This window comes from Oscillibacter valericigenes (genome assembly GCF_016902445.1).
Classification (GTDB): domain Bacteria; phylum Bacillota; class Clostridia; order Oscillospirales; family Oscillospiraceae; genus Oscillibacter; species Oscillibacter avistercoris.
In genome coordinates this window covers 1-57671 of the sequence record NZ_JACSNX010000011.1, presented here as the reverse complement: position 1 = coordinate 57671, position 57671 = coordinate 1, and the positions used below count along the sequence as shown (strand labels likewise).

The following is a 57671-nucleotide window of genomic DNA, read 5'->3' as shown; positions in this document are numbered from 1 at the left end:
GCGGTGATGTCAATGGAGCAGATCGGATCCTCCAGGCCGTACTGGGCATAGTCCGTCACATCCTCAATGACGAATGCCGCACGCAGCTGGGCGAACTGGTCCAGCAGCTCCTGCAGCTTTTCCGCGTCCACGGGGAATGCCTCGTCACCGTCGTAGAGCCAGTCCCCATCTTTGTGGAAGGACAGGGACACCGTTCCGCCGTCCTCATCCGTATAGGTCCAGGAGACGGCCGTAGCCGTATTCGCCGGCAGCTCGAACACCACCTCGCCGCTCTCCCGGATGTCCTCCCGGGCTTTTTCGGAAAGGCTGACGCCCACGGCGGCACCCACCGTGACCACCAGGATGCCGGACAGCAGGATCAGCCTCGTCTTTCTCGTCATTTCTGCAGCCTCCTTCTCCGTACCACCACAGCGATGCCCGCCCCCAGGAACGCCAGGGGGATCAGGCCGATCATCAGCACCTGAAGCAGTCCGCTGACGCTGTCGCTGATGGTGAGATAGTTGTAATTGAGGGATTTTGCCCGGATGGACAGTGTCTCGCTCTCGCCGATGAGCTGACTGACCGCGTTCATGGTGAAGTTCACATTGGCGCCGGAGCTGTAGGCGTTGTACATATCGTCCAGGTAAGCCGAGGAGCTGATCCAGATCAGCCCGCCGCCGTTTTCATAGGATGCCTCTACCGCCAGGGAGAAGGGGCCGTCGATATCCCCGTCCTCCTTTTCATAGGTGGCCATGTCATAGCCGGCCAGCTTGCTGTAGGCCGCATCAGAGGTGGACAGCAGGCTGGTCACCGTGGCGCTGGTGGTATTCTCCCCCACCGTCAGGCCCACGGCCAGCGGCAGGATGACATAGTATCCCTCCTCCGCGAGAGGCGTTGTGATATCGCTCTCCGCCAGATCCGGCATCAGCGCCGCAGGGGAGGAAAAGGCATAGTGCTCCCGGTCCCCCTCGACGACGATCCCGTCCGCCGCCGTGACGCCATAGGGCTCCAGGAGGCCATAGAGATTGGGCAGCTCCTCATCCTCCACCGGCCCGGCCATCACCAGAAGGCGGCCGCCGTCCTCCACATAGCCTGCCAGCATCTCCCGCTCCGCTTCGGAGATGTCGCTTTGGGGCGCGTATACGATCAGACACGCGGCGTCCTCAGGGATCTTGTCGCTGTTCAGAAGGGACAGCTCTTCTACCAGGATGTTCTCCTTTTCCAGGTCATCGGCAAAGGTGGCAGGCAGCTCTCCCTCCCCGTGGCCGGTGAGGGTGTAGACCACCGGCTGGTCGGGGTTCGTCACATAGTCGATGGCGGAGGTGATGGCCCCCTCGCCGTCGAAGCTGGTGCTGTAGCTGTAGGAGTAAAGGGACGCATCTGTCAGGTAGATATCCGTATTGCTGATATACCGGCTGCGGTCGCCGCACTCCACCACCAGGGAGTTGTTGTAGACCGTGCCGTCCGTATACTGCTCCGCGAAGGTGGGGTACACGTCCGGATTGCGCTTTTCCACGGTGATGTGGTCTGAGAGGCTCTCGTACCGGTCCAGCAGCTTTTCGATCACCGCATCCTCCTCGCCGGCCTGGACGATCCAGTAGATGGTCACATCCTCCGTCAGCGCGTTCACCACGCTCTTGGTGTTGCTGGTGACGGAGTAGAGCTTGCTGGCACTGATGTCGTACTCCGTGGAGCTGGACGGCAGGGCGGAGAACAGCACGTTCACCGCCACCAGGATGGCCAGCACCACAGCGGTCATGACGGCGGAATAGGCCCCGCCCCGCATGGCGTTCTTCTTCATCAGTTATACCTCCTCTTCTCCAGGGACTGCACGGAGAGGAACAGAAAGAACCCGATGACGCTGAGATCGAACACCACGGCCTTTACATCGAACACCCCGTTGACAAACACATAGAATCGCTCAAAGAGGGACAGCGCGCTCATGATCTCCGGCAGCAGGCCCTCCAGCGCCTCCCGGTCGAGATTGTACAGGGCGATGGAGGCCGCGCTGAGGCCGAAGCCGGTCCAGTAGCCCAGGGTGCCGTTCCCTGTCAGCAGCTTGAGGAGGAGGCCCGCGGCACAGCTGATGGCCACCAGGGCGATGACACTGCCCAGGGCGGAGGAGGACATATACTCCGAGAGGCTGACGCTGTAGTAGTTGAACAGGATCACCGCGATGCCGATGCCGGCGGCCAGGCCCTGGTTGTCCGTCAGGGACGAGATGAACACTCCCACGGCCAGCAGCGCCGCCCCCAGCAGGAAGAAGGCGAAGAGGCTGCCGTAGCTGGTGGGCAGGTACACCTCGCCGAACCGGGCGAAGATCAGCGGGTACACAGCGATGATGGCCAGGGGCACCAGGTACAGCACCAGCAGTGCCGCGTACTTGCCCAGGATCACCTCCGTGGTGGAGACCGGCAGGGCATAGAGCAGCTGGTCCGTCTTCTGACGCCGCTCCTCCGCCAGCACCCGCATGGCCAGAATGGGTGCGATGACCACAAACGCCAGGGAGCTCAGGGACAGCACATATTCAAAGTTGCTGACCGCCGCCTGGATGTTGTACATCATCGCGCCGATCCCCACGAAGCAGAGCAGGAACGCCGCAAAGACCCAGGCCGTGAGCGAGTGGAAATAGCTTCTGAGCTCATGTGTGAAGATCGCGCTCAAGCCGTCTCGCCTCCTTCCGTCAGCTCCAGGAAGATGTCCTCCAGGCTGGGCTTTTTGACGCCCAGCTCACACAGGGCACATCCACTGGAGGCAAATGTCTGAAAGATGGCCTGGGAGAGCGCGTAGATGTCCTCTGTCCCGGAAGCCACCGCCAGCTGCGAGCGGTCCGGGCCGTCCGCCCTGACCGTGATGCCCGCCACGCCGGGAAGCGCCTCCACCAGAGCCCGGGCCCGCTGGGCATCCGTCTCCGCCGTGATGGTGATCTCCCCGGGCGCGGCCAGCCGCTCCTCCAGCTTTTCCGGCGCATCGAAGGCCACCAGCTTTCCGTGGGCGATGATGAGGATCTTGCTGCACATGGTCTGCACCTCAGAGAGGATGTGGGAACTGATCAGCACGGTCCGGCTCCTGCCAAGGGCGCTGATCAGCGACCGGATCTCCAGGATCTGCAGGGGGTCCAGCCCCACTGTCGGCTCGTCCAGGATCACGATCTCCGGCTCGCCCAGCAGCGCCTGGGCGATGCCCACCCGCTGCCGGTAGCCCTTGCTGAGGGCATCGATGCGCCGGCTGCGCATCTCGCCGATGCCGGTCTCCTCGATGGCATCCTCGATCTCTCTCCGCAGAGCATCTCCCCGCAGGCCCTTTGCCTCGCCCACGAATCGCAGATACTCTGCCGGCGTCTCCCCCAGGTAGAGAGGCGGCTGTTCCGGCAGATAGCCGATCCGCCGCTTGGCCTCCTTCGGCTGCTCGTAGATGTCATAGCCGGAGATCCTGACTGTGCCGCTGGTGGCGGACAGGCAGCCGGTCATGATGTTCATTGTCGTGGACTTGCCGGCGCCGTTGGGGCCCAGAAAGCCGTAGACACCGTCATCCGAGATCTCAAAACTCAGGTCGTCCACGGCGGTGACCTTCCCATACCGCCGGGTCAAATGTTCAACTTGAAGCATGATGCGCCTCCTTTTGCGGTTAATGTGAATATTTTAGGGACCGGACCTTAAATGGAAGTTAAAAGCGGCAAAAATCTGGTCCGCAGGTCTGCTCCGGCTTTCAGCCGTCTGTCCGCTGCGCGGTCCCTTCCCCTTTCCGAAAATTTTTTGAATTTTTACCGTATGGATAAAACCCGGCCCATCGCAGCGGTGTCTCATTCACAGAAAGGCTCCGATGGGCCAGCGGAGGGAAGCCGTTCCGAACGGCTTTGTCCCTGATCAGAGTTCCCGCCGGCTGTCCCCGGACGCCCTGCAGCTCACCGGATCTGAAGTGATCGATAAAAGGAGGATCTTTCCATGAGACAACACGTATTTTTCAAGACGATCAGCCTGCTGCTGGCGCTGGCCCTGTCCGCCGGACTGCTGGCGGTCCCCGCCGCGGCCAGCGGCTGTGAGCACCTCGTCACCGGCACCCGCTCGGAACAGCTCTCCTGCACGGAGATGGGCGCCACCGTCACCACCTGCCTGGACTGCGGCGAGGAGCTCCGCCGGGTCTACGACCAGCCCCCGCTGGGCCACCTCTACACTTCCTCCGTCACCCGGGAGGCCACTGTGGACCAGACGGGCGTGCGGACCTACACCTGCATCCGCTGCGGCGACTCCTACACGGAGCCCATCCCCAAGCTGGATGCCCCCACGGGCGGGACTGGCGGTGAGTCCTCTTCCCTGCCGGACGCGGACCTTCCCGATGGGCAGCAGCCGGAGGACGATCCTCCGGCCGGCCAGGGCGGCGATGCTCCCGGCAGCAGCCAAGGCCAGGACCCCAGCGGCGGCCCGGATGCGCCGTCCGGCTCTGAGGGCGGCAGGCAGGACACCTGCCGCCATGTCTGGGAGCCCGTCAGCCGGGCCACGCCCGCCACCTGCACGGAACCCGCCCGGTACTACCACACCTGCAGGCTCTGCGGACTGGAAGAGGTGGACTTCACCTCCCCCGCGCTGGGGCACACGTACACCTCCGAGATCACCCGCTACGCCACGGCGGACCGGGAGGGCGTGCGGACCTACACCTGCATCCGCTGCGGCGACTCCTACACGGAGCCCATCCCCAAGCTGGACCAGTCGGACGTGGCCGGGAAGACCGGGAACCGGAACAGCGGGAGCCTGGACATGGAGAAGCTCTCCCAGCAGGAGATCGAGTCCCTCCTGGCGGAGAGTCCCCTGACCCTTCCGGAAGAGGTCTTTGACGCGGCCCCCTCCACCGCCGCCCCCTACACCACCGGCAAGGTGAAGGCCAGCGCCCTCCAGGCGGCCGCGGACCGGCTCAACGCCCTGCGCCGCATTGCGGGCCTTCCCGCCGTGACACTGGACCTGTCCCTGTGCGAGAATGCCCAGTATGGCGCGGTGATCCAGGCGGCCAACGGCAGTCTGGACCACTACCCCGATCAGCCCGCCGGCATGGGGGACAGCTTCTACCAGCAGGCCAAGAGCGCCTCTGCCAGCAGCAACCTCGCCGCCGGCCATACCCTCACAGGCGCCGTGGACGCCTTCATGGACGACAGTGACGCCAGCAACATCGCCACGCTGGGCCACCGCCGCTGGCAGCTGAATCCCACACTGGGAAAGGTGGGCTTCGGCTACGCCGTGAGCGGCCGGGGCTACAGCCGCTATGTGGCGGAGAAGGTCTTTGACCGCAGCGGTGCCGGCTGTGACTACGACTTCATCGGCTGGCCCGCCTCCGGCAGCTTCCCCGCCCAGCTCTTCGACGGCGACACCGCCTGGAGCGTCACCCTGAACCCCACAGCGTACCAGACTGCCGTCAAGTCCGCTCTGACGGTGACCCTGACCCGGGAGTCGGACGGCAGGACCTGGGCCTTCTCCAGCCGCGGCAGCGACGGCTTCTTCAATGTGACCTCCTCCGGCTACGGCGAGGGCTACTGCGTCACCTTCCGGCCGGAGGGCGTGGAGACCTACGAGGGCACCTACACCGTCCGCATCGAGGGCCTGAAGGCATTGAACGGCCAGGGCGTGGAGGACTTCACCTACCAGGTGGACTTCTTCGGCAGCGAGACCACCAATCAGGACAGCACCGCGGCGGAGCAGCCGGAGCAGGCCGGGACCCAGGGCGGCAGCAGCCAGACCGCCGGCGCCGCCTTCCGGGATGTGCCCGCCGCCCACTGGGCCAGCGCCGCCATCAAAGCCGCTGTGGAGCAGGGCTTCGTCAACGGCTACACCGACGGAACCTTCCGCCCGGCCGATCCGGTGACCAACGCCCACTTCAACGCCATGCTCTCCCGGGCCTTCTACCCGGCGGACCTGAAGTCGGCCAAGTCCGGCGCCAGCTGGTGGACGCCGAACGTGACCGTCAATGACGCCCACGGGATCCTCGACGGTACGGACCTGAAGCAAGCGGAGCTGGCGGAGGGCGTCTGGAGCGCAGAGATCAACGCCCCCATCAGCCGCTGCGACATGGCCCAGATGATGTACAACATCCTGCTGGACAAAGGCGCTCCCCTTCCCTCCGCGGCGGAGTGCCAGGCCGCCCAGAGCCGCATGGGAGACTGGAGCCGGATCCCGGCCCGGTATCAGGAAGCGGTGCGCACCTGCTACGCGCTGGGCCTGCTGAACGGCCAGAAGGACGGCACGTTCGGCGGGAGCAGCAGCATGAACCGCGCCCAGGGCTGCACCGTCATCTCCCGGCTGCTGGACTACATCGCCTGAGCGCGCTTCACCGCCGGTCCGGCGCATCCTGCCCGGATCCCCCCGCCCCCCAAGGGCTCAGCGGACAGCCGCCTCCACGGTGCCGGCCACACAGGGGTCTGCGTTTTTTCGGGCCTCCGGCTGCCTCGTCCATTGACAGGTCCGCTCCGCCGGCATAGAATAAGGACGAAATCATTTGAAAACCGGGTATCCGGAGCGTTTTTGAGGGAGAAAGGAGCAGGCGCATGGCGATGCCGAGCATGTCGCCGGTGATCCGGCGGTGTCTGTCCGGGGACCAACAGGCCCAGGAGGAACTGGTCCTGGCGGCCCAGAACCGGGTGTACTACCACTGCAGGAAGATGCTGAAACACGAGGAGGACGCCCTGGACGCCACCCAGGAGATCCTGATCTCCATGCTGACCAGGCTGGACAGGCTCCAGGACCCGGAGGCCTTCTGGGGCTGGCTCTCCGCCATGACCGCCAACCACTGCCGCAATGTCCTCACCCGGGGCCGACGGGAGGCCCAGATCCCGGAGGACGACGAGGGCAACAGCCTGCTGGATGCCTTTGAAAGCCTGGATGAGCAGACCGTGCCGGACAAAGCGCTGGACAATGATGAGACCCGGCGGATGATCGTGGAGCTGGTGGATCAGCTGCCGCCGCCCCAGCGCCAGTGCGTGCTGATGTTCTACTACGAGGAGATGAGCGTAAAGGACATTGCCGCCGCCCTGGAGACCTCGGAGGGCACCGTCAAAAGCCGCCTGAACTACGCCCGGAAGGCCATCAAGTCCGGCGTGGACGCATACGCGGCCCAGGGCGTCAAGCTCTACAGCGCGCTGCCGTTCCTGGTGTACTTCCTGCAGAGGGACGCGGGCATCGGCGGTCTGAGCGCCTCTGCGGCAGAGGCGCTGGCCCGCTCCGTGCTGGCCGGAGCAGCGGGTACTGCCGCAGCCGGAACGGCAGCCGCCGGTGCCGCCGGCACAGTCGCTCCCTCCGGCGGCGCAGCTGCCGGGACCGCTGCGGCCTCCGGCGGAACGGCCTCCCATGCGCTGAGCGGCCTGCTGGCCCATAAGGCTGCGCTGGGGCTGGCCGGACTTGCAGCAGCGGGCGCCGTGGCCGGCGGCGCAGCGCTTTACCAGCCGGAGCCGGAACCGGCGGAGGATCCGGCACCCATCGTGGAGGTGGCGGAGCCGCAGCCCATTCCGGAGCCTGAACCGCCCCCGGAGCCCGAGCCGACTCCCGCGCCGGAGCCTGAGCCGGCTCCTGCCCCGGAGCCGGTGCAGCCGCAGCCGGGACCCGCGCCCGAACCGGATCCGGTGCCGGTGGAAGAGCCGGAGCCGTCGGCAGAGCCGCAGCCTGCCTCCACCCCGGAGGTCCGGATGAACTTTTCAAGCTATTCCGCCGGGTACGGGGACAACGTGGCCTTCCCCATCAGCATGATCAGCAATGCCGATACCCCCTATGACGGCATCGTCTATTCCTCCACCAATCCGGCGGTGGCCGATGTCAGCCCCATCGGCGGGATCGCTCTTCTGAGCCCGGGCACGGCAGAGATCATCGCCACCTTTCCAGATGACAACAACTATCAGGTCCGCCTGCCTGTAACGGTGGAGGGGCACTATGCGTGGAGCTATCAGTGGGCTGATGACCCGCTGTATCTGACCGTCGGGCAATCCGGCAGCAACTATCTGCAGCAGTACAGTACGGGCCGCGACAGCACCATGACAGGCACCACATGGAGCTGCAGTGACCCCTCGGTCGTGTCGATCTCCTCCAGCGGCTCCAACTTCTGCAATGTGACCGCCCTCTCCCCGGGCACCGCCACCATCACCGGCGTCTATCAATTTGACGCCTGGACCAACGTGGGGACATTTCCCATGACGGACGCCGTCTCCTTCCAGGTCATCGTGTCGTGACGGCCGCCGGCGGGGCGGTATCATCAGAGGGCCAGCGGATTTCGCCGCTGGCCCTCTGTTCCTTCCAGACCGGCTCACCCTCCTTCAGAGCTGAGGGCCGGACACCCCTGCGGATCCCGCAGATTTTTTCTCTCCTGACAAAACCCGGCACCGTTCTCCCGTGTCTCATTCCTTGAAAGGGCCGGCAGGCCGTTTTCAACAACATGAGAAAAGGAGAATCCGTTATGAAATGCTTTTACCACGAGGACCGGGAAGCCGTCGCCACCTGTCAGCACTGCGGAAAGGCCCTGTGCAGGGCTTGTGCCAGCCTTTATACCCCCTGCCTGTGCGTGGACTGCGCTCAGCTCCTTCGGGACCAGCAGGCAGAGCAGGCCCGGGCCGCAGAGGAGGACCGCCGCCGAAAATATCTGGACGCGCTTGTGGATACCCGCTCGGAATTCCTCCGCACGTGCGTGTACGGCGCGGTCACAGCTCTGGTCCTGGGACAGACGCTCTTCCAGAGCAGTGCCGCCGGCCCGGAGCGGATGCTGTACGCCGTTTGGTTTTTCTTCATTCCCTTCGGCTGGAAGCTGATCACCTACCTGCAGTCCTTTCTGCCTCTCACCATCTTCGGGACCCTCTGGTTTTGGATCTTCTGGGCTCTGGCAAAGGGGATCATCAGTATTTTTATCGGCATCCCCGCCTTCTTCTACCAGCTGGTCAAGACATTCTTCGTCCAGCGGAAGATCCAGGCCGCCAGCCGGAGCTGCCGACAGGACGCGGAGGGGATATGAGATGCGCCGTCCCTGTCTTCCCGGGCTGGAGGCGGCCGCCGAAGCGCAGACTGCCCGGCAGCGCACGGCCAGCCTGCCCGCCGTCTGTGGAGGGAGCTGATGCCCTATGCCGGGATGCCGCCGGACCTCATCCTGCGGGCACCCTGTCCCCCTGACGTTTGCCCAGCTCCTGCGCCGCAGCCTGGAGACGGATGCCGCCGGAGCTGCTCCCTCCCGGGACCTGCTGCAGGTTGTTCTGGAGCAGGTCCGGCGCGGGACCGGCGGCAGGGGCCCGCCCCATCCCAGTCTCCCGGATCCATCGCAAAGCCGGCCGTGAGCCCCGCTTCCCTCGCTGCAAAGAAGATCCGCTTCGTGCAACCATCAAATCAGTCTGCAGGGCGCTCCATATCCGGTGCCTCTGCAGGACACAACCTGAGGCATGCGCAGCGTGCAGGCACGGCTCCCAAGGCAGACACATTCCAATGAAAGCCGGACATTTGTTCAGAAATTCAGCTGCCGTACGGAGCGCTTTGACTGGCGCATTCGGCCAATTACGTCCAAGAAAAATGTGTCACATGCATATGCTGCAGCGTCAAATTTTATGGATCCCACAAAAACAGTCCTGCTTTTTTAAAGATTTTATACAAAGATGTGATTGACAAATGCGCGCATGGCCTTTATGCTAATAACAACACAAAGGAGTGTGAACGGTTTCCGTTCGCACTCCTTTTCTGTTTTTCCAGAACTTTTTAAGGAGGAATTGTGATGAAGAAGAGAAGAATCCTGAGCCTCGTGACAGCCGCCTGCCTGGCCTTCAGTCTCACTTCCTGCGGCAGCACCAGTGATGACGCTGCCGCCGACAGCGGTGATGCCTCTGAGGACGGCGGCACGGCCGTCATCACCCTGGGCATGATCGGCCCCCTGACCGGCAGCCTGGCAGTCTACGGCACCCACAACCAGCGGGGCGTAGAGCTGGCCATTGAGGAGATCAACGCCGCCGGCGGCGTCACCCTCAGCGACGGCACCTATCAGCTGGCAGCGGACATCCGGGATGACCAGGGCGACACCACCGAGTGCGTCAACGCCATGAATGCCCTGATCTCCGACGGCATCCAGCTGGTGATCGGCTCCGCCACCTCCGGCTGCACGTCCGCCATCACCTCCATCGCCAACTCCGAGGGCGTGGTGCTCATCACCCCTTCCGGCACGGCGGACTCCCTGACCACCTCCATGGGCTATGTGTTCCGCACCTGCTTCCGGGACTCCTTCCAGGGGGAGCTGGCGGCCCAGTACGCCGCTGACCAGGGCTACACCCGGGTGGGCATCGTCTACTGCTCCGCCGACACCTACTCCTCCGGCCTGCGGGACGCCTTCTCCGCCGCCTGCGCCGAAAAGGGCATCGAGGTGGTGGCGGAAGAGTCCGTGGCCACCATGACCGAGGTGGATTACACCAACCAGTTCAACCAGATGGTATCCGCCGGCGCGGAGCTGGTGTTCACCCCCTTCTATTACGACGTGATGGGTCCCTATCTGATCCCCCAGGCCCGCAGCGTGGGTTTCGACGGCGTCCTGCTGGGCGCTGACGGCGTGGACAACACCGAGACCACCATTCCCGACGGCGCTGACCTGTCCGCTTACAACAACGTGATGTTTGTCAACCACTACTCCACAGACCTGGCCACCAGCGACGTGTCCCTCAGCTTCATCGAGAGCTATGAGGCCAAATACGGCGAGTCTCCCAACAACTTCGACGCCCTGGCCTATGACGCCGTGTATGTCCTGGTGTCCGCCATGGAGGACGCCGGAGCCGCCGACGCCGCCAGCGTCCAGGCCTCTCTGGCAGACACCAGCAAGGTCTACGAGGTGTCCACCGGCACCTTCTCCTTCGACGACACCGGCACCCCCATCAAGTCCGGCGTCCTCATGGGCTACCAGTACGACGAGGCCACGGACTCCGTCCAGAAGATCTCCATTGAGACCCTGAGCGTGGACTGATCCCCGCACGCCGAAGCTTCATAAGGGAAAGGGAGGCGTCCCGCCTCCCTTTCGTCCTTTCCGAGCCGGACCGGGCACAAACCAAGAAGAGAAGAGGGAACTGCTATGATCACATTCATCCAGTTTTTGATCACGGGCCTGCGCCTGGGCAGCGTCTACGCGCTGATCGCCCTGGGCTACACCATGGTCTACGGGATCATCAAGCTGATCAACTTCGCCCACGGCGACTTTATCATGGTGGGGGGCTACACGCTGTTTTTCACCATCCCGCTGCTGATGGGCATGGGCCTGCCGGGCTGGCTGGCGGTGATCCCGGCCATCGTCATCTGTGCCTGCGTGGGCGTGCTGGTGGAGCTGCTGGCCTACCGGCCGGTCCGCAGGACCGGCAACAGCCTGACCTGTCTCATCACCGCCATCGCCATGAGCTTTGTGCTGGAGAATCTGGCCCAGGCCATCCCGGCCATCGGCCCGGACCCCAGGGTGCCCTACACCCTGTTTGCCGACACCATCTCCGTGGGCGGCGTCTCCATCAGCCACGCCACCATCATCACCATCGCGGTCTCCGCCGTCATTATGGTGGCGCTGTACCTGTTCACCCAGAAGGCCCGCATCGGCTGCGCCATGCGCTGCGTGTCGGAGGACAAGAGCGCCTCCACCCTTATGGGCATCAATGTCAACCACACCATCCTCATCACCTTTGCCATCGGCGCCGGGCTGGCGGCGGTGGCGGCGCTGATGTACGTCTCCCAGTATCCCCGGGTCTATACCACCATGGGCGCCACCCTGGGCATCTACGCCTTCGTGGCGGCGGTGCTGGGGGGCATCGGCTCCCTGCCGGGGGCCATGCTGGGAGGACTGCTGATCGGCATCGTCCAGTCCGGCGCCAACACCTACATCAGCTCGTCCATGTCGGACACCTTTGTCTATCTGATCCTGATCGTGGTCCTGATGCTGCGGCCCGCCGGGATCCTGGGAAAGAATGTGGGGGAGAAAGTATGAACGCAAAAGAGACCAAGCTCCGATACCTTGTCAACTTCATCGCGGTGGCGGCGCTGTTTGCCGCTGCCGTGGCGCTGGGCCTGACCGGCGGCGACACCATGAAGCTGCGGATCACCCCCTCCATCTGGCAGTGCGGATATCTCATCGTCATGGCCGCTTCCCTGAACCTGGTGCTGGGCTTTCTGGGGCAGCTGTCCCTGGGCCACTGCGGCTTCATGGCCGTGGGGGCATATGCGGCGGCCCTGATCTCCCTGGCCTTCCAGCGGGCGGGCGTCTATGACCAGAAGTCCGGCCCGGCGTTTATCCTGGTGCTGCTGGTCAGCTTCCTGGCAGCGGGGGTGCTGGCGGCGGTGCTGGGACTGCTGGTGGGCATCCCGGCCCTGCGGCTGAAGGGGGACTATCTGGCCATCATCACCCTGGGCTTCGGCATGATCATCGTCAACATCATCAACAACCTGCCCTTCTGCGGCCAGCAGGGCCTGGGACAGGGCTCCGCCTCCTCGGCGCTGTACGCCACAGGGCTGGGCTTCTCCAATGACGAAAAGATGCGCTACCTGTGGCTGGTGGCCCTGGTGGTGATCCTGTGCGTGGCGGCCATGTTCCTGTTCGTCCGCTCCAAGTACGGCCGGGCCATCCGGGCCATCCGGGACAATGAGATCGCCGCCTCCGCCTCCGGCATCAACGTCAACTACTACAAGGTGCTGACCTTCACCATCTCCGCCTTCTTCGCGGGGATCACCGGTGCCCTGTATGCCTGCTGCAACGGGGCTCTGACCACCACCTCCTTCGCCTTCACCAACGGCTCCATCCTGAACTCCGTGTTCATTGTGGTGATGGTGGTGGTGGGCGGCATGGGCTCCCTCACCGGCTCGGTGATCGCCGCTGTGGTGATGTTCCTGCTGAACTACACCATCAAGAACGGCGCCTGGGTGGCAGCGCTGCCGGTCATTGTCCAGAACGTGTTCGCCTATCCCATGCTGGTGTACTCCATCGCCCTGATCATCGTCATCCTGTTCCGGCCCAAGGGCATCATGGGCAGCCGGGAGTTCGCCCTGTGCGACATCCCCAGGTGGCCTGCCCGGATCCGGGCCCATTTCGCGGGCGCCGGTGCCGCCAGGGCTGCCAAAAAGGAGGTGTCCTACCATGGCTGAGACGAAGACGCCGATTCTGGAGACGAAAAAGCTGGGCATCACCTTCGGCGGGCTGAAGGCGGTGCAGGACTTCAACATCCAGATCTGCCAGGGGGAGCTGGTGGGGCTCATCGGCCCCAACGGCGCCGGCAAGACCACGGTGTTCAACCTGCTCACCGGCGTGTACGTGCCCACCGAGGGCACGGTGCTGCTGAACGGCGTGCCCCTGAACGGGAAAAAGACCCACCAGTTCGTGGCCGCCGGCATCGCCCGGACCTTCCAGAACATCCGCCTGTTCGGGGAGATGACGGTGCTGGAAAACGTCAAGGCCGCCTTCACCAAGGACATCTCCTATCACCTGCTGGACGCCCTGTTCCGCACGCCCCGCTTCTGGCGGGCGGAACGGGAGCTGACGGAGAAGGCCATGGACCTGCTGGCGATCTTCAACCTGGCCGACAAGGCGGACTGGAAGGCCTCCAGCCTGCCCTACGGCCAGCAGCGGAAGCTGGAGATCGCCCGGGCCCTGGCAACAAACATGAAGGTGCTGCTGCTGGATGAGCCCGCCGCCGGCATGAACCCCACGGAGACGGCGGAGCTGCTGGCGTGCATCAACACCATCCGGGACCGGTTCGGCGTCGCGATCCTGCTGATCGAGCACGACATGTCCCTGGTGATGAACGTGTGCCAGCGGATCCAGGTCATCGACTACGGCCAGACCATCGCGGCCGGTCTGCCGGAGGAGATCGCCTCGAATCCCCGGGTCATTGCCGCCTATCTGGGCGAGTGAGGAGGGAGCACTATGCTGGAAATCAAGGATCTGCATGTATTCTACGGAGCCATCCACGCCCTGAAGGGCATCTCCCTCACCGTGGCGGACGGGGAGCTGGTGTCCCTGATCGGGGCCAACGGCGCCGGCAAGACCACCACCCTCCACGCCATCTCCGGCCTGCTGCCGGCGGCCTCCGGCTCCATTTTGCTGGACGGCACGGACCTGCAGAAGGTCCCGGCCAACACCATCATCGGCCTGGGCATGGCCCATGTGCCGGAGGGGCGTCACGTTTTCGCCCGCATGACTGTGGAGGAGAACCTGCGGATGGGGGCCTACATTCTCCGGGACCAGAAGCGGATCTCAGAAAATCTGGAGCGGGTCTACGGCCATTTTCCCCGGCTGAAGGAGCGCCGCCGGCAGCTGGCGGGGACTCTCTCCGGCGGCGAGCAGCAGATGCTCTCCACCGGCCGGGCCCTGATGACAGACCCCAAGATCGTCCTGATGGATGAGCCCTCCATGGGCCTGTCCCCGCTGCTGGTGAAGGAGATCTTCTCCATCATTCAGGAGCTCCACAAAAGCGGCATCACCATCCTGCTGGTGGAGCAGAACGCCAAAATGGCCCTGGCGGTCAGCGACCGGGCCTATGTGCTGGAGACGGGCACCATCTCCATGGAGGGCCCGGCGGCAGAGCTGGCCGCCGACGACCGGGTCCGCAAAGCCTATCTGGGCGCGTAAGGAGGCAGAGCATATGGAGCGTTTCATCATCACCGTGGCCCGGGAGACCGGCAGCGGCGGCCACAATGTCACCCGCAGGCTGTCGGAGGCCCTGGGCATCCCCTATTACGACCGGGACCTGCTGCGCAAGGCCTCGGAGGTCAGCGGCATCCACGAGAGGCTGTTCGGCGCCGCCGACGAGCGGATCGGCCTGCGGGAGATGCTCTCCGCCGCCGAGAAGGTGTACACCGGGGAGATCCTGCCGCCGGACAGCGACGACTACATCTCCACCCGGAACCTCTTCAGCTTCCAGGCGAAGATCATCAAGGAGCTGGCTGACAGCGAGAGCTGCGTCATCCTGGGCCGCTGCGCCAACTATCTTCTGATGGACCAGCCCAACGTACTGCGGGTGTTCATCCACGCCCCGCTGGAGGCCCGGCTGGCCCGGGTCGCCTCCTACTCCCTGGCCTGGAGCCAGCATGAGGTGGCCCGGCATATCCGGGTGGAGGACCACCGCCGTGCCGCCTATTACCACTACTACACCGGAGAGGAATGGCGGGACGCCGCCGGCTATGACCTCTCCCTGGACTCGGAAAAGCTGGGGGAGGACGGCTGTGTGGAATTCATCCGGAACGCCCTGCCCCTGTTCATCAAATAAGGAGGGACGACTCTTGCGATTTTCAAACCGAATCTCTCACATGGATACATCCGCGCTGCGGAACGTGCTGGCACTGACCGCACGGCCGGATATCATCTCCTTCGCCGGCGGGCTGCCTGCGCCGGAGGCATTCCCGGTGGAAGACCTCCGGCGGGCTGCTGACAAGGTGCTCTCCGCCCGGGGCCCCGCTGCCCTGCAGTACAGTGCTTCTCTGGGGCTGTCCTCCCTGCGGGAGAAGCTGGCCCGGCGACACCGGGCGCAGGGGATCTCCTGCACGGCAGATGACATTCTGATGGTCAGCGGCTCTCAGCAGGGGCTGGATCTGGCGGGAAAGGTCTTTCTGGAGCCGGGGGACGCGGTGCTGTGTGAAAATCCCACCTACCTGGCCGCGCTGACGGCCTTCCGCTCCTATGAGTGCCAGCCCCTCCCCGTGGAGACCGATGACGAGGGCATGGTGCTGGAGGATCTGGAGCGCAAGCTCGCCGCCCATCCGGAGGCCAAGCTCATGTACATCATCCCCACCTTCCAGAACCCCACCGGCAAGACCTGGTCCCTGGAGCGCCGCAAAGGGGTGCTGGCCCTGGCGGAACGGTACGGCCTGCCCATTCTGGAGGACAATCCCTACGGCGACCTGCGGTACGAGGGGGAGCCCGTGCCCACATTGAAATCCATGGACACCGCCGGCATCGTCACCTACATGGGGTCCTTCTCCAAGGTCCTGAGCCCGGGCCTCCGCCTGGGCTGGCTGATCGCCGCCCCGGCGCTGCTGGAGAAGTACGCCAGCGCCAAGGAGTGCGCGGATCTTCAGACCAGCACCCTGTCTCAGATGGTGGCGGATACCTATCTGGAGGACAATGACCTGGACGCCAATATCCGCCGGATCAGTGCCCTGTATAAAAAGCGGCGGGACCTGATGCTGTCCTGCCTGGAGCGGGACCTGCCTGCAGGGGCGTCCTGCACGCATCCCCAGGGCGGCCTCTTTCTGTGGGTGACGCTGCCGGAGGGGATCGACACCACCGCCCTGATGCCGGTGATGGCGGCCCGGAAGGTGGCCTATATCCCCGGTGTCTCCTTCTTCGCTGGACAGGACGAAAAACGCTGCCTGCGGCTGAACTACTCCAACGCCTCGGAGGACCAGATCGTCCTGGGCGCAAGCATCATGTGCCGGGTGTTCCGGGACGCCCTGGAAAAGGGATAGGAGCAGTGCAGATCCAGACCGTCCGCATCCTGGGTCCAGGAGGGCGGAGTTTCCCATCTCGTGTGGTCAACTGTGGATTCCAGGCACATCCCAAGCTGGCATCGTCATTCGAATGGATCTGCAACGAGATTCATCGCAGGCGTTTTTGACAGCAGGCTTCCTCCTATGCTATATTAAAGCCATGGCGTTCTTTTATGTGAGAAACATTCGGCACGGTGTTCTGCACGCACACCATGGGCTCTGTGCTGAATTCGGAATTTCTGCAAAACAGCATGAGGTAGAAATGTCATGGCCAAAACCGTCGTTCTGATCACGCAGGCCGCATCCACCTGCCCGACCTATGCTCAGCGGCTCCACCAGTTTTTCGGCTCCAGCATCGCGCTGAAGACCTTCAGCGTAGAAGCCGGCGATTTTCCCCGGATGCCCACTGACGCCGATCTGTATATCATTGCCGCCACCTCTTCCGACGCTTTTGCTCAGATCTCCGCCCTGATCCCGGACAAGGAACACGTCGTGACGCCGTCTCTGACATTTTTCAAAAAGGAGATCGACGCTCTGCGGCAGTTCCCCCGGGGCACGCAGGCCATGCTGGTGAATCTGAGCGTCCAGATGGCATACGAGAGCATTGCGGAGCTGAACTATCTGGGCATCACGCAGATCGAATTCATCCCGGTCTACCCCGGCTCCAGCTATCCGCCGGATGTAACGCTGGCCATCACGCCCGGTGAGTCCCGGTATGTGCCGCCCACGGTGCTGCAGGTGATCGATCTGGGGCCCCGGGTATTTACTACGGATACCCTGCTGAAGATCGCGCTGAAACTGGGCTTCACCTGGTTCCCAAAAAGTGCGGAATTCTGCAGCTATGCCGAATCCCTGGCGCATCAGGGGCAAAGCCTGGCAGCCCTGTGGCGGGCCAACCTGAAGGCGGAGTCCTATCTGGACATCCTGATGGGCACGCTGGAGACCGGTATTCTGGGCATTGATGTGAACAGCTGCTGCTTTGCTGTCAACGACCTGGCAGAGAGCATGCTGGGGCTGAAGAAAAAGGAGTCCATCGGCCAATCCTTCCACGTGCTCTGCCCCGCCCTCTCCCGGCAGCTGACAGAGCGTGACTGCCGCCACAAGACCTCCCGCCTGATCCAGCTGAAGGGCACCTATTTCAATCTCACCATCGCGCCGGTGGACTGGCAGGGGGAATATATCGGATGCTTCCTGCTGCTCCAGCGGTTCACCGCCGAGGAGGAGCGGCAGCAGCAGTTCCGGCTGCAAATGTACCACCGGGGCTATCAGTCCAAATACACCTTTGACGATATCATCGGTCAGAGCGACGCCATTCTGCGGACCAAGCAGATCGCCGCCAGAATGGCAGCCACGGATTCGGCCATCCTCCTGACCGGCGAGAGCGGCACCGGCAAAGAGCTGTTCGCCCACTCCATTCACAATGCCTCCCGCCGCCGGGATCTTCCCTTTGTGGCCATCAACTGCGCCGCGCTTTCCGACTCCCTGCTGGAGAGCGAGCTGTTCGGTTATGACGAAGGCGCCTTCACCGGCGCCAGGAAAGGCGGAAAGCTGGGCCTCTTCGAATACGCCCACCGGGGCACGCTCTTTTTGGACGAGATCGAGGCCATGAGCCAGACGCTGCAGATCAAGCTGCTGCGCGTGCTGCAGGAGAAGGAATTCATGCGGATGGGCGGCAACTGCATCATCCCCACGGATGTGCGGATCATCGCCGCCTCCAATGAAGACCTGCTGGAGCGTGTCCGGCAGGGCACCTTCCGCAAAGACCTGTACTACCGTCTCAACACGCTGCCGATCTCCATTCCCCCGCTCCGGGACCGGGGAGACGATCTGTTTTTGATCGCTGCGCACCTGATGGACCGGGCCGGCACACACTTTACCTTCTCTCCCGCCGCCCAGGCGATCCTCCGGTCCTACCGCTGGGATGGAAACGTCCGGGAGCTGTCAAATCTGGTGGAATACCTCTTTATTCTGGGAAAGGAGCGCGTGGACAGCGGCGACCTTCCCGACTATCTCTGTCCCTCTGCGCTCCCGGCCCGCGAGCAGTTCACGCCCAAGCCATCCGGCGACCCGGCGTTCTGGCAGGCGGCCCAGGGCCGCGAACCGCTGTTCTGCTTCCTGCTTCGGACGCTGGGCGGGGCGGACCAGGGCATGGGGCGGGGCACCCTGCTCTCGGGGGCATTGAAAGAGGGATTCCGCACCACCGAGCAGGAGATCCGCGATATCCTGCTGACCCTGAACCGCCTGGGCCTGGTGACCGTCTCCCGCGGCCGCGGCGGCAGCCGTCTGTCCCAGCGGGGACATGCCCTGTATCAAGAGTTGGCACAAAATGCCTTTCCTAAAATAGGGTGAAGTTTTTGAACTTCACCCTATTATTTTTTCATTTCCCCAATTTTCAAAACAAGCCCCTCTCTCTTTTTTGTCGCTTTTTCGGAACATGATCCACAAAAAATTGGACATTCTCACAAAATTCACCTCCCCGCAAACTTGGCACAATTTTTGCTTTTTATATTTGGCGTCCTACAAAACAATCGGGAGGCAGGATACATGAAATTCAATTTTGACGAGATCGTAGACCGTTCCCAAAATTATGCGGCCAAATTTCAGGAGGCAGAGCTGCACTACGGGACCAATGATGTGATCCCCCTGTGGATCGCGGACATGGATTTCCGCACAGCGCCCTGCATCGTGGACGCCATCAAGGCCCGGGCGGACCAGGGCATTTTCGGCTACACCTGGCGGACGCCCAAATACTTTGAGGCCGTTGCCGGCTGGCAGGAAAAGCGCAACGGCTGGCGGCCCGATGTGGAAAAGATGGCGTTCGCCCCCGGCGTGGTGCCCAGCATGCGGATGGTCCTGACCATGTTTACACAGCCCGGCGACAAGATCCTCATTCAGCAGCCGGTGTACCATCCCTTCTCCGACGTGGTGCTGAACACCGGCCGTGAGCTGGTGGTCAGCCCGCTGAAGCGGGATGACGCTGGCTATTACACCGTGGACTTCGCGGACTTTGAGGAAAAAGCCAGGGGCTGCAGATTCTTCATCCTCTGCAACCCCCACAACCCCGTGGGCCGGGTGTGGACTCCCGAAGAGCTGCGGACGATGGGCGAGATCTGCCTCCGCCACGGCGTGGAGATCATCTCCGATGAGATCCATTCGGATCTGATGCTGGACGGCCACAAGCACACCTGTATGGCCTCCGTCTCCCCGGGGATCGCCGCCGTCACCACCACCTGCATCGCCCCCAGCAAGACCTTCAACCTGGCAGGCCTCCAGTCTTCCACCATCGTGTTCAACAGCGGTGAGCGGAAGGACGCCTATGTGGCGGAGCTGAAGCGGATGGACATCGCCCGGAACAACTGCTTCTCCCTGGTCGCCACCATGGAGGCCTACACCCACGGCGAGGAGTGGCTGGAGGAGCTTCTGGTCTATCTGTCCGAGAACATGCGCTTCATCCGCAGCTTCTGCGCCGAACGCCTGCCGGAGCTGAAGCCCAACACCCCGGAGGCCACGTATCTCTGCTGGATCGACGCCAGAGCCCTTGGCATGGACGACGAGACCCTGAAAACGTTCTGCGTGGAAAAAGCCGGTGTGGCCTTGGGCTACGGCCCCGACTTCGGCGTCGGCGGCTCCGGCTTCCTGCGGCTCAACGCCGCCTGTCCCCGGGCCACTCTGGAAAAAGCCCTGACGCAGTTGGAACGCGCGGTCCACAGCCGCTGATCCATAGATCGTAGAGGAAACTGAGAGGAGAAAGATTATGGAAAACCAGAAAAGACTCGGCGCATCCGCATTCCTCCCCCTGATCGTATTCCTGGCACTGTACGTCGGCTGCGGCATCACCTTCACCCTGATGGGCGTTGAAAATCCCTTCGGCATGTTCCCCCGCCATGTGGCCCTTCTGGCCGGCATTGCCGCAGCACTGATGCTGGCTCCCAAGGTGTCCGTCACCGAAAAGCTGGACGTCTTCTGTCAGAGCATGGGCAACTCCGGCGTCATGATGATCGTCCTGATCTATCTGATGGCCGGCGGCTTCCAGGGCGCTGCCGCCTCCATGGGCGGTAAGGACTCTGTGATCAATCTGGCTCTGCACTTCATCCCTGTGACCCTGCTGATCCCCGGCGTGTTCCTGATGTGCTGCTTCATCTCCACCGCCATCGGCACCTCCATGGGCACCATCGCCGCCATGGCTCCCGTGGCCATAGGCGTGGCGACCGGCGCCGGCCTGAACCCCGCCATTGTGGGTGCGGCCGTCATCGGCGGCTCCTATTTCGGCGACAACCTGTCTATGATCTCCGATACCACCATTTCCGCCGCACAGGGCTGCGGTTCTGAGATGAAAGACAAGTTCCGCATGAACTTCTTCATCGCTCTGCCCGCCGCCATCGTCGCGCTGGTCCTCTACACCGTTTTGGGCGGTCAGGGTTCCGGTACCATTGAAGCCGGCGCCTACAGTGTTATCCAGGTCCTGCCCTACATCGTGGTCCTGGTTTCCGCCCTGATGGGCATCAACGTCGCCCTGGTCCTGTTCATTGGCATCCTGATGACCGGCGTCATCGGCATTGCCCAGGGTACCGTCGGCTTCTTTGAATGGATCCAGGCCATCGGCACCGGGATGAGTGACATGTTCAGCATCAGCATCGTGGCCATCCTGATCTCCGGCATCATCGGCCTGGTCCGCTACTACGGCGGTGTGGAGTGGATGGTGAATGCCATCACCGCCAAGATCCACAGCCGCCGCAGCGCCGAATATGGCATCGGCCTGCTCTCCGGCATCCTGTCCGGTGCCCTGGTGAACAACACCATCGCCATCATCGTCACCTGCCCCATCGCCAAGGAGATCGGAGGCAAGTTCGGCATCGCGCCCAAGCGCCTGGCCAGCCTGGTGGACATCTTCGCCTGCGCGTTCCTGGCCCTGATGCCTCACGACGGCGGCATCCTGATCATCACGGAATTGGCCGGCTGCACCCCGCTGGATGTTCTACCCTATTCCTTCTACATGTTTGCTCTCATCATCGCCACCTGTGTCACCATCCAGTTCGGCCTGCTCCGCACTCCCGAGGAGAAGGCCGCCGAGAAGGAAATGTCTGTAAAATAAGTTTTTTCGAACGGCAGGGCCGGCAATCTTGAGAGATGCCGGCCCTGCGCCTATTGTGAAAGGTTTCCAGGCATCGTTCTGTCCGCTTCTGTCTCCGGATGCCGACGTGGTGGTCAGCAGTGCCAAAAGGCTCTCCGCATCCGCAGCAGTGTGACTGCCGCCTTCAAGGCCGGCGCTGGTGGGATCTGGCCAGCGAAAGTAAAACGATCCAGGGCCAAGACCGCCGAAAGCGCATAGCTTTCGGCGGTCTTTGGAAGGGGCGGTTAAAATCGATCTCTTCCCGTTTCCGAGAAACGCCGCCCGCAGGGCGGCCCACCAACTGTGAGCCCAGCGGGGCGGGGCGCAGTTGGAAGCGGGGGGCAGCTTCAATGGGCGCGCGATGCGTTTTGCAAGGAAATGAAAAAACTCGTCGCAAGCGATATGCCGCTTGCGACGAGCTGGTACGCCCGACTGGATTCGAACCAGCGACCTTTAGAGTCGGAGTTATCAGGCCGTCAAAGGGGAGCCCGTTGGAGCGCAAGGGTTTCGGTGGAGTTGCACAGTTTTCAGCACATTTATAGAAAAAGCCCGGAGCCATTGCAGTGCAACAGCTCCGGGCCTTTTGCAAATAGTCGTCAAATAGCAGTCAGCATCTTTCGTATCTACAGACTCAGATCAATCTTTCAAACATCCAATCGGCACGACATAGACACCATCCGCCCGGCGATACGCAAAGTCTCCGGTTCCAGTTAAAACCATCAGAAAGGCTGGGGACTTCATCTTTGCTGTGTCAATCTTTCCGCCCAGGGCTTGCAGGCTTGCCGCTCCGGCCTCGATCGCCCGCTCTCCTCCCAGCTTGATTTCCACCAGTCCGTAGCTTCCATTTCTCAAGTGGATTACTGCATCGCACTCCAGGCCATCTTTATCCCGGAAATGGTAAACCTGACCATTCAGGGCATCTGCAAAAACACGAAGGTCTCTGATACAAAGCGTTTCAAATAGGAATCCAAATGTGTTCAAATCTCCGATCAGATCCTGCGGACCAATACCCAAGGCCGCTGCTGCAATCGACGGATCAACATAGTAGCGGGTATCTGATGTCCGAATCGCCGTCTTGGAGCGAAGATTTGGATTCCATGCAGGCATATCCTCAATCACAAATATTTTTTTGAGCGCATTGATATAGGACGCTACTGTCTCCTCATTGATTTTTCCATCTTCGTTAACGGAGATGTCCTCGGCAATGACCGTATTGGGAACCTGCCCTCCCTGGCTCCTGGCATAGGAACGCATCAGTCGTTTCACCCGTTCTGGATTTTTTTGAACATTGTCCGCACGGTTGATGTCGGAATGGACAACTGCATCATAGTAATCCATTGCCTGGTCCAGTGCAATCTCGTCCCGCAGATCTACAGCCTGAGGCCAGCCTCCCCGACACACCAGAAACGCCAGTCGGTCCAAGTCAATATGAGACTCCCCATCGATTTCCTGAGGCGCAGTGAAGAGATTTCCCAGACTGACCTCCCCCGTAGAGTCTCCGGATTCGTAAAGGCTCATGGGACGCATCGTCAGCCATGTGAAACGTCCGGTGCCGGAATGGGTCATGTCCTTTGTATCAGGTGGAACGGCCGACCCCGTCAGCACAAACTGCCCCAGCTCTCCCCGGTGATCTACCTCAAAGCGGACAGCATCCCACAGTTTGGGAGCAAGCTGCCATTCGTCAATCAGGCGCGGCGTATCCCCTCTCAGCAGCCGCTTGGGGTTCAATTCCGCCATCTGAATATTCTGTTCCCGCTTTTCCGGGTCATCCATATAGAGGACGCTGGATGCGATCTGCTCCGCGGTGGTGGTCTTTCCGCACCATTTGGGGCCTTCAATCAGAACCGCACCTTTCCCTTCCAATTTCCGTTGGAGGATCTCGTCTGCAATCCGTTTACGGTACTGCTTCAATTCACTGCACCTCCCAGGTTATTCTCTGTTTCTATTATACCCTTTACAATGGAAAGCGCAAGAAAATTCCGACGATTGGCAAAATATTTTTCCGATACTTGGCTAATATTTTATCCGACGATTGGCAGCTTAATCAATGGACAATTTGCACCAGTTGTACCAGTTGTACCAGTCAAGAAAAGAAGACACGAAAAATATTATTTTTGAGATTTCATTTTCAAAAGTGGACATGAGCCACATTTTTGCTGAGTATGGTTTTTCAAAAGTAGACACCAGAGATATTTTTTCGAGGTTTCTATTCCTAAAAGTAGACATATACCCGACAAACACCGAAAAACCTTGTGTTGGCCGGCGGTTGAGCGTCTATCCTCTGGACATCTATAGCCATGCGTTTGACTAGGACAAGAACGCCGCCAGTGCGTCTTTTCCGGAAAGACAAGCATTTGATTTGTGAAAACGCAGCACACAGCAGGAGCCGCCTCTTACCTGCTTGCCGCATTGTCATCCGTCTGCTGGCAGCGGACAGTCACCCGGGCGGCACCGCCCACCGTGCAGGTAAACAAGGTCAGATCCCAGTCGCCGCTCTCCATCTCTTCAATGGCGGTCCGCTCCAGCTGTTCCACCAGAGAGACCTCATACATGAACCGGGTTCCATCCGCGTCGGTAAAGCATACGGTGTCCCCCGGTTCCAGCGTGTGGATTTGTCCGAAGTGCCGGCTGTAGTTGTGGGCCAGCAGGATCAGGTCGTTCTGATAGGCAGACCCCTGATATCGGCAAGGCGCTATTTTCAAATTTGGGTAGCTCCACTGGCTCATTATCGGCAGCTCCAGCTCCAGCGCCGGGATCTCCAGCACGCCGATGTAGCGATGTCCATCCACTTCCGTCTCCGGCATCTCCATGTCTGGATTCAGCACATAGGCAGGGACTACCTCTTCCGGTTCCTCCGGCGGATCTGCCTCGGCCGGCGCAGGAGGCTCCATCTGCTGAAGTACCTGTTCCGAGGCCAGGGCAGCCCGATCCGCCTCCAGAAAATTTCCCCCGGCGAGAAGAAGGGCTGCTGCCAGAAGCAGCAGCCCTCCGCCGATCAAAATTTTACGCCTCATGCTTGCCGTGGTATCCCTTTTTCCCCAGAATTCCGACCAGCACCAGAACGGCTCCAGTTATGGCCAGAATCCAGACCAGCCGCCAGTTCTGCCCGGTCTGGGGCAGTGTCGGTTCGTTGGGTGTATTTGGCTCATCAGGGGTGTCCGGCGTGTCGGGCACGTCCGGCTCATCGGGAGTAACCGGATCCTCCGGGGTATCCGGTTCGTCCGGCTCGTCCGGTTCCTCTGGGGGCGTCTCGGGATCCTCCGGGATATCGTCGTTGGTGATGGTCCAGATGGTCCCACGGTGGGAGACCTCGGCGGTGAACCCGTCCGGCACATCGGCCTCCTGCACCTTCCAGTTGAAGCGACCATCCAAGCGTGTCCATGTATGCGACCAATCATTGTCCTCGTCTAACGTGACTTCCTTATAGACTCTGTTGTTCCGCAGCAGTTCCACTGTCACGGACACCGGCGCCTCGCCGCCGTCGTCCAGGATCCACTCTTTGTTCACTGTCAGGCTGGTGTAGCTGGGACTGGGATCATCACCCGGACCATCGCCCGGGTCACCGCCCGGCTCACCGGGGTCGTCAGGATCATCCCAGGTATTGGTCCACGAAAGCGCAGAAGACTCCGATTCCACCACCTCTGCCGTCACGCTTCCGTCATCCTGGCGCTTCACTTCGATCAAAACCGTACGCTGGGCCGTATCATAGGTCATCCCGTCGATTTCGCCCTGCTTCTCGGTGATCATGTAGGTGAAGGTTTTTTCTTCGCCCCCACCCAGAACCTCGGGCGTAAAGTAGATCGTGCCAAAGTCGATTTCTGCAGACTTTTCTCCAGACGTCGGCTGGATCGTCACTTCTGTCAGAGACTTTCCTTTATCATCCACCGGGGCGGGGGCACCATCTTCTCTCGTGATGGTGAAAGTAAATGTATCGCCGCTCTGAAAGTCGCGGCCAGACAATGTTTTGGTGCCGGTCAGGCCGACGCTGGTGCCGTATATATTGGTAAAGGCGCAATATTGCTTGTCCTTAAGAGGTGGTCCATCATATACGACTGGCCATTCACCATCACTGCTCGAATACTTCTCGACTTTGACGTTCGTGACTTCAAGCTCTTTTTGGACGCTTTCTTTGCTTTGAGCGTCGTCCCCGCCGCTCTGGTTGTCCCCATCACCAGAAAGCCCGTTCTCTTCTCCGCCGTCTGCCAGGGTGATATTGTTCTCGACAGGGTCAGAAGGGTCAACGACGGGGTCTTCCTTCACACCCACAGTAACCGTCACTTTGTACTTCGTCTGATCATAGATGATGCCTGGCAGGGCGCCCTTGTCCGGCTCGACTTCGGAAATGCAATAGACATACTCCCCTGGCCATGTGAATTTAATAAATATTGCCCTATCGTCGGCTTCGGCCGTGTTTCCAGTTGGAATTAGGCCCTCTCCATTATTCATCGCCCTAATAGTTACAGTCTCACTACTTACCTTATTGTACTCCTCGTTCTCCTCGTTCTGCGGCTCAATCTTAAAGGTAAATTCATCTCCTTCTCGGAACTCCCGCCCGATCAGCGTCTTTGTGACGTTGATGCCAAGATCACATGCGTAGGTGGTATAGGTGGCATAGGGTGCAAGAGCGGCAGCCTCTGCGATCAGGCCGCCCCCGAACACCACAACGCATGTCAGGCAGGCCATCAGAAATATGACGCCTCGGCAGACATTTCTTTTCACTGCTTCCATAATCGTTTCCATCTCCTTCAACCGCGCGGCACCAGCCGCGCTCTTAGATAAGTCGGCTTTAATAGCCCTTCAGATTTTTGCTGACTGTTTCTGCGATCTCCTCCATTCTGCTCTCCAGATAGGGCCCGGGACACGCTGTGTCCGCGAACATCTTGTGGATGGTCAGGCTTCCATTGGCATCCCCCGTATAGACCAGTTCTTCCATGCCGTTGCGCCGGCAGATGTCCGTACACAGGGCGATGAGCGCCTCGTAGGCGCGGTCGCTGACCCGCCAGTTGCCGCCTGTTTCCTCGTTGGCCACCTCGATGGTGACTGCCGCATGATCGTTTTCAGGGCTGGAGCTTGCCCACGAACGATTTGCCTCTTCCACATAGAGGCCGACATTCCCGTCACTGTCGATCCCGTAGTTGGCGGAGGCCTCCCGGTCCCGTCTGCCGAAGGAGGCGCCCAGCGCGTCCAGCGCGAGATCCCCTCCCATGTGGTGGATCGTGATCTTGGTGATCTTCTCCTCTCTGGGAAAGTCGGCATTAGGGGACAGACGGACATACGAGGTGAGGGGGCTGTTTCTGGCGATGACCTCCGCCGCCTCCTCCTCTGTCAGGTCCTTCCCCACATAGGGGGGAAGCGCCTGCTGCGCCTGATAGGCCCCGGCCAGGGTAACGGCGGCCAGAACGCAGAAGGCCGCCAGTAGCGCCGCCATGCCATGCGGACGCGGGCGCGCTTTTTTCGATTGTGCTTTTGTGCTCAAATCGTGCCATCACCTCCTTACCAGAAGATCTGGACCATGTTCCAGGCAAACAGCACAGCGAAGACACTGAACATGCACTTCACGGCGGCTCCGCTCAGACGGCGTTTTTTCCCTTCGTCGTCTCCGGCGGTCATGATCAAAAACGGCACGGTCGCCATATAGAAAAAGCTGGTATCCATCAGGTTGTGGACGAGGGCGGCAGAAAACGCGCCCCGCTGGGCCGGATCCTCCCGCTTGCGGAAATGGCGGACCACGGCGATGGCCAGCATGGCCATGGCGATCAGCCCCAGTTCCACCCCCACATGGACAAACACATTGTGAATGTGCCAAGTGTTGAAGTACGTATCCGCATCCTGCAGGTTCAGTCTCCGCCACTGATAGGGCCCAACGCCCAGCAGGGGATCCACCCCCAGATATCCCAGCCCGTTCCGGATCATGGCCAGCCGTTCCGCAAATGTCGCCGCAGCGTTTGGCCTTAAAAAGGCCACCACGCCCGCACCCAAAGCTCCGGTCAGGCAGATCAGGAGCTTTGCCCATTTCCCGTCGGACAGTTCCCGCTCAAACTGGCCCCGATACCATGCTCCGATCAGGATATAGCCGCACAGGATCAGGCAAAGCCATGGCCAGTTCGTAGCGTTTCCAGCAATGTAGAGAAGGATCCCGCAGCCGCCGGCGAAGATCATTTCCGCCAATCGACACAGCAGGGAGGAAAAGCATTCTTTTCCATAGAAATGCATCACAAGGACGCCGATGCCCAGCGCCCCAAATGCCCCAAGGGAAAGCGTCAGCGCCAGGGCTGTCAGTGTAATGAATTCCAGGCCCCGCAGGAACCGCTCCAGCGCGGGCCCATTCTCTTCCCGCAGGCAGCTCTGCAGGGCAAACCACCCAAGCGCCAGCATCGCGCCCATGGCGTTGGGATTTCCCATCAGGCCGGACAATCTGGTCGCCGACCCGGAGAATGCCGCCATCACGAACTGCCCGATACCGATGGTGGCCATCACACCGACCCATACGGCGCATAGACTTTTGAGAAGTCTCCGCTCCTGACTGCCAAGATATGACATCAGAAGGTAGATCACCGGAAAAACCGACTGCGTGGAGGCATATCCATCCAGCGTGTTGCCGTAGGTGCGGTATCCGGAAAGCAGGCTGATCCCGTTATAGAGAATCAGCGGGACCAGGATCCACAGGTCCACCCGCACAGAAGACTGCACAAGCCCTATGGCACACAAAAACAGGCCGACAAGAGAGACAATGATAAAATTTCCCGCGCCGATAAATGTAAATATGAAGAATGCAAGAAATAGCGTCACAGCGATATACCGTGACTCACCGGACGCCTGCCTTTCCTTTTCCCGGCTGCGCAAATCGCCGTGCTTTCTTTTCAACTTCCCGCTCATGGCTTCTCCTGCAAAATGTGAGATATTCTGTGGTTCTGCTGATTCACGCTGGGGAGCTGATTATTTGCCGTCTCGGCAGGCTCCAGTTCCCGCATACAGGCGGGATCACGTGTTCTCCCAGCCCACGGCTAGCTGCTCGGTGTTCAGCATCTGCTCATAAGATCGTGCCGTCAGCAGGCGGATGTCATTCTCGATTTCCGCTTGAGTAGCCCGGTAGAGCCGCTGCAAGCCCCGGGGGGTACACTTGGCTGCCTCCACCCGTGCGTCCCGACTCAGGGATTGGATCTCCGCCGTCACCTGGGTCCGCTGCAGAGAGCGTCCGTTCCGAGATACAAACACCGGGCCGGACCGGATGCCATTTCTGGCAATATAATCCAGCAGCTCCCGCCGCAGGCAACCAGGAATCGGTCTCTGCTCCCCGCTGACCGACAGCCACCCCGTCTCTACGGCCTCCGCTGTCAACAGGGGCAGCTCTCCCACCCGAATGCCGGTCAGAGCGAATACCTTTACCATTAGGTAGATCCGCTCCCTCTCCAAGGTCCGGGCTGTCTGCAGCAGCCGCAGATACTCCGTCCGTGTCAGCTCTGGCTGGATCTCGGGCACCGCATCCAGCTGTCCCACCAGCTGCAGGTCCCGCCGCCCCATGTACTCCAGCAGGCCGTTGGCGGCGGAGAGATGGATGTTGACGCTCCCAGGGGAGTACCCCCGGTCAAGCAGCTTATTCTGCCAGTCGACCAGCGTCTCCCTCCGGACCAGCTTGTCCGGAGGCAGGTCCTCCCACAGGGTCCGCAGTCTGGAAGCGTAGCCCCGCACCGTGGCAACACTTCGCCCCCGGGCCGACAGGTCCGCCAGATAGGCACGGACTGATTCCGTAGTAATACGGGCCGGCTGATCCAGAGCGGTAGCAGCCTTGGTCGGTGTGCTCTTAAAGGCTTTCATCCCGCTCTCACCTCATGACAAAATCATCATTTTGATATAGAATGCTGCAAAAAACAAATGAACTACATATTGTTTATTTGTTTAATTTATCACAGATTCCTTTATTTTTCAAGAGCGCCAAAGAATTTTTGCAGCAAAAATAAGCCGGAATAAGCTGGAATTTGACCGGCTTCTGTTTTTGCGCCTATTTTCAGCCCGCAAAATATGTGCGGATTATTTTGCGTCCAAAATGCAGAGAGCATCTCTCTGTCCATAGGCTCTTTCTATTCAAAGTGATGATTTTGTTGTTAAGAGACCAACTGCAGACGATCCAGGATCCTGGCGTGCTCTTCCCCGGAGGTGACCAAGTAGATTCTGGTGGTCTCAATGGAGCTGTGTCCCAGAACATCTGCCAGCCGGGCGATATCCCGGCATACCCGGTAGAAGGTGGTTGCGAACAGGTGCCGCAGGTTGTGGGGAAAGACCTTGCTGGTTTCCACTCCCGCCTTTGCACACAGAGTCTTCATCTCCGCCCAGATCTGCCGGCGGGAGAGACCGGTCCCGTTTCTGGTGAGAAAGATCTCACCGGAAACGGTTTTGTTTTCTTCAGCAGCTTGCGGCACAGCTTGCCAGGAATGAGGACTGTGCGGATCTTCCCCTTTAGGGAGATTTCCGCCTTTCCATGTCCCACTGCCTCCACAGTGAGGTAACGCACCTCGCTGACACGGATTCCTGTAGCACAGATAGTCTCCATCAGCAAAGCCAGCCGCTCCCGGCCCTGGGCGTAGGCAGCGGCAATCAGGCGCTCGTACTCAGACCGGGTCAGTTCCCGACACTCGTCCCGGAACATGCGGTGCTGGATCTTCAGGAATTTAACCCGGCAGTTCTCCCAGCCAGTAAATCGGAGGAAGCTATTGACAGCCGCCAGCATGGAGTTGACCGTGACCGGAGCTAAGCCCCTTTCCAGCAGGGAATCCTTCCATGCTGAGATCCGTTCCTTTGTCACCGCCTCGCCATTCAGCCAGGCTGCGAGTGCCCCAACATCCCGCTGATACTTTTCAACGGTACCGGGGCCTTTTTCCTCATTGAGAAGCCAGGCGTTATAAGCTATAATCTGTTCTGATGTGATCACTTGCTGTTCCATGGAGTTCCTCCTTTTCGGTAATTGTTTTTATTTTACCGTCTTGAACAGCACTTATGTGTACTGACTTGATCTTATAGGATGTTCCCCGCCCATGCGGAGTTCCTGTTATCCTTTATTGGAATAAAAAATCAGTTTTCCCATTTGGTCGATACAGGAATGCAGATTCTGTAGCGATTGTTCAGTGCCCGCATCTATTTAGTTGTATAGCAAACATGAAGGATTTATTAGAATTTCTTTCTTATCAGTTAGTACGTTCCACACTGCCCGCGCAAATCACTCCTGATGGCAACATTGGAACGGCTACATCAGCACTGCCTTTAAAGCCATTATCCCACCGTCAGAGAACGTTATTTTCCGTAGGATCAGCAGTTCTAGGAAGCTAAACTGAAGGATAGTCTGCTCCTCGGCTACTCCCTATTGTCTCTGATAAGCCCAACGGTCTAACAGCAGCGGAAGCCTGTCCCATCCGGGACAGGCTTCCTGTTTTCTCACAGTGCATCCAGTTTCTGCACGTACTCCTCCCGGGTGATCTGGCGGGCGGTGAATGCGTCCTTCAATTCCTGGGCCCGGGCCACCTGCCGGTTCCACGCGTCCGTGGTAATCCGCCCCCGCCGCTTCCGGGCCTTCAGACGGTTATATATCCGGCTGTACTCCCGGGCCGCTGTCTCAGTTCTCCGTTTCTCCTTTTCACGCTCATGGGCTCCGACTTGCCGGCAGGTCTTCCCCTTCGCACCCGGCACCACCCGATTGCAATAGAGGGTGTCGTATCCGCCCTCTGCCAGAAACCACCGACCACAGTGGGCGCACCGCCGGGGCAGGTTCCCCGCACCCATGCCCTTGTATAGATCCACGTACAAAAAGCTGGCGAGGCTCTCAAAGGTCATCTGCTCCGCCAGCGTCAGACGGTGGGTTCTTGTCTCCATGATGGGAACCAGGGAGATGTTCACTGGGTAATCAAAGGAGACTGTGTCCAGATCCACGGTGGCATCTTCCCACACTTCCCCTTCGTCCTCCGTGTCCTTCCGTTGCTGCATGGCCTCCTCCATGATCCAACGATAGCTGGCGTAGGCCTGGAGATAGTCCTGCCGCTTCCTGGAGGGCAGGTTCTGAAAGAACTCCTCCAGCATCCACGTTGCGTTTTTTACAAAGGCCTGTAGCTCGTCCTCTAGGCTCTCCAGCTTTTCCATCCACCGGGTGTACGCCTCGTTGCGGGGCGTCCCCGGTGTCAGCATATCATCCGTCAGATCCGGGTGCTCCCGCAAATACAGGAGCAATGCCTCCATCTGATGATCCCCTGGCAGCAGTTTGTTATAGAGCGGCAGCTTCCCCAGCACCCGCCACAACTCCCGCATCGCCTGGAGGGCCATCCCACTGCTGGATGGATTTCTGGACGCCAGAAATACCTGGAACTCCTCCTGAAACCGTTTCAGAGGCCAGCGGATGTCTGCGACCGCCTCCCACCCCCGATCTAGCATCTCCGCCGCAAAGGTACCCAGCGGATAGTGCTTTCCATCCACGATGCTGTCCTCCGGCGTAAAGTCCACGCGAAAATAGTCTACGGCATCATGATTCATATAGTACATTCTCTGCCACGCCCCTCTGTACCCGATACACTTTTCAAATTTTACCCGACTTACTTTCAGAGACGCTAAACTTTGTTCCAAGGTCTTGCAATGGTTTGCGGCTCTGTTATACTAGCATTATACCCGATTAGTATATCATTACTCCATCAGGTATGCAACCTCATCTACCTTGACAACCGAATCCCACCGCTGGAAATCGAACGTTCCAGGAGAAGTATCGCCAGGACTCCGCTGGTTCTGTCACAGCGGACGAGCGTACCAATGGAGCAGAGAGGACTCCGGTGTGTGGACACTCAAACCATCAGGAGGTGGTGACCGCTCATCCATCGCAGGAAAAGGAAAACCGCCAAACTGCTGCAACAGCCTGGCGGCGCGCCGCGTTTCGGAAAACGCAGTTCCCATCTGTGTTCAGTCTAACAGAGAGCCTGCCGAAGCGCAAGACATTTTTTCTCTGCAATTCAAAATACATCAGGAGGTTCTCATGCCAATCAAAAAACTGAATACCATTGACGCAGATACCTTGCAGAGCATTCCCTACGAACCGCTCTCGTTCGTCGTGGAGGATCTGCTGCCCCAGGGACTCCATCTGCTGGCGGGGGCGCCGAAGATCGGCAAGTCCTGGCTGGCCCTATGGTTGTGCCTCTGTACCGCACAGGGCAAACCCCTCTGGAATTTCGCCACAAAACCCTGCGAAGTTCTCTACCTCTGCTTGGAGGACAGCTTCCAGCGCATCCAAAGCCGCCTCTTCGATCTCACCGAGGACGCACCCCCGTCGCTACACTTCGCCGTGATGGCAGAGCAACTCCACAGTGGACTGGTGGAACAGATTGAACAGTTCCTCAAAGAGCATCCGGTCACTGGTCTGGTAGTCATCGACACCCTCCAGCGCATCCGCACGGTCGGTAATGAGACCAATCCCTACGCCAGCGACTACCGGGATATCGGCGTTCTCAAAGCGCTGGCGGACCGTCACCGCATTGCCATCCTGCTGATCCACCACCTGCGAAAGCTGAATGACGACGATCCCATGAACATGATCTCCGGCACCACGGGTCTGAGCGGCGCCACAGACTCCAACTTTGTGCTCCGCAAGAGCAAGCGTGGTGAGAACTCTGCCACCCTCTACTGCACGGGCCGGGATATCGCCTACCGAGAACTGTCTCTGGAATTCAATGTTGAGAACCATGTTTGGAATCTGCTCGGTGACAACTGCGAGCAGGCGGGACCGTTCAATGACCGGATCGTTGTTCTCCTCTCCGCATTGCTGCGGGCGCAGCCGGAGATCTGCGTCCCTGCCAAGGTGCTGCTGGAAAAGATCGACCCTGCCGGCATCGAAGGACTGACGCCCAACAGTCTCTCCCACCAAATTCGGAAAAACGTTGAGGTTTTAAGGAACAGCGGGATCGTCGTATCGTTCCGCAGGAGCAACGGGGGCAGGCTCATCTGCCTGAAAAGTGTCGATGGTGTCGATGATCTCGCTGCCGAAAAGATCGTCACCATCGACTCTGTTGAATGATTTGCTGGATGCGGTGCGCACGGCTCCGACAAGGGAAAACCTCCCATTCGGGAGGGCAAGCAGAGCGCCTGTCCGACTTTGTCGGTCTTGGCGCCGCCGGAAAACCGGCGATTTCCGGGCGGAAGCCCGGACCCACTTTACGGAGGTATACATGAAACAAAAAAAAGAAAAGCGGATCACCCTTCGACTGACACCGGAGCAGTATGAAGCCATCCAGTCTAAGGCGGATACAGCCCAAATGTCCACGGGAGCCTATGTCCGCACCGCCGCCCTGCGTCACAGGGTGGTGGTAATCGGCGGGCTGAAGGAGTTCACCCATGAGCTGAAAGGCATCGGCCGCAACCTGAACCAGCTGGTGGTATTGTCCAACATGGGGAAGATCCAGGACGTGTACTTGGGTGAGACGATGGAGGCCCTGGGACAGATCTACTGTCAGCTCCGGGATCTGGCGGAGCAGGAGAAGCGCTGATGGCCACGGTCACCTTCATCAAATACCAGAAACAGTCTGCCAGTGCCCTCCGTGGCGTAGCGCAATATGTGTCTCAGGATGAGAAAACACTGGATGAAAACGGCAGCCAGTTGATCAGCGGGCAGAACTGCACGCCCCCACTGGTCAGCCAGGAGTTCCAGGCCACGCGGGATATGTACCACAAGGAGAGTCCCGTGTGGTTTTACCACTACGTCCAGTCCTTTTCTCCGGATGAGGTGATCATTGGGGAGCAGGCCCAGCAACTGACTAAAGAGTTCGCCGCCAAAGCTTGGCCAGACAGCGAGGTGCTAATCGCCACCCACTTGGACGCCGAGCACATCCACTCCCACTTCATCGTCAACGCGGTATGCTGGGAGAGCGGCAAGATGCTCCGGCAGGGGCCGAATACCCTTCGCAGCCTGCGGCAGCTGTCGGATGAGCTGTGTCGAGAGCATGGATTCTCTGTCCTGCCGCAGCAGAAGAAAAAACAGTCCCAGGGCATGGGTGCCCGGGAGTATCGCTCCGCCGCCAAGGGCGAGAGCTGGAAGTTCCGGCTCATGAACACCATCGACCAGTGTATGCAGTTCGCCGCCAGCAAGGAAGAATTCATTTCCTTGATGGAGAGCGAGGGCTATCAGGTTCGATGGACTGCCAGCCGGAAGAATATCACCTACACCACGCCCCAGGGGATGAAGTGCCGGGATGACCGGCTCCACGAACTGAAGTACACGAAGGAGGTCATGGAACGTGAGTTCCGAGTCCGAGCGGAGATTATCTACAGAGGAATGGAAACGGCTGAATCAGCCCAGCAAGGTATCTCCCTCGCCGATGGTGCTGCTGCGAGAGGCGGACTGGGAAGAACTGCTGGATCGGCTGGACGGTCTGGAGGCCAGCGCTGCGGCACAGGAGGCCCTGTTACGGGCGTTGTCCCAGCAGGTGGGGCAGCGCCCCACCCAGGAGCAGACGGAGGCCCTGGCGTGGGATGTGGCCCAAATGCGGGCGGAGTTGAAACAGGCTGGGAAGAAGAGAGAGCTCTCTATCTCGCCGCCCAGTCTCCGGGCCGCGCTGTCGGTCTCGATCTGGCTGGCCCTGATCCTGCTGGCGACCATGGTTGGCATGGTGGTCTTGCAGACGATCTGGTCCGGCTTTGCCGCACTCTGGAAGGTGGTCAGGTTGCTGTTCCCGTGAGAGATTCCACCACCACACATCAGCACACTGACCGCAAGCTCCGGCAGAAGGAGCGGCAGAAAAAAAATCGCCCTCGGTCACAAAGCGGATGACCACGAGGACGAAATCGATTTGACTATGAAAGGATATTGAGATATGGCAAGTATCAAGCAACTGGACGACCGCAGGTTCAAGATCACCGTCAGCAACGGCTACCGCCCCGACGGGAAGAAAATCTGCAAAGCCAAGACCATTCGGGTGCCGGAGAGCATCCCCAAACGAGGCATCCCGCAGTATGTGGCTCACGAGGCGGAGGAACTGGAGCGTCAGTTCAAGACTGGGTACAGCGAGGACGGGAATATGACATTCGAGGAGTTCGCAGAGCGGTGGTTGGCCCGGCAGGTCCGGTACGCCCCCAGCACGTTGGAGAGCTACCGGAGGATGCTGGGGCGGGTATATCCCTTCATCGGCGCCATCCCCATCAACCGTCTGCGGCCCATCGCATTGGAGAATCTGCTGGCGGAGTTGCGGAAGCGGACATACCGGGGCAGACCCATCGGGGAGGCCACGGTGCAGAAGTACCTGACCGTGGTCTCCGCCGTTCTCAGCGACGCCAAGCGGAACGAGATCATCCAGAAGAATCCGGCCCGGATGATCGATCTGCCGATGACACACCGCACCGCTCAGTACATTCCCTCTCCAGCAGAGATTCAGAAGCTGCTGGATGTCCTGGCAAAGGAGCCGCGGCACTACCGGATGTTCTATCTCCTCTCCATGTGCACCGGCTGCCGCCGGGGTGAGCTATGTGCCCTCAAGTGGGAGGATTTTAAGTGTAGTGGAAACGGCCTGCTCCTCACGGTCAGCCACTCCCGCAGCATCGTCCCGGGAAAAGGTGTCGTGGAAGGCTCTACTAAGAACGGCCACAGCCGTGAGATCATTCTCTCATCCGACATCCGTGGGATCTTGGTGAGCTACCGCCGCAGGAAGCAGATGGAAGCCTTGCAGGCACACCGAGAACTCAGTCCCTATCTCTTCACGGACGAACATGGGCAGCTCATTCACCCGGATACGTTCACCAAGCGGCTGCGGAAAATCTATGCGTCCATAGGATTTCCGAAGGAATATCATCTGCACACGCTTCGCCACTACTATGTGACCTCCCTGCTCCACTCCGGCGTGGACAAGCAGACGGTGGCGGATCTGGTGGGCCATGCGGACACTGGCTTTCTGGAGCGCACCTACTGCCATCCGCAGCAGGAGCAGAAAGAGCAGGCTGCCAGCACCATGCGCGCCATGCTCCGGCCGGAGGGCGAAGCCCTGTTCAACCTGGCCGCCGCATATTCCTCAAAATCTCGCAGCGCCTGATTGTTGGTTTTGTAGAAAATGAGTTTCTCCGAAAGTTTCAATAGCTTTGCTTTCCCACTTGCAGTATGTTGTGTTTGCAAAACCGGCCTCAACTGGAACGAGGCCAAGGAAAGCGAGGTCAACACAACATGGCAAGTATTCGAAAGCGGGGCGGCAGCTACCTGCTGGTGGTCTCCATGGGTTACGACTACAAGGGGAATCGCATCAAGCCCAAACAAAAGACTGTCCATCCGCCGGAGGGACTGACGCCCAAGCAGAAAGAGAAATGGCTCAATGAGCAAGCAGTCCTGTTCGAGCGGGAGTGCAAGGGCCTGCCGCAGGAGGTGGACCGCTCCATCACGCTGGCGAAGTACACGGAGCTGTGGCTGCAAACTATCGCCCCTGGTAAGCTGGCCAAGTCCACCCTGGCCCGGGAGCGGCAGGACATCGATCGCTTCCTGCCGGTCCTGGGAAATCTCAAACTGATAGAGCTTCGTCCCGAGCACTTCCGACAGCTCTATGCCGATCTGCGGAAGGTGAAGAATCAAAGAACGGGAAAGCCGCTCTCCGAGTGCACCGTTGAGGGAGTCCACGCATGTCTGTGCGGGATCCTCTCCGATGCCATGGAGGGCGGCTTTCTGGACCATAACCCGGCTTGGCGGACGTACCGCTACGCTGGGAAGAAAAAAGAGAAGTTGATCGCCGACAAGGCCACCGCCCAGCGGCTCATCGCCGCCCTGGAGGAGGAAAGCCTCAAGTACGAGGCCTACTTCAAGCTCATCATCGCCACCGGGATGCGGCGGGGCGAGTGCTGCGGCCTGCAATGGGGTGACGTCAATTGGCAGGAACGCAGCATCCACATCCAGCGGAATGTGGTGAAGGTCACCGGCGAGGACATCATCGTCAAGGAAACGAAGACTGTGGCCGGAGACCGGTACGTCTACTTCTCTCTGGAGATGGAATCCCTGCTGAAAGAGTTCCAGCGGGAATGTGCCTGGGAGGCAGAGACCTATGATAATCGAAAGCTGGAGGACACGGACTACATCTTCCGCCGCCATGGGTACCGGCTCCCCATGACGCCCACCACCTTCACCTGGCGGTTCAAGCTGATCCTGAAGAAGCACGGCCTGCCGACCGCACTGAACGTCCACTCCCTGCGGCACACCAACGCCAGCCTCCTGATCGCCGGCGGCGCTGACGTGGCAACTGTGGCGGGCCTCCTGGGCCACAGCCAGCCGTCCACCACGCTGGACATCTATACTCATGCGTTCGATAAGAACAAGAAGGCGGCCAGCCAGGTGCTGCAGGAGGGGTTGGAGATTTGATGAAAAGCAGAGAAAAGAAACAGCCGCAGCTCCCCGTCACCCGCTGCGCCTGGTGTGGCTCGTATGACCTGGGGATCGGCTGGCAGCAGAATGAGGCCATCGTGACCTTCCGGCGGAATGGATTCTTGGGCAACCGGTTAAAGTACGTCATTTGCCGGAACTGCGGAGCCGTGCTGTACCAGTGTGTGGCGGAGCCGTGGAGGTTCCCACCGGTTGAATAATTCCTGAAAGGTCAACCTTTGACTGCGATTTGACCAACGAAAGTATCGAACTTTTTTAAGAGAAAAACCGCCGAAAGCGATACACTTTCGGCGGTTTTTGGTACGCCCGACTGGATTCGAACCAGCGACCTTTAGAGTCGGAGTCATCAGGCGGCCAAACGAGAAAGCATTGCGCCCCAGTGGTCTTGTGGGTTTTGGACAGATTTGCGGAGAATTGCAGAAAAATCCCGGGGGCATTGCGGTGCAATGCCTCCGGGGATTTTTTCGATAGTAGTCAAACAGTAGTCTGCGTCAGATGCAGAACGGCTCGGAGCCGGCGCTGTTTTATGCTTCCAGGTAGCGCTCAGCCAGGGCGGCAAGGGGACCGATATAGCGATCGCTGATATCCGCAACCACCTGGGCAGCTTGCGCGTCATCATACACGTGAGAGGTAATATTTCGGGAAGCCAGCATATCCAGCCAGACCTGTTGGTCGCTGATGATCTGCGCGGCATAGGCGGCCTTGAATACCTGTTTGGAGAAAACGATCCCGCTCATGTCGGCGCCCTGGTCTTCCAGGTATTCCCGCAGGGACTTCCAGGCCAGTTCAAAGGTGAACTCAAAGCGCTGGATCACGCCGTCACGAATGACAGTGGAGTCCGGATTTTGGGCGAGATCGGACAGCGCCTCCCGGAGCCGCTCCACAGCCCTGCGGTAATTTTCAACTTTCTGCAGCATAAAGGGTCACACCGTCCTTTTCGATGTTGGACAAAAATTCAGAGTCCATGTCAGGGGCCACATGAACGATATCCAGCTTTAGGAGCGTTGGAAGCTCCTCCGCATCCAGCCAGAAGGAAGTCCGATTTTCCGGGGGCATCCCGTACACCGCCAGGTCAATATCGCTGCGCTCACGGAAATCTCCCCTGGCCCGGGAGCCAAAGAGAACCAGTTTCCGGGCTCCATGCCGGCGGGCCAGCTCACCGAGCTGACGATAGATCTGTTCCATGGATACCTCCTTGACCGTTCCCCTACCGGGCAGCAATTTCGCTGTGGGGGAATTCTCTGCGGATGTCCACCGGTAGGCAAATCTTCTGCCGCAATCACACTCGGAATACCGGCCGTCTCGTTTTTGTTATCATAACACAGAAGAAACAAGATTAAAAGGCAATCTTCCTGTAGACAATGAAAATATCCTTTTTGCCGCTGATGTCATCAAATTCCGTTTACTGGTGAGGCTTCCCGCTGTGAAAACGTTGTCCCAAAACTTTGGGGCAAATTACGATCATCATCTCCAATGAAAAGTGATCTTTTTATAGGGCTGACTGTTTTCCACCCCAAACTATGTAAGTATTCTTCGACTTTACCGCAGAATCTCACAATTTCGTACACTTTCCGCAGAATGTCGGATGGTTGAGAGAACTGCCAAGATATGCTAGAATTTATAATATCTTCTGTTATGATTTTATAAAAAGACATCCTGCCCTCTAATTTTTTTCATAAAAATTTTCAAATTTTACAACCGCCTCCCTTTCTCATTCGTTCCATGGGTACAACAATCTCTGCAAAGGCAAAAGGGAGGAAGGAGAAAATGGACACGATCATTCGCTGGATCGTCAGGACAGCGATCGAATCATTTCCAATCAGTAAAAAGAAAAAGGGAGAGATATTACAAGCTATTCTGAAAGAGAAAAGGACGCGGAGGTAACCATAATGTATTGCATTCATTGTGGAAAATCAATCATGGAGAGTGCCCAAGTCTGCCCGTTTTGCGGAAGCCCGGTCAGCGCGCCGTCGCAGGCAGAAGACTGGTCCCGCTGCATCGCCCTGGCAAAGCAGGGAGACCAGGATGCCATGGCGTCCCTGTATGAAAAAACTTACAGCCAGGCCTTTTACACCATCAAGTCCATGATCAAGGACGAAGATGCGGTTTTTGATATTCTGCAGGATACATATATCAAGGCCTTTACCCACTTGGGCACTTTTACTTTTTATGGAGATTCCAAATTTCCCTCCTGGGTGCGGCAGATCGCGGCAAACACGGCGCGGGACTATCTGAAGCGGAAGAGGCCGGCGCTGTTTACCGAGCTTGTCCCAGAAGATGATGCCGATGCACCTGTAGAAGAACGCTTTGTGGACAGCAGCAGTGAGAACCAACCGGATATGGTCCTTGACCAGGCCGAGGCGGCGCGGCTGATCCGTGAGATCATCGACAGTCTCCCGGAGGATCAGCGGGCCGTCATCGGCATGTACTACTACCAGGAGATGCCGGTCAGGGACATTGCGGAGACTCTGGGCACATCGGAGAGCGCGGTTAAAAGCCGGCTGCTGTACGGCCGCAGAAAGATTGAGGCAAAGGTACGGGACCTGGAGAAGCGGGGCACCAAGCTATACGGCCTCTCTCCCCTTCCCTTCCTTCTCTGGCTTCTGCGGGGCCAGGAGGCACAGGCCGTTCATCTTCCCAGCCAGCGGGTTCTGCAGTGTGTGCTGGCACAGACTGCCCAGACTGCTGCAGCTGCGACATCCGGATCCGCTTTCGCGGCCGGAGCGTCGAACACGGCCGCAGCCGGGGGTACCGCAGCAACCAGTACGGGCGCAGCCGCCAGCGGACTGGGCATCGTGAAGTTGGGACTCATCGGTTTGGCCTCTGTGGCGGTGATCGGCGCTGGTGCATGGGGAATCCATCACCTTCAAGAACAGACAGCCGCGAATACGACCGCCATGGAAGATGAGTCTGGTACGGCGGAGAATGAAACAGAGTCCGCCCAAGACCCACAGGCTCCCGATTCTGATGATGCGGCCATCGCCCTCTACGGTGAGATCATCAGCAGTGCCCCCGACTACACCTACACCACCTCCGACTCGGCATCTACAGGCCATTACCGGTATTCTATCTTTGATTTGCAGAACGGCGATCCCGTGCCAACACTGCTTCTGGCCCAAGAGACGGACACAGGGAATTGGTATGTGCGATTCTTCCAGTACGACCCGGAGACGGATTCCGTGTTCCAGCCGGAGGAGAGTCTGGAAGAAGGCTCCAGCGGAGGCGGGTATCATGCCGGTCTGGCCCGGGAGGCAGATGGAAACGGCGTTCGCCTTACAGAGACCTACGGCGGAAGCGGCGATACCGAGATCACCCGCATTACCCTTGCGGACGGGACACTGGTTCGGGAACCCCAGTGGTCCGGGAAATTCACTGAAGTGCCGGAGGAACTGGGCCTAACTGAAATCAAATGGACAGAGGTCTCCTTCCATAGTTCCGGTCAAAGTGAGACTGTAGGGGGCGGCGGAAAGTCAGAGATCGAGGCAGAACCTGTTTCTCCGCCTGACTCCGAAAGCCGGGGAAACAGCGCAGAAGACGGCCGCATCGTCTTCACCGGTACCGTAGGCACTTACAGCTATGAAGAAGTCATTGACCTGCAGGGCTGTCCCGATCCCAACGCCCCCTGGACCGACTCCAGCCAGACCTTCCATCTGATCGTGCTGGATACACCGCAAGAGATGGAGCTGCAATCAGGTGACCCGCTGGGTTCTCCAAGGAGCGGGATGGTGCGGCTGATTTCGGTTGCTTACGCAGAGGGCCTGGAGCAATATGACGGGCAGCATCTGACTTTCAGCATTGACCCCAGCAATACCTACTGGCCCAGCGACACCTCTATGCCGGTGGGCCAGCCCGCCACAAGAGATGTCCATGTGGTGGGATAAGCGGGCGCAGTAACGCTGACGAAAAGCTGCCTGATCAAAAGAAACACGGATTGAGGGGAACATACAAAGCGAAGCAAACACCTGCTTTACCCTATGCCGCTTGGACGCAGCCATATTGCTGTCCGCCCAAGGCGTGAACTGTGTGTTCAAAAGAAGGCAGCATCTTGGTGGAACCCTCGATCCTGTGCTCCCTGCTAGATGGGCAATATTGGAGACAGGAAATATGCATGCTGTAAGAAAGTGAAATCGCCCCGAGATCGCAAAGAAATTTCATGAATTAGGAGAGGAAGATGATTTTTCATGATTAGAAAGCTGACCTTGTTTTTATTGACCGCCTGTATGCTGCTCACCTTGGCCGCCTGCGGCGGGGGCACAGAGGAGGGAGCGCTCCAGTCGGCGCAATCGCAGGGCAACAGCAGTCAAGAGGACGATGACGCCTCCGCTGGGGACCTGCAGCCCATCGCGCTCCAGGGAGGGATCGACCAGGAGAGTGCGGAAGCTGTACCGCTGGACACCAAGCTGGCAGGTAAAACCGGCCAAGATGAGAGCCGGTGGTACGCATTTACCACGGATACAACAGAGAACGCCACATACAAGATCACGGCGGTCAATCAGACACCGGAGACCAGCGACCTGTGCCTGCGGGTTTATGACGAGTCTGGCGAGACGATCCATGACCCCTATGGCTCCCCGTTAAAGGCAGGACAGAGCGGAAGAGCGGCCACACTCAGCCTGGACCTGCCGCCCGAAACCACCTATTACATCAAAATCTGGGCTGACAAGGGTGACGTCATTGACTATGTCCTGACTGTTCGAAGTCCGGAGGGACAGCTTCCGGAGAACAACACGGCGCAGCCCGGACCGGAACCGGCAGACGGTCTGGAAATCCAGGCCGCTACCAATCAGGACGACGCCCAGCTCATCCCCTTGAATGCCAAGCTGGAGGGCAAAGTGAGCCGGGACAAGGCGCAATGGTATGCCTTCTCCACAAATTCCGCGGAGAATGCTACCTACAATCTAACTACGGTAAACATGACCAGAGGCACAGGCGACCTCGATCTGCGGGTCTATGATGTATACGGGGACACGCTCCACGATCCCTACGGCTCTCCGCTGCAGGCGGCACAGAAGGGCCAGGCGGCCACACTCAGTCTGGACCTGCCGCCCGAAACCACCTATTACATTCGTATCTGGGCCGACAAGGGAGATACGATCGAATACACTCTGAACATCCAGGCGCCGGATGATCCGGCGACCCAGGGATGAGCAGGAAGGGGGAAATGATGATGAAACAGATTGCTGCATGGATTCTTGCATGGATGCTCGTCTTTACGCTGACCGGCTGCGGCGGAAAGGATGCATCGGATGAACCAGCTCAGGAAGAAACCCTTCAGACCGAGGAAGCCGACTCTGCCAAGCAGCCGGACAACGGCTCGCTGACCGTGGTGTCAGACGGCTTGGAAGAAACGGCGGAACAGGGCGAAACCCTCCGGGGCGGGACCAACCAAAATGACGCGGTCCTGCTGCCTCTGAACACCCGGCTGACCGGAAAAGCCACACAGGAAGGCGGCCTGTGGTACGCTTTCACCACCGGTTCGGCAGAAAATGCGACGTATAAGATCACGGCGGTCAACAAGACCCTGGGCACTGGAAACCTTGACCTGCGGGTCTATGACGCATATGGGAAAACGATCCATGACCCCTATGGTTCTCCGCTGCAGGCGACCCAGGTGGGGCGGGCATCCACCCTCAGCCTGGAGCTGCCCCCCGATACGACCTATTACATCTATATCTGGTCGGAGAAGGAAGACAGCATCGAATACTCCCTGATTATTCGGGACCCGGAAGAGCAGAAAACCGGATATTCCACCGCCGGAAGTGTATCCGAGGCTGTGGGAGCCGTGGCCGGGCAGGAGATCTCCGCCGGCACCAACCAGGATGACGGCGGCATGATCCCCCTGGAGGCCCAACTTTCCGGCAAAGTGAGCAACAACCTGGGCCAGTGGTTCGCCTTTACCACCAACTCGGTGGAAAATGCCACCTATGAGATCACTACTGTCAACATAACGCCCGGGACAGGGAACCTCGATCTGCGGGTCTATGATGTATATGGAAGTACTATGCACGACCCCTATGGCGCTCCGCTTCAGGCAGCGCAGGACGGAAAGGCAGCCACGCTCAGCTTGGAACTGCCGCCCAACACCACCTATTACATTTACATTTGGGCGGACAAGGGAGACAGCATTCAGTACACGCTCAGGATCCATGGTCCGGAGGAACCGACGGCCGAGTCTGGAACGGCCACCGTAGAGCAAGAACCCCTGGTTTTTGAGACGCCCTTTGAGCTCAACTCCACCCAGGTGATGTTTAAGGCAGAGAGCGACGCCTTTATCAATGAAGAAGCCGCCAAGGAAGCTCTGAAGCCGGTAGCCGAGGTGATTCTGGCCCATCCTGACCACAAAATCTTGTTGGCGGGCACCACGGCTACCGACGGCAGTCAGCAGGCCCGTGTGGAGCTGTCCAACCGGCGGGCCGCAGCAGTGAAAGGACTGCTGGTCAGCGCCTTCGGAGTGCCGGAGGATCAGCTGCTGACCATCGGTCTGGGGTTTGAAGCTGATCCCTTCGTCCGGGGTCAGGACCGGGACGCCAACGGCAAATTCGTAGAGAGCGAGGGAGCCAAAAACCGCCGGGTCGTAGTGATGGATGTCAACGATCCTATTGCCCAGGAACTGCTGAATTCATAATGCGGTCTGGCCGAATTCGGAATGCAGGGCAGTATGTGTCACAATCCGCCAAGCCATAAGAATGCAAATAGGCCGAAACAGGGCTGGCAGAAAGAATCTCCGGCTCTGTTCATCCCCTTGATGCAGGCTTCTGTTGGCTTTAGCCAGCTTTGCAAAAAATGACGGCAAAGTCCCGGAGGAATTGTGTTGCAATTTCTCCGGGACTTTCTTGGATAGTAGTCGAATAATTGTCGCCTGCCAGTGATTCCTTCAGTAGTCCACCAGAATCTTCTCACCACACAGATCTTGAACTGCTTTATCAAACCACATATTGCAGACTGTCACCCATAGAGAACGATCCCCTCCCAATCCAATTTATGTATAAAGCTCTGGTGATTGCTTACATGCTGATATCATTTCACAGGTGTTACATCACATTCCTCATTTGTAAGTAACCTTTTCAACTTTGGATAAGGTATGGACGAAAAAGCAGTAGCTATTTTTCTCGGCCTGTGGTATGGTGTCTTGCTGCAAGGAGGCGAGACACATGAACGAGACCCTGAGATCACTGTACGACCGATTCTACACCCCTCTGCCCTTGGCGGAGTACGAACAGGAAGTCGAGACCTGCCACCGCCAGCTGATCGAGCGGTTGGAAAAGCCAGAGAGGAAACTGGTGTTGCAGATCATCGACACCCAGAACCACATCATCGAAGAGCGGTCCCTGGACAGCTTTCTCTGCGGATTCCGTCTGGCATGGGAATTGGCCGGCGAATTGAATCATTACCAAGAAAACAGGCATCTGTCATCAGCCGAAGAAGCTGAGACAGATGCCTGTTCCGTTTCGTAAAACTTGCCGACAAAATAAACTACCACACAGCACAGGAAGCCTGTCCCTCTCGGGACAGGCCTCCTGCTTTCTCACAGCTCATTGAGTTTTTTCACATACGCTTCCTTGGTCATCTTCCGGGCCGTGAACGCGTCCTTCAGCTCCTGGGCCTGTGCCACCTGCCGGTTCCACTCGTCTACGGTGATCCGGCCTCGCCGCTTCCGTGCCTTCAAGCGGTTATAGGTCCGGTTGTACTCCCGGGCCGCCGTCTCCGTCTTCTGCTTCTCCTTCTCCCGCTCATGGGCGCCCACCTTCCGGCAGGTCTTTCCGTTGGTGCCCGGCACCACCCGGTTGCAGTAGCGGGTATCATATCCGCCCATCGCCAGGAACCACCGGCGGCAGTGAGCGCAGCGCCGGGGTAGATTTCCGGCGGCCATCCCCTTGTACAGGTCCATGTACAAAAAGCCCGGGAGGCTCTCAAAGGTCATCTGCTCCGCCAGCGTCGGCCGGCGGGTCTTCGGGTCCAGAACGGGAACCAGCGAGATGTTCACGGGAAACGTAAAGGAGATCGTGTCCAGATCCACGGTTCGATCCTCCCACTCCTCTCCCTCATCCTCCACGTCCTGCTTTGCCTGCATTGCGTCCTCGATCACATCCCGGTATCGGGCATAGGCCCGGATATAGTCCTGCCGCCTTCTGGACGGCAGTTCCTGAAAGAACTCGTCCAGCATCCACTGCGTGTTTTTGACAAAGGACTGCAGCTCGTCCTCCAGATGCTCCAGCTTCCCCTTCCACCGGATGTATCCCTCGTTGCGGGGCGTCCCCGGCGTCAGCATCTCGTCCAGCAGGTCCTGGTGCCCGCGCAGATAGGGGATCAGGCCGGGCAGCCGGTGGCCCTCCACCATCAGCTTGTTGTACACCGGCAGCTTCCCCAACACCTGCCACAGCTCCCGCATGGCATGGAACGCCGCGGCCGCGCTGGACACATCTCTGGCCGCCAGGAATACCTGGAACTCCTCCTGAAACCGCTTCAGCGGCTGACGGATCTCCGCAGCTCTGTTCCACCCGCACTCCATCATCTCCACGGCAAAGGTCCCCAGGGGATAGTGCTTCCCGCCCACGATGCTCTCACCCGGTGTGAAATCCACCCGAAAGTAATCCACCGCGTCCTGATTCATGTAATACATGGTCTGCCGCGCCCCCTTCTGTACCCGATAGAGTTTAAATCCTTTACCCGAATTTCTCTCATGGGTGCAAAACCGTGTCCCCAGGCCTTGCAACGGTTTGCGTATCTGTTATACTGGTCTTGTACCCGATCAGTATATCACGCATTGATTTGGTACGCAACCCCCTGCACCTTGACAACCGCATCCCCACCGCCGGAGGGCACATGCTCCAGGGGCAGTATCGCCGGGACTTCGCTGGCTGTGCGACAGCGAACGAGCGTACCGATGGAGCAGGGAGCGCGCCGGTGCGGGGCATCCAGATCACAAGGAGGTGAGAGACGATCATCCGCCGCAGCAAAAGGAAAACCGCCAAACTGCTGCAACAGTCTGGCGGCACGCCGCGTTTCGAAAAACACAGCTCCCATCTGTGTTCAGTCTAACAGAGAGCCTGCCGAAACGCAAGATTTTCTTCCTCTGAATTTCAAAAACCATCAGGAGGTTCTCATGCCAACGAAAAAACTCAACACCATTGATGCCGACACCCTGCAGACCATCGCCTACGAGCCGCTCACCTTCCTTGTGGAGGATCTGCTGCCCCAGGGACTGCACCTGTTGGCCGGCGCGCCGAAGATCGGCAAGTCCTGGCTGGCGCTGTGGCTGTGTCTCCGGGTGGCGCGGGGCGAACCCCTCTGGAACTTTCCCACGCACCCGTGCGAGGTCCTCTACCTCTGTCTGGAGGACAGCTTCCAGCGCATCCAGAGCCGGCTCTTCGATCTCACCGAGGACGCGCCGCCCACGCTGTACTTCGCCGTCATGGCGGAGCAGCTCCACAGCGGGCTGGTGGAACAGATCGAGCAGTTCCTCAAGGAGCATCCGGCCACCGGGCTCGTGGTCATCGACACGCTGCAGCGCATCCGCACCGTGAGCAATGACGTGAGCCCCTACGCCAACGACTACCGGGACATCGGCGTGCTCAAGGGTCTGGCGGACCGGCACCGCATCGCCGTGCTGCTGGTCCATCACCTGCGCAAGCTGGGCGACGACGATCCCATGAACATGATCTCCGGCACCACGGGCCTCAGCGGTGCCACGGACTCCAACTTCGTACTCCGCAAGAGCAAGCGGCGGGAGAACACCGCCACCCTCTACTGCACGGGCAGAGACATCGCCTACCGGGAGCTGTCTCTGGAGTTCAACAGCGACACTCACATCTGGGATCTGCTCTCGGACGACTGCGAACAGGCCGGCGAACCGCACGGGCGCATCCTGGCGCTCCTCTCCCCGCTGCTGCGGGAGCAGCAGGAGATCTGCGCCCCTGCCAAGGTGCTGCTGGAAAAGATCGACCCTGCCGGTGCGGAGGGCCTGACGCCCAACAGCTTCTCTCACCAGATCCGCAAAAGCGTTGACGCCCTAAGGCGCAGCGGTATTACCGTGTCCTTCCGCAAGAGCAACGGAGAGCGGCTCATCTGCCTGCGGAGGGCCGATGGTGTCGATGATCCCGCTGCCGTGAAGAGCGTCACCATCGACCCTGTGGCGGCCGCTGCGGCCCCTCTGAGGGGCTTTCCCGCCTGACGGGACTCCGTTCCCCGTCCCCGGCGGAAGGGCCGCTGTTGGCCCTCAAACCGCCGGAAAACGCGGGAGATGTGGGGGACGGGTCTCCGCCGCCCGCTGCCTTGCAACGGGAGGATCGGCGGAGAGCAAGCATCGCCTTTGGCTGTTCACGCCCGCCCACAGGCGGCCGCGTACAGCCTTCGGCATCTCCTTGCGGGCAGAAGCCCTGCACCCACTCCAAGTTGCGCATACTTCTGAGGAAGTGCAGAAAACCGCCTCCGGCAGCGCAACTTCAAAGGGGACCAGTCCCCCTTTGAAAATTCCCCAGCTCTCCGAGGGAGACGAAAAGATTTGAGACAGGAGGTAACCCTGTGAGCAAGAAACCCAATCGAACGAAATCCGTTCCTCTGACGTTTTACGTGACCGAGGCGGACTCTCAGCGCATCCACCGCAAGGCGGAAGCGTGCGGTGTAAGCCTTACCAAATACCTGACCGACTGCGCTGTCGGCAAGGAGATCATCCGGATCGACGCGCTGACGGAATTCACAAAAGCCCTGAAGGCCCAGGGCAACAACCTCAACCAGCTCACCACCCTAGCCAACATGGGACGAATCACCGCCGTGAATGTCCAGGAGGCCTGTGCCCTCTACGCCGACATCCAGCGATCTCTCAAGACGCTGTTGGAGAGGACGGTGTGACACATGGCCATCGTCACAGCTGTCAACCGTCCCCGTGGTCAGACCTGCGGCGGCATGAGTGCGGTGCTCCAATACGTGATGAAGGAGGAAAAGACCGCTTATCAGGGCCGCCATCTGGTGACCGGCGTGAACTGTCAGGCAAACTCCTGCTGCACCGAGTTCATCAGCACCAAGCTGCAATACGGAAAGGACAACGGCCGCATGTACTATCACTTCGTCCAGTCCTTCCATCCGGAGGAACCGGTCACACCGGAGCTGGCGCACCAGATTGCACTGGAGCTGGCACAGCAGTGGAAGGACTACGAGGTCATCGTGGCCACCCACACGGACCGCGAGCACATCCACTCCCACTTCATCGTCAACTCCGTCAGCTTCCAGACCGGCAGGAAGCTCCACTTTGAAAAGACGGACCTGACGCAGCTCCGCCAAGTCTCAGACACGCTGTGCATGCGGTATGGTCTGTCCGTCTGCCAGCCAAAGCGTCAGCAGATGGTCTCCCGCCCCACCCAGGCGGAGTACCGGATCGCTGCCAGAGGGCAGAGCTGGAAGGTGCGGCTTGCCATGCAGATCAACGAGGCCATGAAGTACGCCGTCTCCCGGGAGCAGTTCCTGGAACTGATGGAGAGCGAGGGCTACACGGTTCTCTGGACAGCAAACCGCAAGAACATCACCTACACCACCCCCGACGGCTACCGCTGCTGGGATTACAAACTCCATGATACGAAATATCTGAAAGGAGCGATGGAAGATGAGTTCCGCATTCGAGAAACACGCTTCGCCCATGGACGAGCTGCTGGCCATGCAGCAAAGCGCGCTCCAGGCGAATTTGAACAAGGCATCCAATATACAAAAAGCCGTTACACTGACGGAGGCCAACTGGATGGGTCTGACCCAGGCCATGGAGCTGACGGGGAACTCCATCCTCAAGGCCCAGGAGACACTGGAGCGTCTCCCCACAACGCAGGAGATGAACACACTGCTGGCAGGACAAGCCGGCAATCTCACGGCAGCACACACCGAAGCGGTGCAGCAGATCCAGAAGACCGTGCAGGCACTGCTGGAGACCAGCAGAGAGAACCTGCAGTGGATGCAGGAAGAAATGCAGGAGACCCGCGCCGCCAGCCAGCGGGAGAGCGAGAAGCTGCTGAAGGAATTCCAATCACAGGCTGGGAAGATCAGCGAAACATACTCCTCGCGTCTTTCCAGGGCAGAGGACACGCTGCGAGAGTCCGCCAACTCTATCAGATGGAAGATGTACATCCCCACCATCATCCTGGTGCTGTGGGAATTGGTGCGGCATCTGTGGCTGCGGGAATGAGTCTGCTGGAGGACTCCAGTGATGACCCGGAGGATCGCCGCCGGCAGATGGAGGCTCGTGAGGCCGCGCAGAATCTGGGCGCTGTCATCGGCCTGGCCGCCGGAGCCGTCGGTGCGGCAGCCGGGCTACACCAAAAGGACACACCCAAACCGGACGAGCCACAGATGAAACAGACGCTGGGGTGACACCCCGCTTGAAAAATTGGAAGAAAGGAATCAGACACAACTATGGCAAGTATCAAGCAGCTTCAAACGCGAAAATATAAAATCACCGTCAGCAATGGGTACCGGCCTGACGGAAGAAAAATCAGCCGGGCCAAGACCATCACCGTGCCGGACACTGTCCGCAAACAGCAGATCCCCCAGTATGTGGCACACCAGGCAGAGGAATTTGAACGGCTGGTGAAAAACGGATTCTGCGAGGACAGCAGCATGCGCTTCGAGGAATACGCCCGCCGGTGGCTGGACCGGCAGTCCCGGTACGCACCCAGCACGCTGGCCTCCTATCGCAGAATGCTGGAGGTGGTGTTCCCCTACATCGGCGCCATTCCCCTCTGCCGCTTGCGACCCATCAACATGGAGAACCTATTGGAAGAGCTGCGGAAACGAACCTGTCACGGAAAGCCTGTCCAGGAGACAACCGTCCAGAAGTATCTGACGGTGGTGTCCGCTGTCCTCAGCGACGCCAAGCGGAATGAGATCCTGGAAAAGAATCCGGCTCGTATGGTGGCACTGCCACACACCCAGCGGGCCATCCAGCGCGTCCCGTCCCAGGCCGAGGTGCAAAAACTTCTGGGTGCCCTGGCGCGGGAGCCCCGGCACTACCGGATGTTCTATCTGCTCTCCCTGTATACTGGGTGCCGCCGTGGCGAGCTGTGCGCCCTGCAATGGTCCGACTTCACCTTCAGAAAGAACTCCCTGCTTCTCACTATCAGCCGCTCCCGCAGCAATGTGGCCGGCAAGGGCATCGTGGAAGGCTCTACCAAAAATGGCCGCAGCCGGGAGATCTATCTCTCCGGCGATCTGTGCGGGATCATCAACAGCTACCACCACCGCAAAAAGATGGAGGCTGATCAGGCCCACCGCAAGCTCAGCCTCTACCTCTTCACCGACGAACACGGACAGCTCATCCACCCCGATACCTTCACCAAGCGGCTGCGGAAAATCTATGAGTCCATCGGCTTCCCAAAGGAATACCACCTTCATACCCTGCGCCACTACTTCGTGACCGCGCTGCTCCACTGCGGCGTGGACAAGCAGACTGTCGCCAATCTGGTGGGCCACGGTGACACGGGATTCTTGGAGCGCACCTACTGCCACCCTCAGCAGGCGCAAAAGGAACAGGCGGCAGACACCATGCTCACGGTGCTCCGCCCGGATGGCAGGCCCCTCTTCAACCTGGCCGCGGCGTGTATGGAAAAGCGTCGGGGGGCGTAATTGTCGGTTTCGTAGAAAAATGGAGTTTGCAAAAGTTGTGATAGCTTTTAGCGGTTGCTTTCGGTATGGTGTGTTTGCCAAACAGGCCTCAGCTGGAACGAGGCCAAGGAAAGAGAGGTCAACACCATATGGCAAGCATCCGAAAACGGGGAAACAGCTATCTCATCGTGGTCTCCATGGGGTACGACTATAAAGGCGCGCGCATCAAGCCCCGGCAGAAAACCGTTCATCCGCCCGAAGGGCTGACGCCAAAACAGAGAGAGAAATGGCTTCAGGAACAGGCGGTGCTCTTCGAGCGATCCTGCCGGGATACTCCGGAAGAAACCACAAAGCCCATCACTCTGGCCGCCTACATCGATCTGTGGCTGCGGGAGATTGCCCCCGGCAAGCTGGCCAAGTCCACCATCCGCCGGGACCAGCAGGACATCGTCCGCATTCTCCCTGCCCTGGGCCACTACAAGCTCACAGAGCTGCGGCCGGAACACTTCCGGGCCTTCTACGCCCAGCTCCGTGAAACCGTCAGCACGGAAACCAAAAAGCCACTCTCCGAGTACACCGTTGAGGGCGTGCACGCTACGCTGTGCAGCATTCTCTCCGATGCCGTGGAGGGTGGCTTTCTGCGACATAACCCTGCCTGGCGCACCTACCGCTACGCGGGACGAAAGGCAGAGAAGAAAATCGCTGACGCGGAGACCGTGGGAAAGATCATCTCCGCCCTGGAGGACGAGAGCATCAAGTATGAGACCTACTTCAAGCTGGTGATCGCCACAGGCATGCGCCGTGGTGAGTGCTGCGCCCTGCAATGGGGCGACATTGACTGGGAGCAGCGATCCATCCACATCCGCCGGAACGCGGTGAAGGTGACGGACGAGGAGATCTTCACCAAGGCTCCCAAAACTGTCTCCGGAGACCGCTACGTCTACTTCTCTCTGGAGATGGAGTCTCTGCTGAGAGAATACCGTCAGGAGTGCGCGTGGGAGACGGAGGCCTATGACGGCAGAGAACTGGAGGACGGGGACTTCCTGTTCCGCCGCAAGGGCTGCCGCCTTCCCATGACGCCCTCCACCTTCACCTGGCGGTTCAAGCTAATCCTGAAAAAGCACGGCCTGCCGGAATATCTGAACGTCCACTCCCTGCGGCACACCAACGCCAGCCTGCTCATCGCAAACGGCACGGACGTGGCCACGGTGGCAGGCCTCCTGGGCCACAGCCAGCCATCCACCACGCTGGACATCTATACCCATGCCTTCGATAAGAACAAACTGGCGGCCAGCCGGGTGCTCCAGGACGGGCTGGAGATCTGAACATGTGGTCTGGAATGATTAAGAGGCAGGAACCGAATCGGTTCCTGCCTCTTTTTTTGCTGTAACATGAGATGTTCACAGTTCCTCAGCCTTGAAGGCCGTATAGCCCTCATAGTAGTAGCTGTGGTCAATGCCTTTCATATAGACATCCCGGCTGTCGATCTCGTCCGTAAGCGCGTTTTTCAGGATATGCTTGATCTCCGTATCCCGAATCGGGCTGCGTTCCATGGCCAGCAGATAATCCTCTTTATCCACGCGGCTCCAGTCGACCACCTGATGAAGCTCTGCTTTCAGCAGCAGATCCAGCCAGATGCGGGTGCTGCGCCCGTTGCCTTCCCGGAAGGGGTGGGCGATGTTCATCTCCACATACTTCTCGATGATCTCATCAAAGGTGGACTGCGGCATCTTTTCAATATTGGAGAGGGCCGCTTCCAGGTACATCACCGGAGCAAACCGGAAATTGCCCTTGGCGATGTTGACGGTACGGAGCTCGCCGGCAAAGTCATAGATGTCTTCAAAGAGATACTTGTGAATAAATTGCAGAGAGGAAAAAGTCCCCGCCTCCAGCTGATCCAGCAGGCCCTTCTCAAACAGCGAAACCGCTTTCTTTTTGCTGATCCGTTCCTCCTCGCGGGCAAGGTCGGCAGAGGATGTGAGTCCCAGTTTATTCTCGAGCGCCATGACAATCCCTCCTTTGCCTAAATGAAAACAAAAGGCACTTGCAAAAGCAAGTGCCTTTTGTTGGTACGCCCGGCTGGATTCGAACCAGTGGCCTACAGAGTCGGAGTCTGTCACTCTATCCAACTGAGCTACGGGCGCATATTCACTTGCAGGGGATTTGCGGTTGCGGGGAAACAGTGGTCAAATAGTAGTCAACGGCGGCGCTTTCGCTTGGCTTCCCAGCCGCGATCCCAGTGACCACAGGGCTTTGCGCTGTATCTCAACTGGAACCGCCGGAAATGTCGGAGTCTAACACTCTATCCAACTGAGCTACGGGCGCAGATATGAAGTTACTGCTGTCCAAACAGCTTATTTAGTATATCAACTTTTTCCTGCTTTGTAAAGTGATTCTCTAAAAAAATTTTTCAAAAAAGATTGTTAAAAAAATTGACAACTTTCTGTTTTTGGTCTAAACTTAATTGAGAATGTTTTAACAAGACCAAACCAGCTAGGAGTGATTTTTTGAAAAAGGAAAACATCTCCGACGCCGTTATCCGGCGTCTTCCAAGATATTACCGCCATCTGAATGAACTGTGCAGCCGCGGCGTCGTGCGGATCTCCTCCCATTCCCTGGGGCAGGAGATGAGCATCACCGCCTCCCAGATCCGCCAGGACTTCAGCTGCTTTGGCGAGTTCGGACAGCAGGGTTACGGTTATAATGTGGAAGAACTGAAGGCTGAGATCGGCCATATTTTGGGCGTGGACAATGATCACCATCTGATCATGATCGGCGTCGGCAATCTGGGACATGCCCTGCTGCAGAACTTTCCCTTCTCTCAGTGCGGCTTTACGGTGGATGCGGCGTTCGATGTCTCCCCCGCTGTGATCGGCACCGCTGTCAACGGGGTCCCCATCTGCTCCATGTCGGAGCTGGACACGTTTATCCAAAGCCACTCTGTGGATGTGGTGGTGCTGACCATCCCCCAGACCGTGGCGCAGGATACGGCGGACCACCTGATCAGCCTTGGTGTCAAGGGATTCTGGAACTTTACCAACATCGAGCTGAGCAGCCAGGTCCCGGATGTCCAATTTGAGAACATCCACTTTGCAGACAGCCTCCTGACCCTCAGTTACCGCATCGCAAACCGCTGACGCCAAGCGGGAAAGGGACCATGCCATGTCAAAAAAACTCAAGACTGCGCTCATCATCGTCTGTCTTTTACTTACTGTCACCGTCGTCTACGCTCTGGCTGCCGCAGGCGGTGCTTCGGATCCGCTGGCCTCTCTCTCCTATCTCACCGGTACCTTTATGGATGCTGTGGACCAGCAGGTAGAGGAAAAGCTGGACGCCGCTGACGAGGCGCTGCTGAACGGCGGCGGAGATCTCTCCGGCGGTACGGCCGCCACGTGGGCGGAGACCCGCCTGAAAGAAGGGGACGCCCTGACCGGCTCCACCGGCACCGGCGTGCTGCTTCTGGCCGGAAGCGTGCGGGTCACATTCGGATCCGGCGCTGTGGTGGACGTCACGACCGGCACCACCGTTTCCAGCGGCAGCACCCTGACAGCCAATCACCGGTATCTGGTGGCCGAGGACACGACAGCGGTGTTCGCCGTCACCTCCAAGACGGCTGTGGTGGACTATCAGGGACCGTATGCCTTCAGCGAATCCGCCAGTACGGACTACAACGCCATCGCCGCCGCTCTCAAAACCATGCATCTGTTCCAGGGCAGCTTTACCGGCTATGGGGAGGGCTATGACCTGGAAGTGGCTCCCACCCGGCTGCAGGCGCTCATCATGTTCATCCGCGTCCTGGGCGAAGAAGATGAGGCCCTGGCCTATACCGGCTCCACGCCCTTTACGGACATCGCCGCCGGGACCCAGAGTGAAAAGTATGTGGGCTACGCCTACAGCAAGGGATATACCAACGGATACTCTGCCACCACCTTCCGGCCCAGCCAGACAGTGACGGCCAGCCAGTACATGGAGTTCATCCTCCGGGCGCTGGGATACAGCTCTGCCGACAATAAGGACCTCTCCGGCACCCTGTCCAATGCCCTGGCCAACGGCGTCATCACAGAGGGGGAACTGTCCGCATTGCAGAACGGCACGTTCCTGCGGGCGGACCTGGCCTATGTCTCCTACTACGCGCTGGACGCCGTGGTGGCCGGCAGCAGCCAGACCCTGGAGGATGTCCTGCTGGACAAGGGCGTCTTTACCGCAAGAGAGGCAGCAGAGGCGGCCGCTCTCGTCACCAGCAGCCGGAAATAAAATCGGAACCCCTTTTCCGGGACGGCATACTATGGATTGAGACCGGTTCGGTCGGTCTACGATTTCATAGGAGGTTCCGGTATGTGCAATAACGGCTTTGGCGGTGGCAACTGCTGCTGGATCATCATCCTGCTGATCATCATTTGGTGCTGCTGCGGCAATGGCAGTTGGGGCGGCAACGGCTGCGGCTGTGGCTGCGGCAACAACTGCGGCTGCAATCCCAATCCCTGCTGCTGAACTTTCATAAGAGAACAGACGCCCCGGGCCGCTGCGCCCGGGGCGTCTTTGCCGGCGCAGTTCCCGGGCCGCCATTCCCGGGCCGCCATTCCCGTGCGCGCTCCGCAGTGCAGTCGCCCAGTTCCTCTGCCTGCAGCGGCGGTTCCCTCGGTATGCCGCCCGTCTGGGGCCCGTGGTCTTCATTCCGCTGTGTCCGCGCAAATGCGCAAAAAGGAAAGCAGGCGCTGAGCGCCTGCTTTCCACCCTCAGAAACACGCGGCCGGCGGGGCCGCATTCTCTCATACGATCCCCAGGTGCTCCAGCAGGATCCTGGCCCCCAGAAGGATCAGGATCAAACCGCCGGCCATCTCCGCCCATCTCTGAAACCGGGCGCCAAAAAAGGCTCCCACAGCCACGCCGACCAGAGAGAGGCAGAAAGTTGTGCATCCGATGATCGTCACCGCCGGCAGAATCTCCACCTCCAGAAAGGCAAAGGTGACGCCCACAGCCAGTGCATCGATGCTGGTGGCCACAGCCATCCCCAAAAGCTGCCGATAATCCAGCGTCACTGTTACGGCGCAGGAAGCGCTCTCCGTCTCAACAGAGCGGGATTCCCACAGCATTTTGCCGCCGATGAACGCCAGCAGTACAAACGCCAGCCAGTGATCCAGATGCTGGATATACCCGGCAAACTGCGCTCCCAGCAGCCACCCGGCCAAAGGCATCAGCGCCTGAAAGCCGCCGAAAAAAAGCGCGATCACCGCCGCATGACGCAGGTTCAGCTTCGGCATGCAGAGCCCCTGGCAGACCGCCACAGCAAAGGCATCCATAGAGAGCCCCACACCGATCAACAGCAATTCCAAAAATCCCATGTCTTTCTCTCTCCCCTACAGCATGACCGGCACCGGGGCGCGGATCTCCAGGCTGTCCGGCGTTACCCGGCAATCATAGGCGAGGATCTGGACCCCGGAGACCGCCGCCTCGCGCAGAGCCTCTCCAAATCCGGGATGGGTGGCATCATTCGGAGAAAAGCAGCGGACGCCGCTCATTTGGACTACAAAAAACAGGGTGGCCCCCAGTCCCTCGCGGGCTGCCCGCTGCAGCTCCCGGATGTGTTTCACGCCCCGCTCTGTGGGAGCGTCCGGAAAACGAACGATCCCATCCTCTTCCAGCGTAACGCCCTTGACCTCTACCAAATGCAGGCCCTTCTCTGTGGAGAGGGCAAAGTCCAAGCGGGACTCCCCATATCGAAATTCGGGCCGGATCGCCTGTACATCCGAGAGAAAATGCCCCTGTGCGGCCCACTCCTGAAAGACGCGGTTGGGCGCCTGCGCATCCATATTGATCAGCAAGTCGCCTTTTTCCACCGCGATCAGGTCATATCCCGTCTTTCGGGCAGGATTCTCCACCTGCTCCAGATATACCACTGCACCCGGTGTCAAAAGCTCCCGGCAGCGGCCGGTATTTTTTACATGGCAGACCTGAAGCCCCTGCTCCGTCTCCACATAAGCGACAAAACGGTTGGGCCGGCTGAGGAATCTCCCTTTGACAACTGTATGATATCTCAATGTCCGAATTTCCTCCCCCGTCCAAAGAAAAAAGCCACATCCATCGATGTGGCTTTCTGTGTTGGCGCTACCTATTTTCCCGGGCCGTCGCCAGCCAAGTATTGTCGGCAGGAACGAGCTTAACTACCGTGTTCGGAATGGGAACGGGTGGACCCTCGCCCTAA

The 57671-nt window shown here is 59.4% G+C and carries 50 protein-coding genes, 1 tRNA gene and 1 rRNA gene (1 of these 52 running past the window's edge); 30 read left to right on the top strand and 22 right to left on the bottom strand.

Annotated elements, in window-relative coordinates; translation table 11 throughout:
• The 4 genes in view from H9X91_RS08630 to H9X91_RS08615 are tightly spaced (each overlapping or abutting the next) and all read right to left on the bottom strand, a layout consistent with a single transcriptional unit that may run on beyond the window.
• On the bottom strand, positions 1–380 hold the start of the coding sequence (locus tag H9X91_RS08630; protein ID WP_204804346.1) for a DUF4340 domain-containing protein. Its footprint begins 1045 nt before the window's first position; only the first 380 of its 1425 coding nucleotides appear in the window; it begins with the start codon at positions 378–380; the stop codon falls past the left edge of the window.
• Positions 377–1780, bottom strand: a complete 1404-nt coding sequence (locus H9X91_RS08625; RefSeq protein ID WP_204804345.1) for a GldG family protein — start codon at positions 1778–1780, stop codon at positions 377–379. The genes H9X91_RS08630 and H9X91_RS08625 overlap by 4 nt, the downstream gene beginning before the upstream one ends.
• Positions 1780–2643: an ABC transporter permease gene (locus H9X91_RS08620; protein WP_204804343.1), complete on the bottom strand. Its 864-nt coding sequence runs from the start codon at positions 2641–2643 to the stop codon at positions 1780–1782. The genes H9X91_RS08625 and H9X91_RS08620 overlap by 1 nt, the downstream gene beginning before the upstream one ends.
• Positions 2640–3587 carry an ABC transporter ATP-binding protein gene (locus H9X91_RS08615; protein WP_204804341.1) on the bottom strand — a complete coding sequence of 316 codons (948 nt, stop codon included), beginning with the start codon at positions 3585–3587 and terminating at the stop codon, positions 2640–2642. The genes H9X91_RS08620 and H9X91_RS08615 overlap by 4 nt, the downstream gene beginning before the upstream one ends.
• Positions 3588–3923: 336 nt before the next feature.
• Here H9X91_RS08615 and H9X91_RS08610 point away from each other — a divergent pair, with 336 nt between their 5' ends.
• The 13 genes from H9X91_RS08610 (at position 3924) to H9X91_RS08550 (ending at position 21507) form a co-directional block, all read left to right on the top strand.
• Positions 3924–6284 (top strand): S-layer homology domain-containing protein, encoded by a 2361-nt coding sequence (locus tag H9X91_RS08610; protein ID WP_204804339.1) that lies wholly within the window; start codon positions 3924–3926, stop codon positions 6282–6284.
• Positions 6285–6508: 224 nt separating this feature from the next.
• A complete protein-coding gene (locus tag H9X91_RS08605; RefSeq protein WP_204804337.1) occupies positions 6509–8179 on the top strand; it encodes a sigma-70 family RNA polymerase sigma factor in 1671 nt (556 codons plus the stop codon).
• Between the two features lie 224 nt (positions 8180–8403).
• Positions 8404–8952, top strand: coding sequence for a hypothetical protein (locus H9X91_RS08600; RefSeq protein WP_204804335.1), 549 nt, complete (start codon positions 8404–8406; stop codon positions 8950–8952).
• A gap of 744 nt (positions 8953–9696) precedes the next feature.
• Complete coding sequence (locus tag H9X91_RS08595; protein WP_204804333.1) at positions 9697–10926, top strand: ABC transporter substrate-binding protein; 1230 nt, start codon at positions 9697–9699, stop codon at positions 10924–10926.
• Between the two features lie 105 nt (positions 10927–11031).
• A complete protein-coding gene (locus H9X91_RS08590; protein ID WP_204804331.1) occupies positions 11032–11925 on the top strand; it encodes a branched-chain amino acid ABC transporter permease in 894 nt (297 codons plus the stop codon).
• On the top strand, positions 11922–13076 hold the full coding sequence (locus tag H9X91_RS08585) for a branched-chain amino acid ABC transporter permease (RefSeq protein WP_204804329.1): 1155 nt from the start codon (positions 11922–11924) through the stop codon (positions 13074–13076). The genes H9X91_RS08590 and H9X91_RS08585 overlap by 4 nt, the downstream gene beginning before the upstream one ends.
• Entirely contained in the window at positions 13069–13842 is a 774-nt protein-coding gene (locus H9X91_RS08580) for an ABC transporter ATP-binding protein (RefSeq protein ID WP_204804328.1), read from the top strand. Before H9X91_RS08585 ends, H9X91_RS08580 begins: the two co-directional genes overlap by 8 nt.
• Positions 13843–13854: 12 nt before the next feature.
• Positions 13855–14559 (top strand): ABC transporter ATP-binding protein, encoded by a 705-nt coding sequence (locus H9X91_RS08575; RefSeq protein ID WP_204804327.1) that lies wholly within the window; start codon positions 13855–13857, stop codon positions 14557–14559.
• Between the two features lie 13 nt (positions 14560–14572).
• On the top strand, positions 14573–15196 hold the full coding sequence (locus H9X91_RS08570; protein WP_204804326.1) for a cytidylate kinase-like family protein: 624 nt from the start codon (positions 14573–14575) through the stop codon (positions 15194–15196).
• A gap of 13 nt (positions 15197–15209) precedes the next feature.
• Entirely contained in the window at positions 15210–16394 is a 1185-nt protein-coding gene (locus H9X91_RS08565) for an aminotransferase-like domain-containing protein (RefSeq protein WP_243414497.1), read from the top strand.
• A gap of 288 nt (positions 16395–16682) precedes the next feature.
• The gene (locus tag H9X91_RS08560) at positions 16683–18764 is read left to right on the top strand and encodes a sigma-54 interaction domain-containing protein (RefSeq protein ID WP_204804324.1); all 2082 of its coding nucleotides are present in this window, start codon (positions 16683–16685) and stop codon (positions 18762–18764) included.
• Positions 18765–18959: 195 nt separating this feature from the next.
• On the top strand, positions 18960–20132 hold the full coding sequence (locus H9X91_RS08555; protein WP_204804323.1) for a MalY/PatB family protein: 1173 nt from the start codon (positions 18960–18962) through the stop codon (positions 20130–20132).
• A gap of 37 nt (positions 20133–20169) precedes the next feature.
• Positions 20170–21507, top strand: coding sequence for a Na+/H+ antiporter NhaC family protein (locus tag H9X91_RS08550; protein WP_204804321.1), 1338 nt, complete (start codon positions 20170–20172; stop codon positions 21505–21507).
• A gap of 654 nt (positions 21508–22161) precedes the next feature.
• Here the strand turns inward: H9X91_RS08550 and H9X91_RS08545 are convergent.
• From H9X91_RS08545 to H9X91_RS08505, 10 genes are all read right to left on the bottom strand, one after another.
• Positions 22162–23436 carry an ATP-binding protein gene (locus tag H9X91_RS08545; RefSeq protein ID WP_204804319.1) on the bottom strand — a complete coding sequence of 425 codons (1275 nt, stop codon included), beginning with the start codon at positions 23434–23436 and terminating at the stop codon, positions 22162–22164.
• 482 nt (positions 23437–23918) lie between these two features.
• Positions 23919–24524 carry a sortase gene (locus tag H9X91_RS08540; protein ID WP_243414496.1) on the bottom strand — a complete coding sequence of 202 codons (606 nt, stop codon included), beginning with the start codon at positions 24522–24524 and terminating at the stop codon, positions 23919–23921.
• A gap of 4 nt (positions 24525–24528) precedes the next feature.
• Positions 24529–26253, bottom strand: a complete 1725-nt coding sequence (locus H9X91_RS08535) for a Spy0128 family protein (RefSeq protein ID WP_204804315.1) — start codon at positions 26251–26253, stop codon at positions 24529–24531.
• A gap of 58 nt (positions 26254–26311) precedes the next feature.
• The gene (locus H9X91_RS08530) at positions 26312–27001 is read right to left on the bottom strand and encodes a peptidoglycan recognition protein family protein (protein ID WP_243414495.1); all 690 of its coding nucleotides are present in this window, start codon (positions 26999–27001) and stop codon (positions 26312–26314) included.
• A 17-nt stretch (positions 27002–27018) separates the two neighbouring features.
• A complete protein-coding gene (locus tag H9X91_RS08525; RefSeq protein ID WP_204804313.1) occupies positions 27019–28401 on the bottom strand; it encodes an O-antigen ligase family protein in 1383 nt (460 codons plus the stop codon).
• A gap of 105 nt (positions 28402–28506) precedes the next feature.
• Complete coding sequence (locus H9X91_RS08520; protein WP_204804311.1) at positions 28507–29340, bottom strand: tyrosine-type recombinase/integrase; 834 nt, start codon at positions 29338–29340, stop codon at positions 28507–28509.
• Between the two features lie 101 nt (positions 29341–29441).
• Positions 29442–29594 carry a hypothetical protein gene (locus H9X91_RS08515; RefSeq protein ID WP_204804309.1) on the bottom strand — a complete coding sequence of 51 codons (153 nt, stop codon included), beginning with the start codon at positions 29592–29594 and terminating at the stop codon, positions 29442–29444.
• Between the two features lie 33 nt (positions 29595–29627).
• Positions 29628–29942 carry a tyrosine-type recombinase/integrase gene (locus H9X91_RS14715; RefSeq protein ID WP_338111964.1) on the bottom strand — a complete coding sequence of 105 codons (315 nt, stop codon included), beginning with the start codon at positions 29940–29942 and terminating at the stop codon, positions 29628–29630.
• Positions 29843–30463 carry a tyrosine-type recombinase/integrase gene (locus tag H9X91_RS08510; protein ID WP_338111963.1) on the bottom strand — a complete coding sequence of 207 codons (621 nt, stop codon included), beginning with the start codon at positions 30461–30463 and terminating at the stop codon, positions 29843–29845. The genes H9X91_RS14715 and H9X91_RS08510 overlap by 100 nt, the downstream gene beginning before the upstream one ends.
• A gap of 488 nt (positions 30464–30951) precedes the next feature.
• Entirely contained in the window at positions 30952–32037 is a 1086-nt protein-coding gene (locus H9X91_RS08505) for a DUF6076 domain-containing protein (RefSeq protein ID WP_204804307.1), read from the bottom strand.
• A gap of 490 nt (positions 32038–32527) precedes the next feature.
• On the opposite strand from H9X91_RS08505, the gene H9X91_RS08500 reads away from it, so the two are divergent.
• The 5 genes from H9X91_RS08500 (at position 32528) to H9X91_RS08480 (ending at position 37867) form a co-directional block, all read left to right on the top strand.
• On the top strand, positions 32528–33562 hold the full coding sequence (locus H9X91_RS08500) for an AAA family ATPase (RefSeq protein WP_204804305.1): 1035 nt from the start codon (positions 32528–32530) through the stop codon (positions 33560–33562).
• 151 nt (positions 33563–33713) lie between these two features.
• On the top strand, positions 33714–34031 hold the full coding sequence (locus tag H9X91_RS08495; RefSeq protein WP_204804302.1) for a plasmid mobilization protein: 318 nt from the start codon (positions 33714–33716) through the stop codon (positions 34029–34031).
• Complete coding sequence (locus H9X91_RS08490; RefSeq protein WP_204804300.1) at positions 34031–35311, top strand: relaxase/mobilization nuclease domain-containing protein; 1281 nt, start codon at positions 34031–34033, stop codon at positions 35309–35311. Before H9X91_RS08495 ends, H9X91_RS08490 begins: the two co-directional genes overlap by 1 nt.
• Before the next feature lie 43 nt (positions 35312–35354).
• Positions 35355–36563 carry a tyrosine-type recombinase/integrase gene (locus H9X91_RS08485; protein WP_204804298.1) on the top strand — a complete coding sequence of 403 codons (1209 nt, stop codon included), beginning with the start codon at positions 35355–35357 and terminating at the stop codon, positions 36561–36563.
• A 128-nt stretch (positions 36564–36691) separates the two neighbouring features.
• Positions 36692–37867, top strand: coding sequence for a tyrosine-type recombinase/integrase (locus H9X91_RS08480; protein ID WP_204804296.1), 1176 nt, complete (start codon positions 36692–36694; stop codon positions 37865–37867).
• 545 nt (positions 37868–38412) lie between these two features.
• On the opposite strand, the gene H9X91_RS14400 is transcribed toward H9X91_RS08480, so the two are convergent.
• Together H9X91_RS14400 and H9X91_RS14395 are read right to left on the bottom strand one after the other, a co-directional pair.
• The gene (locus H9X91_RS14400; RefSeq protein WP_243414494.1) at positions 38413–38805 is read right to left on the bottom strand and encodes a nucleotidyltransferase substrate binding protein; all 393 of its coding nucleotides are present in this window, start codon (positions 38803–38805) and stop codon (positions 38413–38415) included.
• The gene (locus H9X91_RS14395) at positions 38789–39073 is read right to left on the bottom strand and encodes a nucleotidyltransferase family protein (RefSeq protein ID WP_243414493.1); all 285 of its coding nucleotides are present in this window, start codon (positions 39071–39073) and stop codon (positions 38789–38791) included. The genes H9X91_RS14400 and H9X91_RS14395 overlap by 17 nt, the downstream gene beginning before the upstream one ends.
• Positions 39074–39807: 734 nt before the next feature.
• Between H9X91_RS14395 and H9X91_RS08470 the strand changes: the two genes are divergently transcribed.
• From H9X91_RS08470 to H9X91_RS08455, 4 genes are all read left to right on the top strand, one after another.
• Positions 39808–41769, top strand: coding sequence for an RNA polymerase sigma factor (locus H9X91_RS08470; RefSeq protein WP_204804294.1), 1962 nt, complete (start codon positions 39808–39810; stop codon positions 41767–41769).
• A 300-nt stretch (positions 41770–42069) separates the two neighbouring features.
• Positions 42070–43035, top strand: a complete 966-nt coding sequence (locus H9X91_RS08465) for a hypothetical protein (RefSeq protein ID WP_204804292.1) — start codon at positions 42070–42072, stop codon at positions 43033–43035.
• Positions 43036–43055: 20 nt separating this feature from the next.
• Entirely contained in the window at positions 43056–44513 is a 1458-nt protein-coding gene (locus H9X91_RS08460) for an OmpA family protein (RefSeq protein ID WP_204804291.1), read from the top strand.
• Positions 44514–45039: 526 nt separating this feature from the next.
• Positions 45040–45342 carry a DUF6809 family protein gene (locus tag H9X91_RS08455; protein ID WP_204804290.1) on the top strand — a complete coding sequence of 101 codons (303 nt, stop codon included), beginning with the start codon at positions 45040–45042 and terminating at the stop codon, positions 45340–45342.
• Positions 45343–45413: 71 nt separating this feature from the next.
• On the opposite strand, the gene H9X91_RS08450 is transcribed toward H9X91_RS08455, so the two are convergent.
• Positions 45414–46508, bottom strand: coding sequence for a DUF6076 domain-containing protein (locus H9X91_RS08450; protein ID WP_204804289.1), 1095 nt, complete (start codon positions 46506–46508; stop codon positions 45414–45416).
• A gap of 483 nt (positions 46509–46991) precedes the next feature.
• Here H9X91_RS08450 and H9X91_RS08445 point away from each other — a divergent pair, with 483 nt between their 5' ends.
• From H9X91_RS08445 to H9X91_RS08425, 5 genes are all read left to right on the top strand, one after another.
• Entirely contained in the window at positions 46992–48059 is a 1068-nt protein-coding gene (locus H9X91_RS08445; protein WP_204804288.1) for an AAA family ATPase, read from the top strand.
• Between the two features lie 350 nt (positions 48060–48409).
• Positions 48410–48736 (top strand): plasmid mobilization protein, encoded by a 327-nt coding sequence (locus H9X91_RS14710; RefSeq protein ID WP_204804287.1) that lies wholly within the window; start codon positions 48410–48412, stop codon positions 48734–48736.
• Between the two features lie 3 nt (positions 48737–48739).
• Entirely contained in the window at positions 48740–50239 is a 1500-nt protein-coding gene (locus H9X91_RS08435; protein ID WP_204804285.1) for a relaxase/mobilization nuclease domain-containing protein, read from the top strand.
• Between the two features lie 42 nt (positions 50240–50281).
• Positions 50282–51490, top strand: coding sequence for a tyrosine-type recombinase/integrase (locus tag H9X91_RS08430; RefSeq protein WP_204804283.1), 1209 nt, complete (start codon positions 50282–50284; stop codon positions 51488–51490).
• Between the two features lie 128 nt (positions 51491–51618).
• A complete protein-coding gene (locus H9X91_RS08425; RefSeq protein WP_204804281.1) occupies positions 51619–52794 on the top strand; it encodes a tyrosine-type recombinase/integrase in 1176 nt (391 codons plus the stop codon).
• A 75-nt stretch (positions 52795–52869) separates the two neighbouring features.
• Here the strand turns inward: H9X91_RS08425 and fic are convergent, their stop codons facing one another.
• Positions 52870–53475 carry a protein adenylyltransferase Fic gene (fic, locus tag H9X91_RS08420; protein ID WP_204804279.1) on the bottom strand — a complete coding sequence of 202 codons (606 nt, stop codon included), beginning with the start codon at positions 53473–53475 and terminating at the stop codon, positions 52870–52872.
• Positions 53476–53536: 61 nt separating this feature from the next.
• Positions 53537–53613: transfer RNA gene (locus H9X91_RS08415), tRNA-Arg, on the bottom strand.
• Between the two features lie 363 nt (positions 53614–53976).
• Between H9X91_RS08415 and H9X91_RS08410 the strand changes: the two genes are divergently transcribed.
• The 3 genes from H9X91_RS08410 to H9X91_RS08400 all read left to right on the top strand — a co-directional run bounded on the left by H9X91_RS08410 (position 53977) and on the right by H9X91_RS08400 (position 55960).
• On the top strand, positions 53977–54606 hold the full coding sequence (locus tag H9X91_RS08410) for a redox-sensing transcriptional repressor Rex (RefSeq protein ID WP_204804277.1): 630 nt from the start codon (positions 53977–53979) through the stop codon (positions 54604–54606).
• A 25-nt stretch (positions 54607–54631) separates the two neighbouring features.
• A complete protein-coding gene (locus H9X91_RS08405) occupies positions 54632–55723 on the top strand; it encodes an S-layer homology domain-containing protein (protein ID WP_204804275.1) in 1092 nt (363 codons plus the stop codon).
• A gap of 81 nt (positions 55724–55804) precedes the next feature.
• The gene (locus tag H9X91_RS08400; RefSeq protein ID WP_204804273.1) at positions 55805–55960 is read left to right on the top strand and encodes a hypothetical protein; all 156 of its coding nucleotides are present in this window, start codon (positions 55805–55807) and stop codon (positions 55958–55960) included.
• 278 nt (positions 55961–56238) lie between these two features.
• Here H9X91_RS08400 and H9X91_RS08395 read toward each other — a convergent pair whose 3' ends face one another.
• From H9X91_RS08395 to rrf, 3 genes are all read right to left on the bottom strand, one after another.
• Positions 56239–56811: a manganese efflux pump MntP gene (locus H9X91_RS08395; RefSeq protein ID WP_204804271.1), complete on the bottom strand. Its 573-nt coding sequence runs from the start codon at positions 56809–56811 to the stop codon at positions 56239–56241.
• Positions 56812–56826: 15 nt separating this feature from the next.
• On the bottom strand, positions 56827–57507 hold the full coding sequence (gene sfsA / locus H9X91_RS08390; protein WP_204804269.1) for a DNA/RNA nuclease SfsA: 681 nt from the start codon (positions 57505–57507) through the stop codon (positions 56827–56829).
• Positions 57508–57566: 59 nt separating this feature from the next.
• A 5S ribosomal RNA gene (rrf, locus tag H9X91_RS08385) occupies positions 57567–57671 on the bottom strand; the annotation flags it as partial.

Excerpts from the sequence above, each read along its gene's own strand:
- H9X91_RS08575 (WP_204804327.1), top strand. The coding sequence starts at position 13,855 with ATGCTGGAAATCAAGGATCTGCATGTATTCTACGGAGCCATCCACGCC.
- H9X91_RS08395 (WP_204804271.1), bottom strand. The coding sequence starts at position 56,811 with ATGGGATTTTTGGAATTGCTGTTGATCGGTGTGGGGCTCTCTATGGAT.
- H9X91_RS08435 (WP_204804285.1), top strand. The coding sequence starts at position 48,740 with ATGGCCATCGTCACAGCTGTCAACCGTCCCCGTGGTCAGACCTGCGGC.
- H9X91_RS08595 (WP_204804333.1), top strand. The coding sequence starts at position 9,697 with ATGAAGAAGAGAAGAATCCTGAGCCTCGTGACAGCCGCCTGCCTGGCC.
- H9X91_RS08570 (WP_204804326.1), top strand. The coding sequence starts at position 14,573 with ATGGAGCGTTTCATCATCACCGTGGCCCGGGAGACCGGCAGCGGCGGC.
- H9X91_RS08400 (WP_204804273.1), top strand. The coding sequence starts at position 55,805 with ATGTGCAATAACGGCTTTGGCGGTGGCAACTGCTGCTGGATCATCATC.
- H9X91_RS08505 (WP_204804307.1), bottom strand. The coding sequence starts at position 32,037 with ATGAATCATGATGCCGTAGACTATTTTCGCGTGGACTTTACGCCGGAG.
- H9X91_RS08615 (WP_204804341.1), bottom strand. The coding sequence starts at position 3,587 with ATGCTTCAAGTTGAACATTTGACCCGGCGGTATGGGAAGGTCACCGCC.
- H9X91_RS08495 (WP_204804302.1), top strand. The coding sequence starts at position 33,714 with ATGAAACAAAAAAAAGAAAAGCGGATCACCCTTCGACTGACACCGGAG.
- H9X91_RS08600 (WP_204804335.1), top strand. The coding sequence starts at position 8,404 with ATGAAATGCTTTTACCACGAGGACCGGGAAGCCGTCGCCACCTGTCAG.
- H9X91_RS08520 (WP_204804311.1), bottom strand. The coding sequence starts at position 29,340 with ATGAAAGCCTTTAAGAGCACACCGACCAAGGCTGCTACCGCTCTGGAT.
- H9X91_RS08550 (WP_204804321.1), top strand. The coding sequence starts at position 20,170 with ATGGAAAACCAGAAAAGACTCGGCGCATCCGCATTCCTCCCCCTGATC.
- H9X91_RS08425 (WP_204804281.1), top strand. The coding sequence starts at position 51,619 with ATGGCAAGCATCCGAAAACGGGGAAACAGCTATCTCATCGTGGTCTCC.
- H9X91_RS08450 (WP_204804289.1), bottom strand. The coding sequence starts at position 46,508 with ATGTATTACATGAATCAGGACGCGGTGGATTACTTTCGGGTGGATTTC.
- H9X91_RS08405 (WP_204804275.1), top strand. The coding sequence starts at position 54,632 with ATGTCAAAAAAACTCAAGACTGCGCTCATCATCGTCTGTCTTTTACTT.
- H9X91_RS08535 (WP_204804315.1), bottom strand. The coding sequence starts at position 26,253 with ATGGAAGCAGTGAAAAGAAATGTCTGCCGAGGCGTCATATTTCTGATG.
- H9X91_RS08555 (WP_204804323.1), top strand. The coding sequence starts at position 18,960 with ATGAAATTCAATTTTGACGAGATCGTAGACCGTTCCCAAAATTATGCG.
- H9X91_RS08605 (WP_204804337.1), top strand. The coding sequence starts at position 6,509 with ATGGCGATGCCGAGCATGTCGCCGGTGATCCGGCGGTGTCTGTCCGGG.
- H9X91_RS08515 (WP_204804309.1), bottom strand. The coding sequence starts at position 29,594 with ATGGACAGAGAGATGCTCTCTGCATTTTGGACGCAAAATAATCCGCAC.
- H9X91_RS08510 (WP_338111963.1), bottom strand. The coding sequence starts at position 30,463 with ATGGAACAGCAAGTGATCACATCAGAACAGATTATAGCTTATAACGCC.
- H9X91_RS08590 (WP_204804331.1), top strand. The coding sequence starts at position 11,032 with ATGATCACATTCATCCAGTTTTTGATCACGGGCCTGCGCCTGGGCAGC.
- H9X91_RS08465 (WP_204804292.1), top strand. The coding sequence starts at position 42,070 with ATGATTAGAAAGCTGACCTTGTTTTTATTGACCGCCTGTATGCTGCTC.
- H9X91_RS14395 (WP_243414493.1), bottom strand. The coding sequence starts at position 39,073 with ATGGAACAGATCTATCGTCAGCTCGGTGAGCTGGCCCGCCGGCATGGA.
- H9X91_RS08625 (WP_204804345.1), bottom strand. The coding sequence starts at position 1,780 with ATGAAGAAGAACGCCATGCGGGGCGGGGCCTATTCCGCCGTCATGACC.
- H9X91_RS08490 (WP_204804300.1), top strand. The coding sequence starts at position 34,031 with ATGGCCACGGTCACCTTCATCAAATACCAGAAACAGTCTGCCAGTGCC.
- H9X91_RS08525 (WP_204804313.1), bottom strand. The coding sequence starts at position 28,401 with ATGAGCGGGAAGTTGAAAAGAAAGCACGGCGATTTGCGCAGCCGGGAA.
- fic (WP_204804279.1), bottom strand. The coding sequence starts at position 53,475 with ATGGCGCTCGAGAATAAACTGGGACTCACATCCTCTGCCGACCTTGCC.
- H9X91_RS08460 (WP_204804291.1), top strand. The coding sequence starts at position 43,056 with ATGAAACAGATTGCTGCATGGATTCTTGCATGGATGCTCGTCTTTACG.
- H9X91_RS08580 (WP_204804328.1), top strand. The coding sequence starts at position 13,069 with ATGGCTGAGACGAAGACGCCGATTCTGGAGACGAAAAAGCTGGGCATC.
- H9X91_RS08480 (WP_204804296.1), top strand. The coding sequence starts at position 36,692 with ATGGCAAGTATTCGAAAGCGGGGCGGCAGCTACCTGCTGGTGGTCTCC.
- H9X91_RS08500 (WP_204804305.1), top strand. The coding sequence starts at position 32,528 with ATGCCAATCAAAAAACTGAATACCATTGACGCAGATACCTTGCAGAGC.
- H9X91_RS08560 (WP_204804324.1), top strand. The coding sequence starts at position 16,683 with ATGGCCAAAACCGTCGTTCTGATCACGCAGGCCGCATCCACCTGCCCG.
- H9X91_RS08585 (WP_204804329.1), top strand. The coding sequence starts at position 11,922 with ATGAACGCAAAAGAGACCAAGCTCCGATACCTTGTCAACTTCATCGCG.
- H9X91_RS08430 (WP_204804283.1), top strand. The coding sequence starts at position 50,282 with ATGGCAAGTATCAAGCAGCTTCAAACGCGAAAATATAAAATCACCGTC.
- H9X91_RS08455 (WP_204804290.1), top strand. The coding sequence starts at position 45,040 with ATGAACGAGACCCTGAGATCACTGTACGACCGATTCTACACCCCTCTG.
- H9X91_RS08445 (WP_204804288.1), top strand. The coding sequence starts at position 46,992 with ATGCCAACGAAAAAACTCAACACCATTGATGCCGACACCCTGCAGACC.
- H9X91_RS08610 (WP_204804339.1), top strand. The coding sequence starts at position 3,924 with ATGAGACAACACGTATTTTTCAAGACGATCAGCCTGCTGCTGGCGCTG.
- H9X91_RS08470 (WP_204804294.1), top strand. The coding sequence starts at position 39,808 with ATGGAGAGTGCCCAAGTCTGCCCGTTTTGCGGAAGCCCGGTCAGCGCG.
- H9X91_RS08485 (WP_204804298.1), top strand. The coding sequence starts at position 35,355 with ATGGCAAGTATCAAGCAACTGGACGACCGCAGGTTCAAGATCACCGTC.
- H9X91_RS14400 (WP_243414494.1), bottom strand. The coding sequence starts at position 38,805 with ATGCTGCAGAAAGTTGAAAATTACCGCAGGGCTGTGGAGCGGCTCCGG.